The 57,671-nt window shown below is 67.4% G+C and carries 50 protein-coding genes, 1 pseudogene and 1 riboswitch (1 of these 52 running past the window's edge); of the genes and pseudogenes, 16 read left to right on the top strand and 35 right to left on the bottom strand.

The features are described 5' to 3' along the window. The 7 genes from NM2_RS04450 to gcvP form a co-directional block, all read right to left on the bottom strand. Positions 1–810 (bottom strand): MSMEG_0567/Sll0786 family nitrogen starvation N-acetyltransferase (locus NM2_RS04450; protein WP_157120877.1); only part of this gene is annotated, 810 nt, incomplete at its 3' end. A gap of 2 nt (positions 811–812) precedes the next feature. Beyond that, complete coding sequence (locus NM2_RS04455; protein WP_067664373.1) at positions 813–1,871, bottom strand: MSMEG_0568 family radical SAM protein; 1,059 nt, start codon at positions 1,869–1,871, stop codon at positions 813–815. Next, complete coding sequence (locus tag NM2_RS04460; protein WP_067664375.1) at positions 1,868–3,160, bottom strand: MSMEG_0569 family flavin-dependent oxidoreductase; 1,293 nt, start codon at positions 3,158–3,160, stop codon at positions 1,868–1,870. Before NM2_RS04460 ends, NM2_RS04455 begins: the two co-directional genes overlap by 4 nt. Beyond that, the gene (locus NM2_RS04465; protein WP_067664377.1) at positions 3,157–3,462 is read right to left on the bottom strand and encodes an MSMEG_0570 family nitrogen starvation response protein; all 306 of its coding nucleotides are present in this window, start codon (positions 3,460–3,462) and stop codon (positions 3,157–3,159) included. Before NM2_RS04465 ends, NM2_RS04460 begins: the two co-directional genes overlap by 4 nt. Beyond that, the gene (locus tag NM2_RS04470) at positions 3,455–4,351 is read right to left on the bottom strand and encodes a carbon-nitrogen hydrolase family protein (RefSeq protein WP_067664379.1); all 897 of its coding nucleotides are present in this window, start codon (positions 4,349–4,351) and stop codon (positions 3,455–3,457) included. The genes NM2_RS04465 and NM2_RS04470 overlap by 8 nt, the downstream gene beginning before the upstream one ends. 30 nt (positions 4,352–4,381) lie before the next feature. Then, on the bottom strand, positions 4,382–4,906 hold the full coding sequence (locus NM2_RS04475; RefSeq protein ID WP_067664380.1) for an MSMEG_0572/Sll0783 family nitrogen starvation response protein: 525 nt from the start codon (positions 4,904–4,906) through the stop codon (positions 4,382–4,384). A 275-nt stretch (positions 4,907–5,181) separates the two neighbouring features. Next, positions 5,182–8,013 (bottom strand): aminomethyl-transferring glycine dehydrogenase, encoded by a 2,832-nt coding sequence (gene gcvP, locus NM2_RS04480; RefSeq protein WP_439956836.1) that lies wholly within the window; start codon positions 8,011–8,013, stop codon positions 5,182–5,184. 162 nt (positions 8,014–8,175) lie between these two features. Beyond that, positions 8,176–8,271: riboswitch (glycine riboswitch) on the bottom strand. Between the two features lie 219 nt (positions 8,272–8,490). Here gcvP and NM2_RS04485 point away from each other — a divergent pair. Beyond that, positions 8,491–9,192 (top strand): annotated as a pseudogene (locus NM2_RS04485) (PP2C family protein-serine/threonine phosphatase); the annotation flags it as partial. A gap of 44 nt (positions 9,193–9,236) precedes the next feature. Here the strand turns inward: NM2_RS04485 and NM2_RS04490 are convergent. The 6 genes from NM2_RS04490 to NM2_RS04515 form a co-directional block, all read right to left on the bottom strand. Continuing rightward, on the bottom strand, positions 9,237–9,848 hold the full coding sequence (locus NM2_RS04490) for a MerR family transcriptional regulator (RefSeq protein WP_067664384.1): 612 nt from the start codon (positions 9,846–9,848) through the stop codon (positions 9,237–9,239). A gap of 151 nt (positions 9,849–9,999) precedes the next feature. Next, entirely contained in the window at positions 10,000–10,473 is a 474-nt protein-coding gene (locus NM2_RS04495) for a bifunctional nuclease family protein (protein WP_067664386.1), read from the bottom strand. An 82-nt stretch (positions 10,474–10,555) separates the two neighbouring features. Beyond that, positions 10,556–11,323 (bottom strand): transcriptional regulator FtsR, encoded by a 768-nt coding sequence (gene ftsR, locus NM2_RS04500; protein WP_174575604.1) that lies wholly within the window; start codon positions 11,321–11,323, stop codon positions 10,556–10,558. 46 nt (positions 11,324–11,369) lie between these two features. Continuing rightward, a complete protein-coding gene (gene odhI, locus NM2_RS04505; RefSeq protein WP_040823302.1) occupies positions 11,370–11,846 on the bottom strand; it encodes an oxoglutarate dehydrogenase inhibitor Odhl in 477 nt (158 codons plus the stop codon). Between the two features lie 178 nt (positions 11,847–12,024). After that, positions 12,025–12,423, bottom strand: a complete 399-nt coding sequence (gene gcvH, locus NM2_RS04510) for a glycine cleavage system protein GcvH (RefSeq protein ID WP_067664390.1) — start codon at positions 12,421–12,423, stop codon at positions 12,025–12,027. Positions 12,424–12,471: 48 nt separating this feature from the next. Then, positions 12,472–13,095, bottom strand: a complete 624-nt coding sequence (locus NM2_RS04515; RefSeq protein WP_067664393.1) for a CDP-alcohol phosphatidyltransferase family protein — start codon at positions 13,093–13,095, stop codon at positions 12,472–12,474. Between the two features lie 155 nt (positions 13,096–13,250). On the opposite strand from NM2_RS04515, the gene NM2_RS04520 reads away from it, so the two are divergent. Then, a complete protein-coding gene (locus NM2_RS04520; RefSeq protein ID WP_067664395.1) occupies positions 13,251–14,945 on the top strand; it encodes an FAD-dependent oxidoreductase in 1,695 nt (564 codons plus the stop codon). A gap of 280 nt (positions 14,946–15,225) precedes the next feature. Next, on the top strand, positions 15,226–16,104 hold the full coding sequence (locus NM2_RS04525; RefSeq protein ID WP_245717836.1) for a nuclease-related domain-containing protein: 879 nt from the start codon (positions 15,226–15,228) through the stop codon (positions 16,102–16,104). On the opposite strand, the gene NM2_RS04530 is transcribed toward NM2_RS04525, so the two are convergent. Beyond that, the gene (locus NM2_RS04530) at positions 16,086–16,727 is read right to left on the bottom strand and encodes a phosphatase PAP2 family protein (RefSeq protein WP_169816101.1); all 642 of its coding nucleotides are present in this window, start codon (positions 16,725–16,727) and stop codon (positions 16,086–16,088) included. The two genes, NM2_RS04525 and NM2_RS04530, sit on opposite strands and share 19 nt — an antisense overlap. Before the next feature lie 63 nt (positions 16,728–16,790). Then, the gene (locus tag NM2_RS04535; RefSeq protein WP_067664399.1) at positions 16,791–18,722 is read right to left on the bottom strand and encodes an acyl-CoA dehydrogenase family protein; all 1,932 of its coding nucleotides are present in this window, start codon (positions 18,720–18,722) and stop codon (positions 16,791–16,793) included. A 265-nt stretch (positions 18,723–18,987) separates the two neighbouring features. Between NM2_RS04535 and NM2_RS04540 the strand changes: the two genes are divergently transcribed. Next, positions 18,988–20,391 (top strand): threonine/serine exporter family protein, encoded by a 1,404-nt coding sequence (locus tag NM2_RS04540; RefSeq protein WP_245717852.1) that lies wholly within the window; start codon positions 18,988–18,990, stop codon positions 20,389–20,391. 9 nt (positions 20,392–20,400) lie between these two features. On the opposite strand, the gene NM2_RS04545 is transcribed toward NM2_RS04540, so the two are convergent. Continuing rightward, positions 20,401–21,159: a TetR/AcrR family transcriptional regulator gene (locus tag NM2_RS04545; protein ID WP_245717837.1), complete on the bottom strand. Its 759-nt coding sequence runs from the start codon at positions 21,157–21,159 to the stop codon at positions 20,401–20,403. Between the two features lie 24 nt (positions 21,160–21,183). Continuing rightward, positions 21,184–22,410: a cytochrome P450 gene (locus NM2_RS04550; RefSeq protein WP_067664612.1), complete on the bottom strand. Its 1,227-nt coding sequence runs from the start codon at positions 22,408–22,410 to the stop codon at positions 21,184–21,186. A 110-nt stretch (positions 22,411–22,520) separates the two neighbouring features. Here NM2_RS04550 and NM2_RS04555 point away from each other — a divergent pair, with 110 nt between their 5' ends. Both NM2_RS04555 and NM2_RS04560 read left to right on the top strand, forming a co-directional pair. Then, positions 22,521–22,784 (top strand): FAD-dependent oxidoreductase, encoded by a 264-nt coding sequence (locus NM2_RS04555; RefSeq protein WP_369690299.1) that lies wholly within the window; start codon positions 22,521–22,523, stop codon positions 22,782–22,784. A 15-nt stretch (positions 22,785–22,799) separates the two neighbouring features. Continuing rightward, the gene (locus tag NM2_RS04560) at positions 22,800–23,219 is read left to right on the top strand and encodes a hypothetical protein (protein ID WP_067664407.1); all 420 of its coding nucleotides are present in this window, start codon (positions 22,800–22,802) and stop codon (positions 23,217–23,219) included. Here NM2_RS04560 and NM2_RS04565 read toward each other — a convergent pair. The 3 genes from NM2_RS04565 to NM2_RS04575 all read right to left on the bottom strand — a co-directional run bounded on the left by NM2_RS04565 (position 23,150) and on the right by NM2_RS04575 (position 27,712). Next, complete coding sequence (locus NM2_RS04565) at positions 23,150–24,712, bottom strand: FAD-dependent monooxygenase (RefSeq protein WP_084530495.1); 1,563 nt, start codon at positions 24,710–24,712, stop codon at positions 23,150–23,152. The genes NM2_RS04560 and NM2_RS04565 overlap by 70 nt on opposite strands. A 354-nt stretch (positions 24,713–25,066) precedes the next feature. Further along, complete coding sequence (gene asnB, locus NM2_RS04570) at positions 25,067–26,911, bottom strand: asparagine synthase (glutamine-hydrolyzing) (protein ID WP_067664411.1); 1,845 nt, start codon at positions 26,909–26,911, stop codon at positions 25,067–25,069. A gap of 486 nt (positions 26,912–27,397) precedes the next feature. Beyond that, positions 27,398–27,712 (bottom strand): hypothetical protein, encoded by a 315-nt coding sequence (locus tag NM2_RS04575; protein WP_067664413.1) that lies wholly within the window; start codon positions 27,710–27,712, stop codon positions 27,398–27,400. Positions 27,713–27,838: 126 nt separating this feature from the next. Between NM2_RS04575 and NM2_RS04580 the strand changes: the two genes are divergently transcribed. The 4 genes from NM2_RS04580 to NM2_RS04595 all read left to right on the top strand — a co-directional run bounded on the left by NM2_RS04580 (position 27,839) and on the right by NM2_RS04595 (position 33,969). Then, positions 27,839–29,026, top strand: coding sequence for a helix-turn-helix domain-containing protein (locus NM2_RS04580; RefSeq protein WP_067664415.1), 1,188 nt, complete (start codon positions 27,839–27,841; stop codon positions 29,024–29,026). A gap of 150 nt (positions 29,027–29,176) precedes the next feature. Next, the gene (locus tag NM2_RS04585; protein WP_067664417.1) at positions 29,177–29,848 is read left to right on the top strand and encodes a biliverdin-producing heme oxygenase; all 672 of its coding nucleotides are present in this window, start codon (positions 29,177–29,179) and stop codon (positions 29,846–29,848) included. Between the two features lie 358 nt (positions 29,849–30,206). Further along, positions 30,207–32,210 carry an SDR family oxidoreductase gene (locus NM2_RS04590; protein WP_067664419.1) on the top strand — a complete coding sequence of 668 codons (2,004 nt, stop codon included), beginning with the start codon at positions 30,207–30,209 and terminating at the stop codon, positions 32,208–32,210. 70 nt (positions 32,211–32,280) lie between these two features. Then, positions 32,281–33,969, top strand: a complete 1,689-nt coding sequence (locus tag NM2_RS04595; RefSeq protein WP_245717838.1) for a bifunctional metallophosphatase/5'-nucleotidase — start codon at positions 32,281–32,283, stop codon at positions 33,967–33,969. Here the strand turns inward: NM2_RS04595 and NM2_RS04600 are convergent, their stop codons facing one another. From NM2_RS04600 to NM2_RS04610, 3 genes are all read right to left on the bottom strand, one after another. Then, complete coding sequence (locus tag NM2_RS04600) at positions 33,970–34,902, bottom strand: alpha/beta fold hydrolase (protein ID WP_067664421.1); 933 nt, start codon at positions 34,900–34,902, stop codon at positions 33,970–33,972. A gap of 91 nt (positions 34,903–34,993) precedes the next feature. Further along, entirely contained in the window at positions 34,994–35,884 is an 891-nt protein-coding gene (locus NM2_RS04605) for an expansin EXLX1 family cellulose-binding protein (protein WP_157120878.1), read from the bottom strand. 104 nt (positions 35,885–35,988) lie between these two features. Continuing rightward, positions 35,989–36,999 carry a zinc-binding alcohol dehydrogenase family protein gene (locus tag NM2_RS04610; RefSeq protein ID WP_067664425.1) on the bottom strand — a complete coding sequence of 337 codons (1,011 nt, stop codon included), beginning with the start codon at positions 36,997–36,999 and terminating at the stop codon, positions 35,989–35,991. Positions 37,000–37,166: 167 nt separating this feature from the next. On the opposite strand from NM2_RS04610, the gene NM2_RS04615 reads away from it, so the two are divergent. Continuing rightward, the gene (locus tag NM2_RS04615; protein ID WP_067664427.1) at positions 37,167–38,018 is read left to right on the top strand and encodes an LLM class F420-dependent oxidoreductase; all 852 of its coding nucleotides are present in this window, start codon (positions 37,167–37,169) and stop codon (positions 38,016–38,018) included. Between the two features lie 141 nt (positions 38,019–38,159). Continuing rightward, complete coding sequence (locus NM2_RS04620; protein WP_067664429.1) at positions 38,160–39,344, top strand: acyl-CoA dehydrogenase family protein; 1,185 nt, start codon at positions 38,160–38,162, stop codon at positions 39,342–39,344. Positions 39,345–39,532: 188 nt separating this feature from the next. On the opposite strand, the gene NM2_RS04625 is transcribed toward NM2_RS04620, so the two are convergent. The 8 genes from NM2_RS04625 to xylA form a co-directional block, all read right to left on the bottom strand. Further along, complete coding sequence (locus NM2_RS04625) at positions 39,533–41,128, bottom strand: AMP-binding protein (RefSeq protein ID WP_084530475.1); 1,596 nt, start codon at positions 41,126–41,128, stop codon at positions 39,533–39,535. A gap of 357 nt (positions 41,129–41,485) precedes the next feature. Next, a complete protein-coding gene (locus NM2_RS04630; protein ID WP_067664431.1) occupies positions 41,486–42,700 on the bottom strand; it encodes a cytochrome P450 family protein in 1,215 nt (404 codons plus the stop codon). 86 nt (positions 42,701–42,786) lie between these two features. After that, entirely contained in the window at positions 42,787–44,070 is a 1,284-nt protein-coding gene (locus tag NM2_RS04635; RefSeq protein ID WP_067664433.1) for a cytochrome P450 family protein, read from the bottom strand. Beyond that, on the bottom strand, positions 44,067–44,684 hold the full coding sequence (locus NM2_RS04640) for a GTP-binding protein (RefSeq protein ID WP_067664435.1): 618 nt from the start codon (positions 44,682–44,684) through the stop codon (positions 44,067–44,069). Before NM2_RS04640 ends, NM2_RS04635 begins: the two co-directional genes overlap by 4 nt. Beyond that, positions 44,665–45,036, bottom strand: coding sequence for a DUF742 domain-containing protein (locus tag NM2_RS04645; protein ID WP_067664437.1), 372 nt, complete (start codon positions 45,034–45,036; stop codon positions 44,665–44,667). The genes NM2_RS04640 and NM2_RS04645 overlap by 20 nt, the downstream gene beginning before the upstream one ends. Before the next feature lie 10 nt (positions 45,037–45,046). Next, positions 45,047–45,457, bottom strand: coding sequence for a roadblock/LC7 domain-containing protein (locus NM2_RS04650; RefSeq protein WP_067664439.1), 411 nt, complete (start codon positions 45,455–45,457; stop codon positions 45,047–45,049). Beyond that, positions 45,454–46,914 carry a sensor histidine kinase gene (locus NM2_RS04655; protein WP_245717839.1) on the bottom strand — a complete coding sequence of 487 codons (1,461 nt, stop codon included), beginning with the start codon at positions 46,912–46,914 and terminating at the stop codon, positions 45,454–45,456. Before NM2_RS04655 ends, NM2_RS04650 begins: the two co-directional genes overlap by 4 nt. A 451-nt stretch (positions 46,915–47,365) precedes the next feature. After that, the gene (gene xylA / locus NM2_RS04660; RefSeq protein ID WP_067664441.1) at positions 47,366–48,532 is read right to left on the bottom strand and encodes a xylose isomerase; all 1,167 of its coding nucleotides are present in this window, start codon (positions 48,530–48,532) and stop codon (positions 47,366–47,368) included. A gap of 119 nt (positions 48,533–48,651) precedes the next feature. Here xylA and xylB point away from each other — a divergent pair, with 119 nt between their 5' ends. Further along, positions 48,652–50,148: a xylulokinase gene (gene xylB, locus NM2_RS04665; protein ID WP_157120879.1), complete on the top strand. Its 1,497-nt coding sequence runs from the start codon at positions 48,652–48,654 to the stop codon at positions 50,146–50,148. A 166-nt stretch (positions 50,149–50,314) separates the two neighbouring features. Continuing rightward, positions 50,315–51,571 carry an ROK family transcriptional regulator gene (locus NM2_RS04670; protein WP_084530478.1) on the top strand — a complete coding sequence of 419 codons (1,257 nt, stop codon included), beginning with the start codon at positions 50,315–50,317 and terminating at the stop codon, positions 51,569–51,571. A 14-nt stretch (positions 51,572–51,585) separates the two neighbouring features. On the opposite strand, the gene NM2_RS04675 is transcribed toward NM2_RS04670, so the two are convergent. Then, a complete protein-coding gene (locus tag NM2_RS04675; protein ID WP_084530479.1) occupies positions 51,586–52,281 on the bottom strand; it encodes a hypothetical protein in 696 nt (231 codons plus the stop codon). Between the two features lie 305 nt (positions 52,282–52,586). Here NM2_RS04675 and NM2_RS04680 point away from each other — a divergent pair, with 305 nt between their 5' ends. Further along, complete coding sequence (locus NM2_RS04680; protein ID WP_067664447.1) at positions 52,587–52,949, top strand: DUF1304 domain-containing protein; 363 nt, start codon at positions 52,587–52,589, stop codon at positions 52,947–52,949. 142 nt (positions 52,950–53,091) lie between these two features. On the opposite strand, the gene NM2_RS04685 is transcribed toward NM2_RS04680, so the two are convergent. The 3 genes from NM2_RS04685 to NM2_RS04695 all read right to left on the bottom strand — a co-directional run bounded on the left by NM2_RS04685 (position 53,092) and on the right by NM2_RS04695 (position 55,707). Continuing rightward, on the bottom strand, positions 53,092–53,853 hold the full coding sequence (locus NM2_RS04685) for a glucose 1-dehydrogenase (RefSeq protein ID WP_067664449.1): 762 nt from the start codon (positions 53,851–53,853) through the stop codon (positions 53,092–53,094). Between the two features lie 76 nt (positions 53,854–53,929). Beyond that, positions 53,930–55,126 carry an NADH:flavin oxidoreductase gene (locus NM2_RS04690; protein ID WP_067664450.1) on the bottom strand — a complete coding sequence of 399 codons (1,197 nt, stop codon included), beginning with the start codon at positions 55,124–55,126 and terminating at the stop codon, positions 53,930–53,932. Further along, on the bottom strand, positions 55,123–55,707 hold the full coding sequence (locus NM2_RS04695) for a TetR/AcrR family transcriptional regulator (RefSeq protein WP_084530480.1): 585 nt from the start codon (positions 55,705–55,707) through the stop codon (positions 55,123–55,125). Before NM2_RS04695 ends, NM2_RS04690 begins: the two co-directional genes overlap by 4 nt. Before the next feature lie 639 nt (positions 55,708–56,346). Here NM2_RS04695 and NM2_RS04700 point away from each other — a divergent pair. Next, a protein-coding gene (locus tag NM2_RS04700) for an MFS transporter (RefSeq protein WP_067664454.1) crosses the window boundary here: on the top strand, positions 56,347–57,671 show its 5' portion. 34 nt of this gene lie beyond the right edge of the window; the window shows 1,325 of its 1,359 coding nt (coding positions 1–1,325); its start codon is at positions 56,347–56,349; its stop codon lies off the right edge, out of view.

The raw sequence follows: 57,671 nt of genomic DNA on the forward strand, positions 1-57,671 counted from the left end.
GGCGACCGCGTCGAGCAGCCCGACCGGGCGCGCGCCCATGGCCGCGAGGTCGTTGACGTTCACCAGCACCGAGCACCAACCGGCCCACTCCGGGTCACGCTCGAGCATCGACGGCAGGATCGCATCGCATGCCGCGATCACCTGTGTGCCGGGCACCGGAGCACCGTCGTCGCCGCGGAAGCCCGCGGAGCCCAAGCCGTGCGGCTGCCGCAGGAACGGTGTCAGCAGCGCGCCCAGCGGAGCCTTGGTGGCGTCGACGGCATGCTGCACGAGTCCCACCGGCCACCGCATGCGCCGGTGCGCGCGGCCACCGACGACCGGACCGGGACCGGTGTCGTCCCAGCCCAGCCGCCGGAACAGGGCGACATGGCGGTCCTGCACGGTTGCGTCGAAACGCAGCGCGCCCGCCGATTCGACGTGCGCGCACGCCGCGCGCACGAGCGCCGCACCGACACCCCGGGCGTGCCGGGTCTCCACGACAGCGAGCCTGCTACCCGACCACCAGCCGATATCCGCGCCGGTGGCCGGATCGCGGTGCGACACCAGCCGGACCCCGCCGAGCACCGCGCCGTCCGGCGATACCGCGACGAGGGTGATCGTCTGCGGGTCGGCATCGAACTCGTCGAGATCCGTTCGCGCGAAAAGCTTTTGCCGCTCGACGAATTCGCGGTGACGCAGCCGCAGATGGTCCCGCCGGGTCCGTGCGTCCGCGACCGTGACGATGAATTCTGGTCGGCGGACCCGAGGCTCCCCCGCCAGAATCGACAGAACCGCGGGCGCGGCAGCCGGATTCGAAGTGCCGTCCTGCATGATCAGGCTCCCATCACCTGGAGCAGGCTGCACGCTCCGCACGCCGCGCAGCCCGCCCGCTGAGCGTCACCGCGCATGCCGATCCGGAGCAGATGGTCCGCCACCGCGCGGGTCACCCGCTCGAGCACCATCGGATCCGGCGCCGTCGCCCGGTCGACATCGACGGCCAGGGTTCCGGCGTGCGGGCGGAAGGGCACCACGAACGGATATACCCCCGACTCCGCCAGATCGATTGCGCCGGTGATCAATTCGTCCGGGTCCTCACCGAGACCGACCAGCAGGTAGGTCGACACCCGGTTGCGCCCGAACACCCGCACCGCCTCGGCCCAGGCGCGGCGGTATTCGGCCAGTGGCACGGTCGCCTTGCCCGGCATCCACCGCCGCCGCACCGCGTCGTCGAGGGACTCGACGTGGATGCCGATGGCATCGGCCCCCGCCGCCCGCAGGTCGGTCAGGACCGACAGTTCCGCGGGCGGCTCACATTGCACCTGAACGGGCAGGTCCGGCACCGCCTCCTTCACCGCGCGTACGCATCGGGCCAGGTGGCGCGCGCCGCGATCCGGACCCGCCGAGGTGCCGGTGGTCATCACCATCTGGGTGACGCCGTCCAGATCGACTGCGGCGCGGGCGACTTCGGCGAGTTCGGCGGGTTGCTTCACCGCGGTGGTGGCTCCGGCGCGCAACGATGCCTCGATCGAGCAGAATCGGCAGCGCTGATCCTCCCGGTACCGGATGCAGGTCTGCACCACGGTGGTCGCGAGCACACTGCGGCCGTGCAGCTTCGCGATCTTCTCGTAGGGCACGCCGGCGGCCGTGCGGCGATCGTAGAACCGCGGCCGCGCCACCGACGTGACCTCGATGCCCGTGTCGGTGCCGTCGAACAGCACCCTGTCTCCGTCGAAGACGTACGGGCTGTCGGGGTTTCGCGGCACCGCCGCGGGCAGGCCGTCGATCAGCAGATGACCGTCGTCGCTGGGACCGGCGCCGCCGGTACGGTGCACCGGTGGTGTGCCGCGAATGCCGATGAGCGTCAGATCCACTCGGGTCGAGGGAGCGTTCACAGCCGAACTCCGTTCTCGGGCAGGATATCCGGCACCGTCGCCGTGGACAGGGCGGCGACGACGCTGTCGGCGACGTACTTCGCGTCCCGGTCGATGCCCAGGAAACGTCCCGAGCCCCAGGTGTGCATCCAAGGCAGCCCGACGAAGCTCAGCCCGGGTACCTCGGTGATGCCGCGGGTCTGCATCGGGCGGCCGCCGCCGTCGAACGCGCTCGCCTCGATCCAGCGGTAGTCGGGCCGATAACCGATGGCCCACACGATGCTTCGCACATTCGCCGCGGCGAGGTCGAGCCGGGTGGGCTCGGTGTCGGGGGCCCAGACCGGCTCGTAGCGGTACGGCGGCGGCGCGTCGATCCCGGCTCGGATGATGTAGCGATCGATGTCCGAGCAGATCGAGTTGTACACCGCGTCGGCCCGGTCGAGTGCCGCGCTCAAGGTGGGCGCGAATTCCAGCTCGGTGTCCTTGCCACCGATCAGCGTGCCGTACAACGCCATTCCCTCGACGGCGAAGCGGCGCAGATCCACGTCCCGGCCGCCGTCGCGGCCGGTGACGTAGTGGTTGGTCTTCTCCTGCGCCGCTTTACCGCCCGGAAACTGCTGGGCGGGCGTGTCGTACACACCCATGTCGGCCAGCCAGGTCATGCAGTCGCGGCCACGGTAGAAACGCGCCACTCGCGGCGCGCTGCCCACGGCCAGGTGCACGGACCGCCCGGCCAGGTGCAGATCCTCGGCGATCTGCGCACCGGACTGCCCGGTGCCGACTACCAGCACGGCCCCGTCGGGCAACCGCTGCGGATTGCGGTACTGCTCCGAATGAATCTGTGCGACAGCCGGATCGAGCGCGGCGGCGAACGGCGGCAGGATCGGCAGCGGATATCCGCCGGTCGCCACCACCACCTGCGCGCAGCGAAGCGACTCGACGCCGGTCACGGACTCCAGGGTCAGCTCGAAACCACCTGCGGTACGACGCAATCGACTGACTCTGGTGTGCGTTCGCAGCGGCGGGTCGAACGTGCCGAGCCATCCGGCGAGCCAGTCCACGACCTCGTCCCGGGTCATGAACCCGTCCGGGTCGCCGCCCGCGTAGGCGTAACCGGGCAGTCGGCAGTGCCAGTTCGGGGTGACCAGGGTGAAGTTGTCCCACCGGGTGTCGGCCCAGGCGTGCATCGGCGTCGAGGACTCGACCACCAGATGCTCGATCCCGGCCCGGCCCAGATACCAGCTGACCGACAGCCCGGCCTGCCCCGCCCCCACCACGACGACCGGTACGGAATCCGCCACCGCGCTCATGGCAGCACCTTCTCGGGCAGCGGTGGTTCCAGCGCGACGACCTCGACCATCGCGTCGGCGGGGAAAGCCTCTGCGGTGCAACGGATCTGCTCCGCTGTGGCCCGAGCCGAGGTGCAGGCGAAACCGAATTTCGCCCGCACCCGCTCGGTCGCATGGTCCAGCGCGGTGACGGACCGGTGGACGAAATCGCCCACGGTGTATTGCGTTCCGGCCGTGAGGAAATCGTGAACGACCAGGCTCGGCGAGTAATAACCCACCGGTGCGCCCTCGGGCCATCGAACGGTGAACGTCATCTCAGGCATGAGCGACCTCCCGCCAGGGCGCGGCGGCGGTGTCCGCGGCGACCAGCGGCCCGTACACGTCGGGCCTGCGGTCCCGCAGGTGGAACATGCCCGCCCGCATGGTCCTGAAGGTGCCCTCGACATCGACACGGGCGACCGCCAGCCCGCTGTCCAGGGCGGTGGTGGCCAGCACATTGCCGCCCGGATCGACGATCTTCGCATTGCCCACGTACCGCAGCGAACCGAAGGAACCCGACTGGTTCGACGCCACCCAGAACACCTGATTGTCCAGCGCCCGAGCGGTATCGAACAGGTTGAACCGGTACGTCCACCGGTCATCCTGTAGATTCTCCGCGGTCGCGGTCCGCGCCGCGGGCCATGCGGACAGACTGGCGATGATCTCCGCGCCCTCGAGCGCCATCATCCGCGCGGCTTCGGGAAACGCCTTGTCATAACAGATCTGCAGCCCGACCCGCCCGACCGGCGTGTCGAAGGCGCCGTAACCGTCACCGGCCGCATAGGACATGTTCTCGCCCAGCGGCTGATGCACTTTGCGGTAGCTGCCGTAGATCCGTTCCCCGTCCAGCAGAACCGCTGCGTTGTAACGGGTTTCGCCGTCGCCGCCGAGTTCGCAGAAGCCGATCGCGACGACCATGTCACCCGCGATCGAGCGGACCCGGGCCAGTTCCGGACCGTCGAGCCGGATCGCCGGCGGCAGTGAGCGTGTCGTGGTTTTGACGGTGTCGCCGTGATTGCCCAGGCTGGAGAGATAGCCGCCGATCGCGGCTTCGGGAAAGACCAGGAAATCCACATCGCGTCGCCTTGCCTGTGCGACGAAGTCGGCGATGGTGGCGAAATTCTGTTCCAGGTCCCGGGTGAAGTTGGCGGCAACCGATCCGATGGTGACCATGGTGTACCTCGTTACCGAAGAAGTGCCGGATCACACCATGTAGGTGGAGTTGATGATCGCGCCCTTGCGCGCGTAGTGGATGACCGCGTCCTGCACGTCCAGCGGATGCGCCGGGATGACGCCGGTGATCAGATCCTCTTCGCGAGCGCCGTGCAGGGCCAGGCCGAATCGGCAGCAGAACACCGTGCCGCCCTCGGTGATGAAGGTCGCCAGCGCGTCGTTGATATTCTGCTCACCCGGAAATCCGGAATCACCGGTCTTCGGAAATCCGCGGGTGGCAAGGCAATTCAGCGCGCCCGGCCCGTAGAAATAGATCGCCGACTCGAAGCCCTTCCGCAGCGCACGCGTCGCCTGCAGAACCGCCACGAACGCCACCGAGGACTCGTGGGCGATGCCGTGGACCAGGGTGAAATAGCTCTCACCGTTCTCGGCCTGATAGTCGGGAAATATCTTCGTGCCCCCGTACAGATTCGAACCGGCGGGCAGCGAGGGGTGCGGAATCTCGGCGAGGGACTTCTCGATATTCTCGGTGATGGTAGCGTCGAATACGGACATGGGGCACTCCCGGAATGGTGGAGAACGGCAGTACGATTGCCGTCGAGTGATATCGGACCGCGCGTCGTTGCGAAGACGAAGCCGGATCGCGGAACGATCCGATGCTGTAGCTGTTCCGGCTACGCTTAGATTTCACGCTCGCCGCATTGCGCAATGGTTACCGATGGAATAAATGCCCCGGCGAATTCCGTAACATGGTGTGCCCCGAGCCTCTCCGGCCGAGCGGCGCGAGATGATCCGCGCCGGTTACAAAACCGGAGAGGCGCCCGGTGCGATCAGTCCCTGTAGGCGTCCAGGGGCGGGCAGGCGCAGACCAGGTTGCGGTCACCGTACGCACCGTCGATGCGGCGGACGGAGGGCCAGATCTTGGCGCGCGCAGCGCCCAAACCCTGTGGGTAGACCGCGGTTTCGCGGCTGTAGGGGTGGGTCCATTCGCCGACCAGGCAGGCGGCGGTGTGCGGTGCGCCGCGCAGGGGGCTGTCCTCGACCGGCCAGGCACCCTCGGCGACCTGGTCGATCTCGGCCTTGATGGCGATCATCGCGTCGACGAAGGCGTCGAGTTCCTCGAGATTCTCGCTCTCGGTGGGCTCGACCATCAGCGTGCCCGCCACCGGGAAACTCATCGTGGGAGCGTGGAATCCGAAGTCCGCCAAACGTTTCGCCACATCGTCGACGGTGACGCCGGTGCGCTTGGTGATCTCGCGCAGATCCAGAATGCATTCGTGGGCGACGACCCCGTCCGTACCGGTGTACAGCACCGGGAAATGCGAATCCAGCCGCCGCGCAAGGTAATTCGCCGACGCGATGGCGGTCAGGGTGGCGCGGCGCAGGCCGTCCGCGCCCATCATCCGGATATAGGCCCAGGTGATCGGCAGGATCGAGGCCGAACCGTAGCGCGCCGCGGAGACCGCGTGCGAACCGGCCTCCAGCGGATCGCCCGGCAGATACTTCGCCAGATGTTCGCGCACCGCGACCGGGCCGACGCCCGGACCGCCGCCGCCGTGCGGAATGCAGAAGGTCTTGTGCAGATTCAGATGCGAGACGTCACCGCCGAACCGGCCCGGACGGGCAAGTCCGACAAGGGCATTCAGATTGGCGCCGTCCACGTAGACCTGACCGCCCGCGTCGTGGACCAGGGCGCACAACTGCGCGACCTCGTGCTCGTACACGCCGTGCGTGGACGGATAGGTGATCATGATGCAGGCCAGCCGATCGGCGTGGTCGGCGATCTTGGCACGCAGATCGTCCAGGTCGACGTCACCGTTCTCGCGGCACTCGACCACCTCCACGCGCAGCCCGGCCATCGCCGCCGACGCGGCGTTGGTGCCGTGCGCACTGGAGGGAATGAGGCAGGTGTCGCGCCGGGCGTCACCGCGATCGAGGTGATAGCGCCGAATCGCCAGCAGCCCAGCGTATTCCCCCTGACTTCCCGCGTTCGGCTGCAGGCTGACCCGGTCGTAGCCGGTGATGGCCGCGAGCCAGGTCTCCAGATCCTCGACCACCCGCAGGATGCCGGGCGCGTCCTGGACGGGCGCGTACGGATGCATGCGGGAGAACCCGGGCCAGGTGATCGGCTCCATCTCCGCGGCCGCGTTGAGCTTCATGGTGCACGAGCCGAGCGGAATCATGCTGCGATCCAACGCGATATCCTTGTCCGAGAGCTGTCGCAGGTAGCGCAGCATCGCGGTCTCGGTGTGATACCGGGTGAAGGCCGGATGCGTCAGATACTCCGACCGGCGGTTCTCGATGGCGGGCAGCGGCTCACGATCCGAATCCACTGTCGCACCGAAGGATTCGAGCACGATACCCACGTGTTCGGCGGTGGTCGCCTCGTCGCAGGCCACCGAGACGTGGTCCGCGTCGACCAGGCGCAGATTCACACCGCGCCCCTTCGCCTTACCAACCACGGCCTCCGCACCGCCGGGCACCCGCACCAGCACGGTGTCGAAGAACCGTTCGTGCACAACGGCTTCCCCGAGTCCGGCGGCCAACTCCTCGGCGTGCCGATGCACCTGCCGCGCGATGGCGCGCAACCCGTCCGCCCCGTGATAGGAGGCGTACATCGCGGCCACGATCGCCAGCAGGACCTGCGCGGTGCAGATGTTCGAGGTGGCCTTCTCCCGGCGGATGTGCTGCTCGCGGGTCTGCAGCGCGAGCCGGTAGGCGGTGCTGCCGTCGGCGTCGACGGACACCCCGACCAGGCGGCCGGGCAGCTGGCGCGCATGGGCGGTGCGCACCGCGAGATATCCGGCGTGCGGCCCGCCGAATCCGAGCGGCACCCCGAAACGCTGTGTGGTGCCGAAACATACGTCCGCACCCTGTTCCCCCGGCGGCGTGATCAGCGTCAGCGCGAGCAGATCCGCACCGGCGGCGACCAGCGCGCCTCGCTCGTGCGCGGCCTCGATCAGCGCGGTCCAGTCCACGATGCGTCCCGATGCCCCGGGCGTCTGCACCAGCACACCGAAGAATTCACCGTCCGGCAACCGGGGCGGGCTCGTGGGCATGTCACTGCTCAGATCCGCCTCGACGATCTCGATACCCAGCGGCTCGGCGCGGGTGTACAGCACGGTGCGGGTCTGCGGGAACAGATCGGCATCGATCAGCAGCCGCGCGGACTTGCTCGTCCGGTTCGCCCGTCGCAGCAGCGTCATCGCCTCGGCGGCGGCGGTCGCCTCGTCGAGCATGGACGCGTTCGCCACCTCCATGCCGGTCAGGTCCGAGACCATCGTCTGGAAGTTCAGCAGCGCCTCGAGCCGGCCCTGGCTGATCTCCGGCTGATACGGCGTATAGGCGGTGTACCAGGCCGGATTCTCGATCAGATTGCGCACCAGCACCGGCGGGGTCAGCGTGTCGTAGTAGCCGAGCCCGATCATCGAGGTCGCGACGGTATTGGAATGGGCCAGTGCGGCGAGTTCGGCGAGCACCTCGTGTTCGGAGGCGGCCGGAGGCAGCACACCGAGCCCGATGTCCGCGGAGTCGTCGAGGATGGCGGCGGGGACCGCGCGTACGGCCAGATCGTCCAGCGATCGCACACCCACGACGTCGAGGATCTCGGCGAGCGCGGTGGAATCTGGACCGATGTGGCGATCGGCGAAGGGACGGGTCACGGTATCTCCCAGGGGTCGGGCGGCGTCGACGGCTGGTCGACAACGTCGGGCCCTCCCCCTCTGTCGTGGCGCCTGAGAGATTCGGGGCACGCGCGCGGCGGACCCTTTCCCCATGGGCGGCTGGTCCGCATTGTGTGCGGCCAACTCTTTCCAGAGGCGCCCACAGCCCGCACGGTCCCTTGTGCCTGAGAGGTTGACGGGGAGGTGCTGCTCCTTCGGCGCCCGGGACGAACCCCGGAACTCTCCCGCACGGCATTGGCGCACTGCCAGTCTAATCGCCTCTGTGTGTCGCCTGTGTTTCCGTCCCGGCCCCTGCGACGCATCACACAATGATCACCACCGCCGCCACCGGTCTTTCGCGCGTAGCCGCTGTTCACCCACCCTGCTACGGTGAAATATGATGCGAAATTCGCCATGAACGACACGTCATCGGATCTGGTCGGTCCCCCTGAATTCCGGCGTTCGATAGGCGGCACTATGCGTTACGCGGTGCGTTCGGATCTGGGCCTGGTACGTGCGGGCAACGAGGACCGCGCCTATGCGGGCGCGCGACTGCTGGCGTTGGCCGACGGCATGGGCGGTCATGTCGGCGGCGCGGTGGCCGCCGGGCTGGCGATCGACGCACTGGCCGCGGTCGACGCCGAGACGATCCGGGATCACCCCGTCGACCTGCTCGACGCCGCAGTGCAGGCCGCGAACTCGGCCATCGCCGACCGCGTCCTGCGACAGCCCGACCTGGCCGGGATGGGCACCACGCTGACCGCGATCCTGTTCGGCGAAAGGGTGTTCGGACTCGCGCACATCGGCGATTCCCGCGCCTACCTGCTACGCGACGGGGAATTCACGCAGCTGACCCACGACGAGAGCTTCGTGCAAACCCTCGTCGACTCCGGTCAGATCACCGCCGCCCAAGCCGCCACCCACCCGCAGCGATCGGTCATCCTGCGGGCGCTGTCCGGCGATGACATCGAGCCGACACTGCTCACGCTGCGCGCCTGCCCCGGTGATCGTTTCCTGCTGTGCTCGGACGGGCTGTCCGATATGGTCCAGGATCCCGCCATCGCCGACGCACTGGGCCGAGACACCCCCGACGACGCCGCGGATACGCTCATCGATCTCGCGTTGACCGGCGGTGGACGGGACAACGTCACCGTCATCGTCGCCGACCTGACGGCCCTGGGCTGACCGAGGTCGACGTTCTCGACCTCGGGCCCGGGAAATCGTTAACCCGTCTTGCGGTTCTCACGCACCTTGCGGCGGAAGGCCAGCTCGTCCTCGGGACGCTCGGAGGCGGTGTGGCTCTCGGCCCGCTCGGCCGGGAACGCCGCGATCGCGCCGGTCAGCTCCCGCATCGCACCGCTGACCGCGATGCCGAACACGCCCTGCCCGCCCTGCAGTAAATCGACTACCTCCTCGGGCGAGGCGCATTCGTACACCGTCGCGCCATCGGAGAACAGGGTGATGCCCGCCAGATCCTCGACCCCGCGGCTGCGTAGGTGGTCGACCGCGATGCGGATGTTCTGCAACGAGATGCCCGCGTCCAGCAGGCGCTTGACGATCTTCAGGACCAGGATGTCCTTGAACGAGTACAGCCGCTGGCTGCCCGAACCGGTGGCGCTGCGAATGGACGGGACGACCAGGCCGGTGCGGGCCCAGTAGTCGAGCTGCCGATAGGTGATTCCGGCGACCTGACACGCACTCGGCACCCGATAACCCACCAGATCGTCGGGCACCGTGTCGTCGGGGAACAGTCCTGGTTGCACCACCGCGGCGGGCCGCGCATCTGCCGCCGTGGCGGGCCGCGCCTGTGATGTCTGCTGCGGTTGGTCTCCCACTGACTACTCCCTCACTGCATCGCCGAAGAGAACAACGGCCTAACTGTCGAGGCTACTCCCCCGATTGTCTCGACAGCACAGGCATGGAACCAAACTCCGCGCACGGCGTGTTTCTCGACCTCAACTAGAGGTCGAGAGCACATTCCGGGGTCTAACTGTCGGTCGCCTTGAAGTCGTCCGGGGAGACCGATTCGAGGAACTCCTTGAACTTCTCCACCTCGTCCTCGCGCTCGTCCGGCATCACCAGCCCCGCCTCGTCGAGCACCGTCTCCTCGGCGTAGATCGGGCAACCCACCCGCAGCGCGATGGCAACCGAATCCGAGGGGCGTGCCGAGATCCGTAGATCGTTCTCGAACACCAGATCGGCGTAGAAGGTGCCCTCCTGCAGATCGACGATCCGGACCTCCTTGAGGGTATGGCCCAGATCGTGGATCAGGATCTTGATCAGGTCGTGCGTCAGCGGGCGAATGGGTGTGACGCCCTCCTGCTCGAGGACGATCGCCGTTGCCTCTGCCTGGCCGATCCAGATGGGTAGGTACCGGTCACCGGACACCTCACGGAGCAACAGCACGGGCTGATTCTGAGGTTGCTCGACGCGGATGCCGATCACACGCATTTCAGTCATGACTCGCCACTGCCTCCCATACTCGCGGCCGTCCAGCGTGCCACTACGAAACCGGCCGTAACACCGAGTCTAGGCGAAGATTTCAGCCGCCGAGGGCAGCGCGCACCGACGTCTTCACCAGGCTCGTGTGCAAGGTCAGCGACAACGCCGCGAGTTCGCGCACTGTTTCCTCCGCGCGGGCACGCGCGTCGGCGTCACGACTCTTGGCGATGGGGGCCACGATCTGGGCGATCATCGCCGCCTCGCGATCGGCGGCCAGTTTGAACGCCCGAAGATGACGGGCCTCCAAACCGAACTCGCTCATCGCCTTGGCCGCGCGCGCCAGCGTCACGGCCTCGGCGTCGAAGTATCCGGCCGCGCCCGGAGTGATGAGATTCGCGCGGATCAACTCGGTGAGAAATTTCTCATCGATACCGGCCTGCTCGATCAGATCCGAACGCGCGATACGGATTTCGCTGTCGAACCGGAGCTCGTCCGATGTCACCTCACCGGGTACGACACCCAGCCGCCGGGGCGGGGACAGCGCGCCGCCGGGGCGGACGGACTCGGGCGCACGCCCTGGTCCGTCGGCCCCGTCCGCCCGGGCGCGCGCCTCGCGCACCCCGAGCGTCGCGGCACCGCTGTCGATCGCCTCGAGCTGCTCTTTGATCACCTTCAACGGCAGGTACTGATCGCGCTGTGCGGTCAGCACGAATTTCAGCCGCTCGACATCCGCGACCGAGAACCTGCGATATCCCGAAGGCGTGCGCTCCGGGCTGATCAGCCCCTCGGATTCGAGGAATCGAATCTTGGAGATGGTGATGTCCGGGAAATCCGGACGCAGCAGATCCAGCACGGAGCCGATCGACATACCTCCGCGGGTCCACTGCGCAGCGCCTGTCATTTCGTACCGGCTCCTACAGCGCGCCTGCCGCATCGCTCGCGGCGGGACGCGGACCGGTCAGGAACACCAACCGGAACTTGCCGATCTGCACCTCGTCACCGTTCTGCAGCTCGGAGGAGTCCACCGGTTCACGATTGACGTAGGTGCCGTTGAGGCTGCCCACATCCACCACCTGGAAGGTGTCGTCGTCCTGCCGGAACTCCGCGTGGCGGCGGCTCACGGTGACATCGTCGAGAAAGATGTCGCTGTCGGGATGACGCCCCGCCGACGTGGTCGGCTGATCCAGCAGGAATCGCGAGCCCGCGTTCGGGCCACGCTTGACCACCAGGAGGGCAGCGCCCGCGGGCAAACCCTCGACACCCTGCACCGGCTGTTCGCCGGTCTGCTCACCGGAGCGCGACGCGTCGACCTCGTTGAGGAAGTCAGCGCGGAATACCGACGTCGTCTCGGCCGCGCTCTCCCCGTAACCCGGGTCTTTGTTCTCGCTCACCCTTGCTCTCCTCCTCGAACCGATTATCCGTACAAGCATCCGATTCCGGCGTTGCCACCACCCAGCGCGACCGGCTGTCGCGCCCTTGGACATTCCAGCACCGGTCGCCGGTACATCTGTTGGCATTGACCGTACCCTGCCAGGGCGATCCCGTGCAGGTAGAACTGTGAAGGCCGCTTCAGCCCCCGATAACTCCTTGATAACCTGCGGCATCGAGCAGTTCACCCAGTGCTGTGTCCAGCGTCGCGGCGTCGGTTGTCTCCAACTCGAACAACCAGCCGTCTCCGTACGGATCGCTGTTGAGCAGCTCCGGCTCGGAGTCCAGAAGATCGTTCACCGCAACGACTTTCGCGCTCAGCGGAGCGTAGATGTCCGAGACGCTCTTGGTGGATTCCACCTCCGCGATGCCCTCGCCCGCCGGGGCGTCGCTGTCCACCGGGGGCAGCTGTACGAACACGATGTCACCGAGCTGCTGCTGGGCGTAGTCGGTGATACCGACCCGCACGCGGGTCGGGCCCATGCGCCCCACCCATTCGTGCTCCTCGGTGTAGCGCAGATCCTCGGGAAGGGCGGTCAATGCACATGTCCTTTCACGGGGCGTCCTTTCACGGGCGTGGCGATCACTCTAATCGCGGGGTGAGACAGGCGGTATGGCCGGTATCGAACGGGCCACCGCGAGGGCCTTGCCGAGATAGAGCAGTCCGGTCCAGATATAGACTGCCGTGCCCCAGATCAGAAATGCCCACCCGAAGGCACGGCCGAAACCTGCCAGCGGCCAGTGCATCTCGCCCGCCAGCAGCCACGGCAGCGCCGCCATCAGAGCGAAGGTCGCGGCCTTGCCGAGATAGATCACCTCCGGCGGATCCAGGTGGCGGCGGCGGTAGACGGGGAGTGTCGCGGCCAGGATCAGATCGCGACCGATCAGCGCGACCACGAACGGCCACGGCAGGATCCCGCGCAGCATCAGGCCGAGCACGGTCGCCACCAGATACAGCCGGTCCACGAACGGGTCCAGCAGCGCGCCCAGCCGCGAGTACTGGTCCAGCAACCGCGCGAGTTTGCCGTCCAGATAATCGGTCACCCCGCTGGCGATCAGCAGCGCGAACGCCCACCCGTCCGCCTTCACCCACAGCAGCCACAGGAAGACCGGCACCCCGATCAGCCGCAGCACGCTCAGCGCGTTGGGCAGGGTGAGGATGCGGTCCTCCCGCTGCGGTGCCGGTGGGACGCCACCGGATTGGCTCGTCACAGCCTGTTGCTTACCCGAATCGGCCCGGCGTCGCCATTCGGGCACGCCGGAGGGGGTACGCGAGATGCTCCGGGCCGGGTTCCGGGCCTTCGGCGCGGTGAGGAGAATGATCGCCGAAAGCGTTTCATGCGATATGCCCGTTCGAGAGGAAGACCATGCCCGACTTCGACTACGACGTCGTAGTGATCGGCTCCGGGTTCGGCGGCAGCGTGAGCGCGCTGCGGCTGACCGAGAAGGGGTACCGGGTGGCGGTCCTCGAATCCGGTCGCCGCTGGCCCGCCGAGGCCATCCCGAATACGAATTGGAATGTGCGCAAGTCGCTCTGGGCTCCCCGGCTGGGTATGACCGGTCCGCAGCGGATCAGTGTGCTGGGCAAGTGCGCGGTGTTCTCCGCGGCCGGGGTGGGCGGCGGTTCGCTGATCTACGGCAACACCCTGTACGAGCCGCTGGCGAACTTCTACGAGGACCGGCAGTGGGCGCACATCACCGACTGGCGCGGTGAACTCGCGCCCTACTACGACCAGGCCAAGCGCATGCTCGGCGTGGCCCCGAATCCGCGCACGACCCCGGCCGACGAGGTCATCCGCGCGATCGCCGACGATCTGGGCGTCTCGGAGACCTTCCACCCGACCAACGTCGGAGTCTTCTTCAACGAGCAGGATCCCGGCGCCGAGGTCGACGATCCGTACTTCGGCGGAGCCGGACCGAGCCGCAACGGCTGCGTGCACTGCGCGCGCTGTTTCACCGGCTGCCCGCACAACGCCAAGAACACCACCCCGACCAACTACCTGTACCTGGCCGAACAGGCCGGGGCGCACATTTTCGAGCTGACCACCGCGAGCAAGGTCCGGCCCATGATCGGCGGCGGCTACGCCATCGAGACCGGACGCTCGGATCGCTGGATTCGCAAGCAGCGCAAGACATTCACCGCCGAACAGGTGGTGTTCGCCGCGGCCGCGCTCGGCACCCAGAAGCTGCTGCACAAGATGCACGACGAGAAGGTGCTGCCGCATCTGTCCCCGCGCCTGGGCGAGCTCACCCGCAGCAACTCCGAGGCGATCCTGAACGTGGTCAGCCGCGACCGGCACGATTTCGCCGAGGGCATCGCGATCACCTCCTCGATCCATCCCGAACCGGACACCCACATCGAGGTGTGCCACTACGGCAAGGGCCAGAACGCGCTGTTCCCGATGTCGGTCCCGATCGTGGACGGCGGCGCGTTCCGGTTCCTGCGCTTCCTGCTGGCCATGTTCACCCAGCCGATGGTGTTCCTGCGCAGCCTCAACGTCCGGCACGCCTCGGAGAAGTCGGTGATTCTGCTGGTCATGCAGTCGCTGGACAATTCGCTCACCTCGTTCCGGCGCTGGGGCAGGCTCAAGACGAAGCAGGGTACGGGCGCGCCGAATCCGACCTGGATCCCGATGGCGCACGAAGTCGGCCGCCGCTTCGGCGAGAAGGTCGACGGCGATGTGCACGGCCTGGTGATGGACGTGTTCAACATCCCCGCGACCGCGCACTACATCGGCGGCTGCGTCATCGGCGAGAGCCCCGACACCGGCGTGGTCGACCCGTACCAGCGCGTCTTCGGTCATCCTGGCCTGCACATCGCCGACGGTTCGGCGGTCACCGCGAACCTGGGCGTGAACCCCTCGCTCACCATCACCGCGCAGGCCGAGCGGGCCATGGCGTTCTGGCCCAACAAGGGCGCGCCCGATCCGCGCCCGGCTCTGGGCCGGACGTACCGCCGCATCGAACCGGTCGCCCCGATCCAGCCGTCCGTCCCGGTCTGGGCCCCCGGCGCACTGCGTCTGCCGATCACCCCCACCGGTCCCGCGGTGCCCACCGCCTGAGCGGCGACGGCGAACCGGCGTTGCCGATGCGGCCACCGCCTCCCCGGACATCGCATCACATCAAAGGGCGGCGACCAGCACCACGTCCGACCGGAATTCACCGGTACCGACAGCGAGATGCCAACTCCCCCAGGCCCGCACCGCGCGAGCAGCCCGCGGCCGGGGCGGCGAACACGCCGCAGGGAAGCCGCGGCAATCGGGCGCAGCAAACCCGTGCGGCACTTATGCTTTGCGGTGACGAGTATCGACGGGAAAGGGCGGGTCGCCAATGCTCGTGCGTGTGCAGAACTCGGCGAGCACTCAGGCCGAGCGGGTACTGATCGATTGGTTGCGCACCTGGAAGGGTCCGGGTGATCCGCACGGCGTGGCCATGGTCAATTGCAGTCTGTTCTTCGAAAAGCAGCTGCACCAGTTCGACGCGATCGTGTGGACGCCGACCAGCTGCGTGGTCATCGAGGCCGAGGCGCTGGTGGAACATGTGTCCGGAGAGCTGGAAGTGCCGCTGGACGGCCCCTGGCGGGTCGGTAGCCAGGTGGTCTCCCTGGAGGGCGGGCGACGCAATCCGCTGGACTCCTCGCGTGCGCACACCTATGCGTTGCAGGGCTGGCTGGCCGACCGGGGACTCGGACAGCGGGTGGTGCAGGGCGTCGTACTGGTGGTGCCGCCGCGGGGGTCGAGCGTGCGCCTGCGGCAGCTGTGGAGCGATCCCGGACTGCAGGTGGTGGTCGGCGACCGGCATCAGCACCTGGCCGAGTACCTCGACGCGCTGACCTCCATGGGACGCGCCCAGTGGACGACCAACGAGGTGGCGATGGCCTTCCGCGGGCTGAATCTGCTCCCCTACCTGCCCTCGCCGCAGGATCTGGTCGCCGAGGGCTTCGGCGGCCCGGTGGACACCACGCTGTGGCGCGGCGGTCCGCAACAGGCGCAGGCCGAGTCCTTCCGCGAGGAGATGACTCAGCTCGAACAGGACGCGGCCAGACCGACCTCGATGGCCATGCCCTGGTACAGCCCGTGGGAGCTGTACCCCACCGAGCCGGGCGAGATGGATCTGCGGCAGGGGGCCAAGCGGATCGTGCTCGCGGTGGGAATGCTCGTCGCGGTCGCGTGGCTGCTGTGGTTCGTGATCACGGCCATCGTTCAGTTCGGTCCGGGCTGAACGGGATTCGCGTTCCGGCGCAGCGCGCCCGGGAGTATCGCGTACATCGCGGTCACCAGTGCGATGGCCGTGGCGGTGCCGCCGAGTACGTCGGTCGGATAGTGGTAGCCGAAGCCGATCATGCCGATCGCGATCGCCGCCAGTAGCACCAGAGCCAGCGTCGTCGCGCCGATCCGCAGCCGCGTCGTGGGCACGACGAGCACGAAAGCGGTTGCGATGGAGATGAATTGCACGGTGTGGCCGCTCGGATAGGCCAGGTAGTGGTGAAGATGCCTGTGCCACACGTACTTCAGCGCGTAGGTGTTGATCGCGACCGCGAGTTCCGGTGCCACCAGCAGGAATCCGAATCGCCACCAGTCCCGCCGCCAGGCGTACCAGAGCACCCCGATCAGCAGGACGGCCAGGACGACGGGCGCGTCGCTGGGCGTCACCAGTACCCGGAGAACGGTGTGGTGCGTGTCCAGGGCCGAGTGGATCCGGTCGTCCACGACCCGATCGAATCCGGTCGGCCCGCCGCCGGCCGGAAAGGCCAGCGGCAGCAGGACGGTGACCAGTATTGCGAGGATGACGACCGTCGCGAGCGGAACGATCCGATAGGACGGCAGAGCGGACACGCGTTTCACGGCACCGACCCTATCGACGCCCGTCCGCTCGACCTCTGCCGTACCGCGCCGTCGAGGCCCGATTCACTGCCCCTGGTGCACGCTCGCGTCGTCGAGCATGGCGGCGCGCAGGATGCTCTCGGGCACGCCCAGCGCCTCGACCAGGGTTGTCGCGTGCGGGCGCAGGCGGTCGACCAGCTCGTTGACCCCTCGACGCACGAGCTTGGCCCGGTCCACCGACATGAACCGGTGCATGATGTACCAGGCTTGGTTCTGCTCCAGCACGGAGTACACGTAAAGGTCGCAGACGGTGTCGGCCAGGGCGCGGGCCTGCTCGTCGTCGATATCGGCGATCCCCTCGATGAACGCCTCGAGCACCAGCCGCTCGATGTGCGCCTCACCGGCCAGCAGGATGTGGTCCTGGGCGTTGTTGAACGCCTCGAACGGCCCGGTCTCCTTGGCGCGAGCCTGCAACCGGTGCGCGGCGGTGCGCACGAGGTAGTCCTCGCGGTCCGCGAACAGCTGCAACTGCACCGCGCGACGGGACAGGTCGCCGTCCTCGAGCGAATCGCCGCCGCGGTCCCGCAGTCGCTGAATCAATTGGCGCACACCGGAACTCTCCCGCGCGACGTCCCGCGCCATGGTCGCGGCGAAACGCACCCAGCCCAGCGCGTCCAGATCGCGGACCTCGTCGGCGTAGGCGGTGAGCAGTTCCTTGGCGACCAGCTGGGTGAGCACCACGTTGTCACCCTCGAACGTGGTGAACACATCGGTGTCGGCCTTCAGCGTCACCAGCCGGTTCTCGGTGAGATAGCCTGCGCCGCCGCATGCTTCGCGACATTCCTGGATGGCGCGGGTGGCGTGCCGGGTCTGCGCGACCTTGAATCCGGCGGCCCGCTTCTCCAGTGCGCGCTGCGCGCCCGGATCCAGATCCTGGCCGGTCTGCACCAGATGCATCCGGCGGACCAGGTCGTTCTGCGCGAAGGACAGCGCGAAGGCCCGTGCGACATGTGGCAGCAGCCGGCGCTGATGACTGCGGTAGTCCAGCAGCACTACCTCCTCGCCGGTATCGGGATCGTCGAACTGACGTCGCTGCTCGGCGTACCGGACCGCGATGCTCAACGCGACGCGCGCGGCCGCCGCGGCCGCGCCGCCGACGCTGATCCGCCCGCGCACCAGCGTGCCGAGCGTGGTGAAGAAGCGCCGGCTCGGATTCTCGATATCGGAGCTGTACGTGCCGTCCGGGTCGACGTCGGCGTACCGGTTGAGCAGGTTCTCCCGCGGAATGCGCACGTGGTCGAACCGGATGCGCCCGTTGTCGACGCCGGGCAGGCCACCCTTGAGCCCGCAGTCCGAGGTCGTCACACCCGGCAGGTCGTTACCGTCGGCGTCGCGCAGCGGCACCAGGAAGCAGTGCACTCCCCGGCCCTCGCCGCCGGTGATCAGCTGGGCGAACACCGCTGCCATCCGGGCGTGCTCGGCCGCGCCGCCGATGTAGTCCTTGCGGGAGGAGTCGGTCGGGCTGTGCACGACGAATTCCTCGGTCGCCGGATCGTAGGTAGCGGTGGTCTCGAGGTTGGCCACATCGCTGCCGTGCCCGGATTCGGTCATGGCGAAGCAGCCCAGCAGATCCAGCGACATCAGCCGGGTGACCACGTCCTTGTGACGCTCGGTGCCCAGATTCTCCACCGCCCCGCCGAACAAGCCCCACTGCACACCGCTTTTCACCCACAGCGACAGGTCGGTGTAGGCGAGCATCTCCAGCCCGGTCACCGCGCCGCCGGGATCGGAGGTGCCGCCGTGCTCACGCCGGAATCCGCGCTCGGCGAGACCGAATTTCGAGACCAGCTGCATCTGCTCGAGCACCCGCGCCCGCGCGGCGTGATAGTCCAGGTCGGGATCCCCGAACAGACGCTCGTCGTCCAGTCGCGGCCGTGCCTGCTCGCGCACCTCGCGCCAGGGGCCGTCGAGCGCCGCGCGAAGGATGTCCGCTGTCTTGTTCCCTGGAGATGCCATGCCCCGACCCTAACGACCGGGTCCGGGCCACGCCCCGTGACCGGGCTCACCGCGAGGACGTGTCGAGTGTTCGTGTGGCCACACATCTGGGAGCCGAGCTGACACGAAGGCCCGGCACCCTCTACCTTGCATTGTGTGAGGGTACGGAATGCCGCCGAACCGTCTGCCGGAAGGCGCGGACGTGAGTGAGGAAGTAGAAGTCGAAGCCGCCGAGGAGGCGGAGACCCCGCGTCCGCGTCCGCGCTGGCGGCGTGCGGTCGATTGGGTGACCGACCGGATCGTCGCCGAGCGCATCGCCACCGTCGACGCCGTCGTCGAGGCGCCCGCGCCGCTGCAGCCGATCGATCTGTCCGACGACGCCGCCGTCACGCAGGTGATGGATCTGGCCGAACGGGTCGGCGAGGTGGTGCTCGCCTCGGGCACCGCCGTCACCGACACCACCACCCAGATCGAATTCGTCGCCGCCACCTACGGCTTGTCGCAGTGCGATATCGACGTCACCTTCAACTCGATCCGTATCTCGGCCGATCGCGGGCCCACCATGCCGCCGGCGTCAACCATGCGGATAGTCAATCACCGCACGCTCGACTTCACCCGCCTCGCCGCGGTCGACCGGCTCACCCGCCGCATCCGCCGTGAGGTGGTGCCGCCCGAGGACGCGCACGCCGCACTCGACGAGATCACCTCCGCACCGCACCCCTACAACCGCTGGGTGGCGACCGCGGGCTGGGCACTGCTCGCGGCCTCGATCGGCCTGCTGCTCGGCGGCGGACCGATCGTCGCCGCGTCCAGTTTCGTGGCCACCGCCGTGATCGACCGCACCAATCGCGCGCTGAACTACCGCGGATTGCCCTCGTTCTTCCAGGCGATCGTCGGCGGCGCGATCGCGACCGTGCCGGCGATCCTGCTCGCCACCTTCGCCGGTCGGGTGGAGACGAGTCCGTCGCTGATCGTCGCGGCCGGAATCACCGTGCTGCTGAGTGGATTACAGCTCGTCGGTTCGGTCGAGGACGCCATCACCGGTGCGCCGATCACGGCCGCCGCGCGCATGCTGGATCTGCTCATGATGACCGGCGGGATCATCGCCGGGGTAGCCCTGGCGCTGCGAGCGGCCGACATGTTGAACGCGGTGGCGCCGTCGATCGATATGAATTCCTCGGCGAATATCACCAATCTGCCGCTCAAGCTCTTCGCCGGTGCGCTGGCCTCGTTGGCCTTCGCTCTCGCCTGCTACGCCGAACGTCGCGCGCTGGCCGCCGCGGCGATCAGCGGTGCGGCGGCGACGCTGTGCTACCTACTGGTGCAGTACTCGAGCTTCGGGCCGGTGATGTCCTCGGGTGTGGCCGCCTGCGTGGTGGGTCTGGCCGGTGGTCTGATGGCCCGTCGGGCGCTGACTCCGCCGCTGGTCGTCGCGGTCGCCGGAATCACCCCGCTGCTACCCGGTCTGAGCATCTACCGCGGCCTGTCGGCCCTGCTGAACGATCAGCAGTCCACGGGTCTGAATCAGCTGCTCGCCGCATTCGGCGTGGGCTGTGCGCTCGCGGCCGGGGTCACCCTCGGTGAGTGGGGTGCGCGATTCCTGCGGCGGCCGCGAATTCTGCTGCGGTTCCGCGGGATTCACCCGCCGACGTTCGCCACCGGCGAGATCCCGGCCGTGCCGCCGAAGTGAGCGCGCGGCTCACGCCCCGATGCTGCGCGCCAGATCCTCGAGCGTCGCATCGAACAGGATGTCCGGATCACTCACGGCCATCGGGTAATTGCCGAAGACCTCCAGGGTGACGTGCCCGTAGATGCGCGCCCAGAACGTGGTCATCAGATAGGTGACGCCCAGATCCAGCTTCTCGGCCGGGAACTCCTGCCCCGATTCGGCCAGTACCACGAGCAGGTCCGCCTGGAACCGCTCGAGATCGGCGCGCAACGCCTCCGGGATCACCTCGGTCGAGGGGGTGACGATGTCGTAGGTGGTCAGCAGCAGACCGGCCGCCTGCAGGAAGATCCGGCCGAAGGGTTCGTCGAATTGCCGCATGGCACTGGCGTTCTCCCCGGCGGGCGAGGCGAATACCAGGGTGAACTCGGATGCGTGATCCAGCGCCCAGCGCCGGAAGCCCCGGCATACCGCCAGTAGCTGCACCACGCCGTCGTCGGGCAGTTCTGCCACCTGTGCCGCGAGCTCCTCGGCCAGGTCCGCGCAGATGTCCCGGCGCAGGGTCGCGACGAGATCCTCGCGCGAGGAGTAGTAGCGGTAGAGCGCCGGAGCGGTGATGCCCAGCGCTCGCGCGATGGCGCGCAGGGTCACCGCCTCCGGACCCTGTTCCGCGAGAAGGGATCTGGCCACCCGCCGGATGTCCGCGTCACTCACCGCGGGCGCGCGGCCGCGGCGCGCGGGCACACGGGTGGCTTGTCCACTGATCGATCGGGGCCCGTTGTGGTTGGGCACGTTACCTCCTCCGGGCCCGACCGCTCATTCGTAAGCAACCTGCCAGCTCTTGATTCCGTTCAACCACCCTGAGCGTAGCCGCACCGGCTCGGAGATTTGACGCAGGTTCGGCATCACGTCGGCGATGGCGTTGAAAATCAGGTCCAGTTGCAGGCGTGCCAGATTCGCTCCGACGCAGTAGTGGGTGCCCGTGCCACCGAATCCGACGTGCGGATTCGGGTCCCGCAGCACGTCGAATGCGAAGGGCTTCTCGAAGCGTTCCTCGTCGAAATTGGCCGAGGCGTAGAACAATCCGACGCGCTGTCCCTTGCTGATCGGCTGACCGCCGATCTCGGTGTCGGACAGGGCGGTTCGCTGGAACGCGATGACCGGGGTGGCCCAGCGGACGATCTCGTCCGGCGCGGTGCGCGGCCGCTCGGCCTTGTACAGCTCCCACTGCTCGGGGAAGTCGACGAACGCCTTCATGCCGTGTGTGGTGGCGTTGCGGGTGGTCTCGTTGCCCGCGACCGCCAGCAGGATGACGAACCAGGCGAATTCGTCCGAGCCCAGGGATTCGCCGTCCACATCGGCGGTGACCAGCTGGCTGACGATGTCGTCGGCCGGACAGCCGCGCCGTTCCTCGGCCAGATTCCACGAGTAGCCCATGACCTCGGCGGTCGCCATCTTGTGGTCGCCGCCGAAGTCCGGATCGTCGTAACCCATCATCGTGTTGGACCACTCGAACAGCTTGCCCCGGTCGGCCTGCGGGACGCCGAGCAGTTCCGCGATCGCCTGCAGCGGCAGTTCGGAGGCGACCTGGGTGACGAAGTCGCCGCCGCCGTTCTTCTTGGCCTCGTGCACGATGCGCTCGGCCCGCTCGCGCAGGGCGTTGCGCAGGCTCTCGACCGCACGCGGGGTGAATCCGCGGGAGATGATCCGGCGCAGCTTGTCGTGCGAGGGCGGATCCTGGTTGACCAGCATGCCGCGCTGGATGTCGATCTCCTCGCGGGCGATGTCCTCGTAGAAGCGGATCACGGCGGTGTTCTCGAAGTTGGAGAACACGTCGGGTTTCTTGGAGATCTCCTTGATGTGGTCGAGTTTGCTGACCACCCAGTAACCGTCGTCGCCGAAGCCCGCGGCGTTGTGCGGCTGGTCGACCCACCACACCGGGGCGGTGCGACGCAGCTCCGCCCACTCCGCAACGGGCAAACGACTGGCGAGCAGGTCGGGATCGGTGAAGTCGAAGCTGTGTGAGAGAGCGGGAGCGGACACGGTTACCTCCTTTGGAACACGTTCCGCATGAGTGAACCACACCACACTCATTTTGTGAACACCTATTATTAAACTCCGTAAACATTTCATCCGGAAGGGTCTGGCGAGAGGTGTCCGGAACACCCCTGCTCGCCCCTGGATCGGCGTGGCACGCTGGGCGGATGCACATCGCGATCGTCGGTGCCGGAATCTCCGGCCTGGCCGCTGCGCGGGTGTTGTCCGGAAGGGGACTGCGGGTGACGGTGTTCGACCGCGCGCCCGACGTCGGCGGCGTGTGGAGCACGACGCGGCACTATCCCGGCCTGCGCACCCAGAACAGCCGCCGGACCTACCGCTTCTCCGATTTCCCCATGCCGCCGCACCACCAGGACTAGCCGACCGCCCTGCAGATGCACGAGTACCTCGGCGCGTACGGGCGCGAGCGCGGGCTCACCGACCTGCTGCGCCTGGGCACCGAGGTCGAGTCGGCCATGCCGAAGCCGGGCGGCGGGTCGGCCCTCCACATCCGGGAGGTCGGCTCCGCGCGGTCCGCGAGCGTCGAGTGTGATCACCTGGTGGTCGCCAACGGCGTCTGCAGCGATCCGGCGATTCCGGGGTTCCCCGGCGCGGGCGCATTCGCCGCGGTCGGTGGACCGCTGTGCCACACCACCGGACTCGGCGACGGTGAGCGCGCCCGTGGCGAACATATGGTGATCGTCGATTACGGCGGTGTTCCCGTACCGCGAACCGAAACGGGCGATCAGGCGGGGCGACGGGTCAGTGTGCGCCACACCGCCTCGGACAGCCGGCCGACGGCGTCGTCGCGGTGATCGTCCGCGCGCCAGGTGATCACGTGGTCCGGGCGCACCAGCAGTGCGCCGCGATCACCGGTGCCGAGCGAATCATCCTGCGCCGCTGCGTATTCGGCAGGTAGGGCGACCGCGTCCAGGAACGCGCCGTACCGGTCGAGTGTGCGCGCGGCGCGCAGCCACGGTTGGCCGTCCGATCCGGCGAGCAGCAGGTAGCGGCCCTCGCGCACCAGGTCCAGCGTCGAACTGCCCCGATCGCCGGGCAGCGGCCGGTGCACGAGTCTGCTACCGATTTCGCCACGCCAGCGTTGTGGTTCATCGGCCAATGGCAGCGCCGGGTCCGCGCCGATCATCGGGTAGCGGTAACCGATCGCTACCGCGGCCTCGCTCAGCGTTTCGGCCCCGGCTCGGTATCCGGCTCGCGCCATCGCCTGCGTTACCGTCAGCACGCCCACCGCGCGCCGCTCGGGCTCGTAATCGTCCAGCAGGGCGGGATCGGCGTCGCCGCGTAATACCGAGACCAGTTTCGCGCTGAGATTCCAGGCATCCTGGATGCCGGTGTTCGCGCCGAAACCTCCGGCGGGCGGGGTGACGTGGGCCGCGTCGCCGAGCAGGAACACCCGGCCCGCGCGGTACCGGTCGGCCACCCAGCCGCCCATCAGCCACGATCGCACGCCGGTGACCGAGATCCGCGCGGCCGGGATGCCCAGCGCCCGCGAGACCAGCGCCGCGTTGCGCGGACCGTCGAAGGAGGCCGGGTCGGTGCGACTCGGGTCGAAGTTCACCGAGACCGCGCCCCGGCCGTAGGCCGCATTCCAGGTCAGAAATGCCCGTTCGGGCGCATCGGTCCACGCCATCGCCAGGCGACGTCCCGCCAGCGCGGCGCGCAGATCGGCGGTGTAGCCGATCTCCATGACGTGTGTGAGCCCCGGCTCACCGGTGCGCCCGATCTCCAGCCGCTCGCGCACCCCGCTGCCGTGGCCGTCGGCGGCCAGCAGATATTCGGCTTCGATCCGATACTCCCGGCCGTCCGGATCGGTGATCCGCGCAAGCACGCGCTCACCGTGATCCTCGAATCCGACCAGGCGGTGACCCCAGCGTAGGTCGGCGCCTGCGGCGAGCCCGTGCGCCCGCACGATCTCCTCGACCTCACCTTGCCCGAGAAGCGCACTCGGACAGGGTGATACAGCGCCGAAGTCGGCCACGGCGGGCAGCTGCCACCGGCGCAGTTCGGGCCCGGCCAGCGAAGCCACCTCAGCGGCGTGATCAGCCGGCGGCAGGACTGCCTGACGCGCGTAGATGTCCTTGTCCGCTCCCACGGACCGGTACGCCTCCATGGTGCGCGGGTAGAAAACCTTGGCGCGCAGCCTCTTCGATATACCCGGATGCTTCTCGACCAGAACGGGCACGATGCCGCGCGCGGCGAGAAAAAGCGCGGCCGACGCACCGACGATGCTGCCGCCCACGATCAACACGGGGGTTCGTAGTGTGCCGGGCCGATGCGCGATGCTCATGTGCCCATGCTGTGCGCAGGCGCGGATCGACTCCAGCCACACGGCATCTACCGATCGAAACCGCCATCAGTATCGGATTCGCATAGGGAATCCGCTCATGCTGGCGGTGCTGCCACGGAAATCCGCCACGCCCGACTCGAGTCAACGCACCCCGCGTTGCGCGGACCGTCCAAGGATGCCGGGTCGGTCCGACCGGGTCGTAGTTCACCGAGACCACGCCCGCCAGCGCATCGAGCCGGCGCGACCGAAACTTCCGAGGCCGACGGTTTCAGCGGGTGCGCCAGAGTGTCATGGGTGCGTGCCGCGAACACCGAATCGCTCGCCCCGAGAACCGGTCCCGGGGCGAGCGGACCATCAGTCGAGCTGGAGTTCCGGGGAGTAGATGTCCAGCCAGGTGTGCAGATCGACCGTGCGATCCAGTCCTGCCCTGGTCATCGACTCCATGTGCAGCGGGTCCTGGGTCACCGCATTCTGCAACCAGGCCCGGTCGACCAGCTGGAAGATCGGCGAATCCCCCTCGGACAGAATCTCTTTCACCAACTGCTGCAAATTCGCCGCGTACCCCGGGTCCTGCGTCGAGGGGTACGGGCTCTTCACGCGCTCGACAACCGATTGCGGCAGAACGTGTTTCGTAGCATGACGCAGCAGGCTCTTCTCGCGTCCGTCGAAGGTCTTCAGCGACCACGGCGTGTTGTACACGTAGCCGACCAGCCGGTGATCACAGAACGGCACCCGCACCTCGAGCCCGACCGCCATCGACGCGCGGTCCTTGCGATCCAGCAAGGCACGCACGAAACGCGTCAGATGCAGATGGCAGACCGTGCGCATACGACGCTCGACCTCGGACTCACCATCCAGATGCTCCACCTCGGCGACCGCCGTGGAGTACTGATCGGCGATATAGTTCTCCAGCTGAAGACGTTCGCGCAGTGCGGGATTGAGCATCTGCCAGCGCCCCTCGCCGGTGAGCGGATTGCTGAATGCCATCCACGGGAAAGTCTCCGCCTTCAGCGCCACCTCGTCGTGGAACCACCGATAGCCACCGAACACCTCGTCGGCCGACTCACCCGACAGCGCCACCGTCGACTGCGCGCGAATCGCCTTGAACAGCAAGTACAGCGAACTGTCCATATCCCCGAGCCCGGCCGGAATGTCGCGGGCGGTGATCACCGCGCGACGCACCGCCATATCCGACAGCTCCGACGGGTTGAGTATGACATCCTCGTGCGCCGAGCGGACGAGTTCGGCCACCTCGCGCACGTACGGCGAGTCGGGTGTATCGCGCATCTCGTCGGGGACGAAATTCTGTTCCTGGTTCACGAAATCGACCGAGAACGTGCGCAGTTGCTCGCCATCGCGGGCCAGCCGTGCGGCGGCCAGACCGGTGATTGCGCTGGAATCCAGTCCGCCCGAGAGCAATACGCAGCGCGGTACGTCCGAGATCAGCTGCCGATCGACGATGTCCGTCATCAACTCGCGCACCCGCTCGACGGTGTCCTCCTGGCTGTCGGTGTGTTCCACCGCGTCCAGCCGCCAGTAGGTGCGCTCGTGAATCCCATTGCGGTCCACCGTGATCAGCGTGCCGGGCAGGACCTCGTACATGCCCTTCCACAACGACCACTTCGGCGCCTTGGTGAACGCGAACAACTCGCGGAATCCGTCGTTGTCCACGACCTTGCGCGCGAGCGGATTGGCCAGGATCGCCTTCGGTTCCGACCCGAACAGCACACCATCCGGCGTCGGGTAGTAGTAGAACGGCTTGATACCCATACGGTCCCGGATCATCACCAGCTTCTCGGTGCGCTGATCCCAGATCGCGAACGCGTACATGCCATTGAGATGGTCGACGACCGATTCGCCCCACTGCAGGTAGCCGTGCAGCACGACCTCGGTGTCACTGTCGGTCCGGAAGGTGTGACCCCGCGCGGTCAGCTCGGCACGCAGTTCGTGGAAGTTGTAGGACTCTCCGGAATACACCATGCCGATGTCACCGGCCGGGGTGCTCACGCTCATCGGCTGCGTACCACCGGGCAGATCGATGATGGCCAAGCGCCGGTGCCCCAGCCCGCCGTGTGTGCGCACGAACGTGCCGCGCCCGTCCGGGCCGCGACAGGCCATGGTCTCGGTCATCGCGTCGAGGACACGCTGTTGCTGGGTCAGGTCGGAGTCGAACGACACCCAGCCCGCGATTCCACACATGATTCACGCCCTCCAATTAGTTAGCAACAACAACTACACGTAACTCCGTTGTAACACGGCCACATTCGCTGACACCAGACCTACGTAGCCCCGGAAAAAGATCGGCCCGTGTCGCACTCTCCGGGCGCGTCGCGATACCCATCCGCCGACCTCGCCTAATGCCGCTCACCACAACCGAAGCCACCCGATCCTGGACGATTCACATTGCCGCGAAAGCACTTTCGTGCTAATCGGCCTCGAGCGTCCGACGTCACCGACAAACGGAATATACGACAATTCACCCACTCCCACACCGTCGCCACACCCGCTGCAACACAGCCCGATTCGCAACACCGCTCACCAGCGCCAGGCCCCGACACCCCGATAACCAGCGAGCTGACGAACAGCGGCACAACTACCCGGTGGACGCTCAGGACCGACGAGACAAGCACGCCCAGGCGAGTACAGCCAGCGGAAGCCCCACGACGATCCCCCACCCGAGCCCGATCATCCGCGCCACTCCGGCCGAGTATCCCCCCAGCGAGCGAAACTCATTCGCGGACAAACAGATTCCACCGGAACAACAGACATGACCGCATTGAGGGTCAGCGCATCCACCTGATCGGTCGACGACACGATCACGACATCGACATCCGCCGCCCGCACCTGATCCACCAGAGGCAGTAGCGAATCCTCAGCAGCCCAGATCACCGCGTACCCGAGATGCCGCGCCAACCGCAAAACCTGAGCCCGCTGCCACTCATACGCCTCACCGTCCGCATCAACCACACCGAGCGCCGTAGGGTTGCGCCTCACCACCATGCCTCCTGTCAGTCGGGAAGCACCCGCCATCGCGGTCAGGGGTCGCAAGCACGACGGCGGGGCCGACTTCAACCCTTGTGTGCGGGAAGACTGCGGAGTGACACACGCTGTGGCACCCTCGGTGGTATGGACGAGATGGGGGTCGGCGATCGCACCGGTAGGGCGCGCAGACTCGCACGGCTTACTCAGGAACAGCTCGCCCACAAGGCCAATATCTCGCTGTCGCTCTTGCGCAAGGTCGAGCAGGGCACTCGGCCCGCATCACCGGCTTTCATCACGGCAGTTGCCCGCGCCCTCGGAGTCGGGATCGGAGAACTCACAGGGCAGCCCTACGCTCCGGGACGCTCGGATGCCGCAGCCCATGCGCTCATCCCCGATCTGCGTCGCGCGATAGTCGCGTTCACAGACGAATCACCCTCGGTACCAATGAGTTTCGAGGATCTGACCGCCTCGCTCGATGGTGTCCGGGAGGGTATGCGCCGCGCCCGATACTCCGACATGATCGACGATCTGCCGGATATCCTGCTCGGCCTGCACCAGCTCGCCGACATCGAGAACCCAGGTCGACAGCTCGAGCAGGTCTACTCGACCATGGCCTACGCATACTCGAAAGCGATGCTGTTCGCTTACCAATACGGCTATCTGGACCTGGCCGGATTAGCCGCCGAACGGTGCGCCTGGGCGGCCGAACGCAGCAGCGATCCGATATGGCCGATCGCCGCGGAGTACAATCGCGCGCTGATCATGCTCTATTCCGGGGCATACGTCGGCGGCCTGCGCACCATCGAACGCGCCTACACCGCAAGCGAGCGCATTCCGACCACAGCGAATCTTCTTGCGGTCCGTGGCGCCCTGCATCTGCGCGGCTCGATCCTGTCGGCACGCGCGGCCGACAACGACACGGCCGAATCCCATCTGCGCGGAGCCCAGGACATCGCCGCCGCGATCGGATCAGTCCGGTTCAACCACTACGGAACCGGCTTCCGGCCGTCGAACGTCGACATCCATTCGGTGGCGGTGCCGGTCGAGTTGTCCGACGGCACCACGGCCGTATCCCGGGCCGAGCAGATCCGACTGCCCGCCTCCGTCGCACCCTCGCGCGCCGGACACCACTTCATCGACCTCTCCCGGGCGTGGCTGCTGCACGGCGACAAACAACGCTCACTCCTGACCCTCGAACAAGCCCGCCGAGTCGCCCCCGAACTGACCCGCAACCACCCTCAGGTCCACGAGACGATCCGTGTCCTGGCCAAGACTCGGCGCGGCACCGATCCCCTCACCCGATTCGCCAAGTGGGCAAACGTCAAGATCTGATCCCGAGGTTCGGCGGGGCATCCTCGGACGATTCGTTCTCGTCCGAAAGTTTGATTCCGCAGCGGCGTCGACCAGGTATGGTCGGTGGGAAGTTAGGTAACCCATAGTAGGCCGGAGCCACGCCCGGGAACGACGTGAGGACATAGGACCATGCCCGACACCACAGCGCCCGCGCCCTTTTCCGCACAGATTCGCACCGCTACCGAGCGGCAGCACGCGGACGCGGAGAACTCCACGTTCATGAGCGATATGCTCGGCGGCGGGCTGGGGGTCGCGGCGTTCTACCGGTATACCGGGCAGTTGTGGCATGTCTACCGCGCGCTCGAGGAGCATGGCGACGCGCTGGCGGCCGATCCGGTGGCGGGGCCGTTCGTCCGCCCCGAGTTGGCCCGGGTGGCGCATCTGGAGGACGATCTGGCGCATCTCGGCGGCGCGAACTGGCGTGACGACCTGGATCCGCTGCCCTCCACCGCCGCGTATGCCGAGCGAGTGCGGGAATGCGCGCGGGAGTGGCCCGCGGGGTATGTCGCGCACCACTACACCCGGTACCTCGGGGATCTTTCCGGCGGGCAGGTCATCCGGGGGACCGCCGAGAAGCTGTGGCAGTTGCCCAAGCGTGGCGACGGCGTGCGGTTCTACGTCTTCGACCAGATTCCGAATCCGGCGGCGTTCAAGCGCGAATACCGCGAACTGCTCGACGCGCTGGCCGTGGACGATCTCGAGAAGCAGCGGGTGCTGGGCGAATGTCAGCGCGCCTTCGATTTCAACTCGGCGATGTTCCGCGAGCTCGCCGCGGAATTCCCGACCCGCAGGCAGGGCTGAAGGTACCGGCCTTCTCCGAAATCCGGTATGCCCGAAGGTCACATTCAGTACGCCCAAAGGTAACCAACCCTGCGGGGTTTATCTGAAAACCGTTGACACAGATATCAATCGGCGCTCCCACGTGGTGATACGTCCCACACCACGGGGAGCGCCGTTTGGTTGCGGTGACAATTTCCGCCCGCTAAAGTTACTCATCAGTTAGGCACGACGGTGTTCCTACCTCGGCCCAACGCCTGCTAGGGAAGCAGTCCAGCGCGGCCGATTCTCACGTCCGCATCCACCGCCGAATGTCGGACCAACAGTGCCATGCGCAGCCGGAGTTGTTGCGCCACACCATGTTCGACATGCAGGAGGGGCGATGGTTTCGTATATCGTGACGGGCGGCACCGGATTTCTCGGCCGCCGGGTTGTTCAGGATCTGCTCACCAGTGATCCCGAGGCGGTGATCCACATCCTCGTGCGCGAGGCCTCCGCCGCCAAGCTCGCCGAGCTCGCCGCGGGCTGGCGGGCGACCGACCGGGTGTTTCCGCTGATCGGCGACCTGACCTCGAAAAATCTTGGGCTGCAAGATGATCCGCCGGAGGCCGACCATGTGATCCACCTCGGCGCGGTCTACGACATGACCGCCGACGAGGAAACCGCCTTCGCCGCCAACGTCATCGGCACCCGCGCGGTGATAGAGCTGGCCACCGGGCTCGACGCGGTCCTGCACCACGTCTCGTCGGTGGCGGTCGCGGGCGATCACCGCGGCAAATTCTTCGAGGACGATTTCGATCTCGGCCAGAATCTCGAATCTCCTTACCACCGAACCAAATTCGCCGCCGAGAAGCTGGTCCGCGAGAGCAAGGGACTGCGCTGGCGGGTCTACCGCCCGGCCATCATCGCCGGGGATTCGACCACCGGCGAGATGGACAAGATCGACGGTCCCTACTATTTCTTCTCCGCCATCGCCCGGCTTGGCGCACTGCCCTCGGAACTGCCGATGGTGCTGCCGGATCTGGGCTGCACCAATATCGTTCCGGTCGATTACGTGGCCGCGGCCATGGGCCAACTGATCCGCCGACCAGGCCTGAACCGCCGCACCTTCCACCTGGTCAACCCGGAACCGCAGCCGTTCGCGCAGATCTACGCCGCACTGGCCCGCGCCGCGGGCGCACCCGCCGGACTGGGCACACTGCCCGGCAGCCAGGGCGCGTTGACCATGCTCGGCAAGGTCCCGGGCGTGCCGCAGCTGCGCGATTATCTGTTGCAGCAGTTCGGAATTCCGGCCGAGGTCGCACCGCACGTGACGTTCGCCTCGGAATTCGTCTCCGATTCCACCCGCGCCCAGCTACGCGGCCTCACTCCGCCCGCATTCGAGCAGTACGCCGGGAAGTTGTGGGAGTTCTGGCGCAGCCGGATGGATCCGGATCGGGCGCGCCGCACCGACGGCGACCCCCTGCGCGGGCGGATCGTGCTGATCACCGGCGCGTCCTCGGGTATCGGCCTGGCCACCGCGCACGCTGTCGCCCGCCGCGGCGCCACCGTCCTGATGGTTGCCCGCAGCACCGACGAGCTCGAGGCCGCCGCGGCCGAGGTGCGCGCGAACAGCGGTGCGGCACAGTCATATTCGTGCGACATCACCGACGGCAAGGCGGTCGAGCTGCTGGTCAAACAGGTGCTCGCGGACCATCGTCACATCGACTACGTGGTCAACAACGCGGGCCGCTCGATCCGCCGCTCGGTGCTCAACTCCACCGACCGGATGCACGATTTCGAGCGGACCATGGCGGTGAACTACTTCGGCGCGGTCCGGCTGATCCTGGCCGTGTTGCCCGAGATGCGCGAACGCCGGTTCGGGCATTTCGTCAACATCTCCTCCATCGCCGTGCAGACCAAACTGCCGCGCTTCGCCGCGTACGTGGCGAGCAAATCCGCGCTGGACACGTTCAGCGAGATCGCGGCCGTGGAGAACGCCGATGCCGGAATCACTTTCACCTCGGTGCGGATGCCGCTGGTGCGCACTCCGATGATCGCGCCGACCGATCTGTACCGCTCGCTCCCGGTGCACACTCCCGATCAGGCCGCGGCGATCGTGGTGCGCGCGTTGACCGAACGGCCGACCCGCATCGATACGCCGATCGGCACCTTCGCGCAGGTCGTGGACACCGTGATGCCCTCGGTGAAGAAGGCTGTCCTGCACCGCGGATTCCGGATGGTCGGCGAATCCACTGCGGCCAGGCCCGGCGCTGACCGCCCGGACGCCGGTGCGACCGAAAGCCGAAGCCCGTTACTGGCATTGGCCCCGATCGTGCAGCCACTGATGGGGATGCCGGAAACTGCTACTCGAATCACCAACCGAATCCCGGGGCTGCACTGGTAATTCGGGACAGCGCCGGAAATTCACCCGGGCGCCGTGCGGACGCAGCATCGGGCTGTCAGAGTCGAGGGTTATGAAGCTGCGTCGCCGCCTGCTCGAAGTGATGATCGCCGTGATCGGCGTGGTACTGGTGGTCAGCTGCGGGGGTCACGGTACCGCACCGTCGAACTCACCGCATGCCAGCCAGGTGCCGCTCGTCTCGACCGACAATCTGCCCGCGGCACAGCCTGGCGAGGTGCATCTGTTCGGGATCAACGATCTGCACGGCAATCTGGAACCGCCCGACGGGAGCAACGGGCACGTCGGTGCGTATCAGGCCGGCGGCGCGGCATACCTGGCCACGCACCTGGCGAAGCTGAAGGCCGCCTATCCGGCCAGCGCGATCCTGTCGGCCGGGGACAATATCAGCGCCAGCCCGCTGGTCTCGGCGCTGTTCCACGATGAGCCCACCATCGACTACCTCGATGAACTGGGCGTGGCCGCCTCCGCGGTCGGCAATCACGAATTCGACCATGGCACAGCCGAATTGACCCGATTGCAGGAGGGCGGTTGCGCCGCCGACGGCTGCTCCCCCGGACAGTCGTTCACCGGGGCCGCCTTCCCGTATCTGGCGGCCAACGTCACCGATGCGAACGGCCAGCTGCCGCCCGGTTTGAAACCGTGGACGATATTGCAGGTGGGCGGTCACAAGATCGGCGTCGTCGGCACCGTCACCCCGACGACCGCGGATATCGTGATGCCCGATGCCATCCGGGGTTACACCTTCGGCGACGAGGCCGACGCGGTGAACAAGTACGTCCCCGAAATAGTCGCCGCGGGTGCGCAGGCCGTGGTGGCGCTGGTGCACGACGGCGGCGCGCAGCGCACGCACGGCGCCGCGATCGACTACAACGGCTGCGCGAATATCAGCCCGAACGTCACCACGCTGGCCAACCGCATCGATCCCCGGGTGAAAGTGCTGTTCACCGCGCACTCCCATCAGGCCTACGACTGCACGATCGCGGGCAAGGTGGTGACGCAGGCGGCGTCGTACGGCCGTCTGATCACCGACGTCACCCTGCGATTCCACGACGGGACCGTCGATGCGAAGGCGGTCAATCGCGTGGTCACCCGGACCGTGACGCCCGATCCGGCCGCCGCGAAACTCGTCGGCTTCTTCGCCGATCAGGCTCGCCCGCGCGCCGAACACGTGATCGGCACCACCGCCGGACCGCTGTCCAATGAGCCCGCCCCGGGCGGGGATTCCCCGCTGGGCGATGTGATCGCCGATGCCATGCTCGCGGCCATGGCGCCCGACCACGCCGTGGCCGCGTTCATGAATCCCGGTGGCGTGCGGGCGGATCTGAACGGCGGCGCGATCACCTACGAGGAGGCGTACACGGTCCAGCCCTTCGGCAACGAGGTGGTGACCGTGTCCCTGACCGGCGAGCAGATCCTGAATCTGCTGGAGCAGCAGTGGGACAACACGACCACGCCCGGGGTGCTGTCGGTGGCCGGTATCACCTACTCCTACTCCGATTCCGCGCCCAAGGGGCACAAAATCCTCGACGACACCGTGCGGATCGCGGGACAGACCTTGAATCCCGCTGCGGTGTACCAGGTTTCGACCAACAACTTCCTGGCCTCCGGCGGGGACGGGTTCAGCGTCTTCACCCAGGGCAAGCAGAGCGCGGTCGGCCCGGCCGATCTCGACGCGTTCAACGCCTACCTGGCGAACCGGGCGAAGATCGAACCTCCGGTCAGCCGCGTTCAGCGTCGCTGATCACAGCCGGGCGGCGACCGCAGCGCAGGCGTCCAGCAGGGCGGGGACGAACGCGTCGGTCTCGAGGACACAGGCCGCATGACCCGCCCTGGCCAGGAAGAGCTCCGCACCCGGGATCAGCTTGGCCATCTCCAGCTGCCGGTGCACCGGCAGCGCCCGATCGCGCGTCGTGACGACCACCGCCGCAGGCACTTTCAGCGTTCCGAGCCATGACGAGGAGTCGAAGGCGCCCAGTTCGGCGATGGCCCGCGCCATCCCCCAGCCGCTCACGCTGCGCATCTCCGACCGGGCCCAGCGATCCAATCGCCCGGTCTCCCAGGAGATCTGCGGCAATCCGGGCAGGCGCTCACCGATAGTCGTCACCCGGCGCGAGGCTGCCCCGGAGGTGAGCCGTCCGAAGGCGCCCATACCGCCGTGGAAGGCCCGCTCGCGCCATGTCTCGCGGAAGCGATAGGTGGTGGCGCACAGCACGATTCCACCGACTCGCCCGGGGAACCGATGCGCGACGAGCTGGGCGACGATGCCGCCCATGGAGTATCCGGCCAGGATCGGGCGCTCGACGCCGACCAGATCCGCGACCGCGATCACATCCTCGGCCAGATCGTCCAGATCGAAACGGGGCGAACGGATTCCGTGCCCGTGCCAGCGTTGGTCGAACAGCACCACGCGATACCTGCCGGACAGTTCCTCGAGCGCGGGGAACCAGTTGAGCATCGCGGTGGTGACCATACCGTGCAACAGGATCAGCGTCGGGGCGCCGTCGGGACCCGGGATGTCGACCAGATAGGTCCGGCCGCGGCCGGGCAGGTCCACCATCGTCCCGGCGGGCACCTGATTCAGCCGTGTCACCCGGACGCCCAGGCGACGCCGCAGCGGTCGTGCCGCCGAGAACCGCGCGGCCCCCTGCTGATTCGCTGTGTTCCGATCGGCCATCGCCTGCCTCCTGGTGCACTGCCCGCCCGCGACGGATGAGAACGCGTTCCACCCGATGATCGCATACGCCCGGCTCACCGAGACGCCCGGCTCAGGAGCAGACGGCCACCGCGGACGTCATCGACGCCGGCGCGGGCCGCGAGACCGTAGCCACCGGCACCTGCGCGGGAAGTGCGTAGAGGCTGCGACCGGTGTGCCGCGACCGCCCCGGATCCACGACGATGCCGGGCACGACGGCCTGGTGACCGTCCGCATCGGTCACCAGGGCGGTGAACGGGCCCGCCCCGGCCCCGGAGATCGTCCAGAAGTTGTCCATGCGCCGCGTCAGGGTATGCCCGTCACCGCCCGCAATCGGACGAATCTCAATCCGGCTCAACGGATTTCCGGTATCGGTGAACTGAATGCCCAGCCAATCGGACGAGGAGCCGTCCTCGATCCGATACACCAGATCCGGCGAAGGCGAGGGATTGTGCACGCGGCTGACGCCGATCTGCGCGACTCCGGAGCCGGGATCGGCGATCCGCGCGAAGGCCGCGGCGCTCAGATCGTATTGGTGCGCAGCGCATCCCGGGCAGTGATCCACGATCTGCGCGCGCACCGACCCGAGCGGACCGTACAGGTCCACGTAACCGCCGCAAGCCGCGCTGCCGTCGTATTCGTCCGTCGGCACTCCGACGTAGTAGCCGTCCGACGGCAGGCCCAGGAACGAGCAGGCCACATCCGGACCGAACGTGTAGTACCGGGCCTGCGCGAGCACCGGCGGATCGACCTGTTCGGTGATCGGAATTCGCTGGGCCGCAGGCGTATTCGGAACGCTCATGGTGGCCGGGCGCGGCACCGCGCCGGGCGCGGCGGTCCGGCAGGCCGTCGGATCCGGTCGCACCGCCCATACCGCGGCAGAGATCACCACCACCGCGATCAGCGGCGCCCACACCCACGGCCGCACGCTACGAGCATGGTCCTGCTGCGATACTCGATGCATCGACTCGCCTCCACCCTCCACTCGCCGTGTACGTCTCCAGCAAAGCACCAGATACTGGGGCAAAGTGGGTGAATCAGGATCTCTACCTGCAAAACTCGGCGTGTCTACGGCGTGTCAGGAATGAGAACGGCTGCTCCCGCAAACTTTCCGTGCGCTAAATCCGACAGCGCGCGATCCGCGTTGTCCAGCCCGTAGGGGTGCACCGTCACCTCGAGCCGATGCGCACCGGCGAAGGCCAGGAACTCGCGGGCATCGGTTCTGGTGTTGGCCGTCACCGACCGAATCTCCCTCTCCTGGAACAGGTGACGCTGATAGTTCAGCGCCGGAACATCACTGAGGTGGATACCGGCGATCGCCAGCACACCGCCACGGTCCAGCGCCGCCATGGCCGGCGGTACCAAAGTCCCGACCGGTGCGAACAGGATCGCCGCATCCAGCGGTACCGGTGGCGGATCCGCGGCGCCCTGCGCCGAGGCCGCCCCGAGCGCCAGGGACAACTCCCGCGCGGCGGGATCACGGGTCATGACATGCACCTGCGCCCCGCGCGCCAGCGCCACCTGGGCGGCCAGATGCGCACTGCCACCGAATCCGTAGATACCCAGCCGCCCGCCCTCGGGCAGCGCGGCCCGCTGCAACGCCCGATATCCGATGATGCCGGCGCACAGCAGCGGCGCCAACTCCGCATCGGTATATCCGGATGGCAGCGGGTGCGCGTAATCGGCTGGCACCGTGGTGAATTCGGCATATCCCCCGTCGGCGTCCCAGCCGGTGTAGCGGGAGTGCGGGCACAGGTTCTCCGCACCGCGGCGGCAGAACCGGCACACCCCGCAGGTATGCCGCAGCCACGCGACGCCCACCCGGTCCCCGACCGCGAACTCCTCGGTGGCGTCCACGCCCCGCGCGACCACCTCGCCGACGATCTCGTGCCCGGGTATCACCCCGGGCCGATGCACCGGCAGATCCCCCTCGGCCACATGCAGATCCGTACGGCACACCCCGCAGGCCAGCATCCGCACCAGCAACTCACCCGGGCCCGGCTCCGGAATGGGCGCACGGACCCGCGCCAGCGGTCCGCCGGAGATCGGCCCCGGCCGGGCGACCTGCCAGGCGGTCATCCCGCCCCCGCCCGCCGCGACTCGACTCGTCGGCTCACTCATGGCTCCACCTCGCTTCCGCTCGGCTGTGCAGGTGACTCGCTCAGGGCCCCGTCCACACGGCCGATCGGACGCGTTTCCGCAGGCCGCTTGACTTGGAGCACACTCCAGATCGTAGCGTTGCACCCATGCGATTCGCCTTCAAAACCTCACCGCAGAACACCACCTGGGCCGACATGCTGGCGGTCTGGCGGGCCGCGGACCAGATCGACGTCTACGAGTCCGGCTGGACCTTCGACCACTTCTATCCGATCTTCTCCGATTCCACCGGCCCGTGCCTCGAGGGCTGGACGACGCTCACCGCCCTGGCCCAGGCCACCACGCGGTTGCGGCTGGGCACGCTGGTGACCGGAATCCACTACCGGCACCCGGCGGTATTGGCGAATATGGCTGCGGCACTGGACATCATCTCCGATGGACGGCTCGAACTGGGCATCGGCGCGGGCTGGAACGAGGAGGAGTCCGGCGCATACGGCATCGAGTTGGGCAGCATCCGCGAGCGGCTCGACCGTTTCGAGGAGGCCTGCCAGGTTCTGATCGGCCTGTTGAGCCAGGAGACAACCAGTTTCGACGGCAAGTTCTATCAGTTGAAGGACGCGCGCAACGAGCCCAAGGGCCCGCAGCAGCCGCACCCGCCGATCTGCATCGGCGGCAACGGCGAGAAGCGCACCCTGCGCATCACCGCCCGTTACGCGCAGCACTGGAACTTCGTCGGCGGAACACCCGAGGAGTTCGCGCACAAGCGCGAGGTGCTCGCCGCGCACTGCGCCGACATCGGCCGCGACCCGGCCGAGATCACCCTGTCCGCCCATCAGCGGCTGGAGCCGGGCCAGAGTTACGGCCAACTGCTGGAACAGATCTCCGCATTCGAGGACAAGGGCCTGGACCTGGCGATCATCTACATCCCCACACCGCACGATCCAGCGGTGATCGAACCGCTGGCCGAGGCGATCCGTGATTCGGGCCTGCTGAAGTCCTAGCCGTCCGCGGGCGGCCCCCGCGTCGGCGCATGTCCGATGAGCGGGCACGACCATCGTGACCATCGTCATTCCGGCCTACCGTCGAAGACGTCCTCACTACGGTGTGGGGAGCTCAACGACAGCAGTTTCGGAGGTCCGTGGATGTCGCACGAGGTGGTTCGCCGAGTCGAGGAGGTGGCCGCGAAATTCGCCGCGGCCGCCGACGCGACCGAGCGCGGGGGCAAGCTCTCGGACGAGAGCGTCGCGCTGGTCCGCCGGACCGGTGTGATGCGCCTGCTGCAACCCGCCGAATTCGGCGGATATGCCGCGCATCCCCGCGATTTCGCCGAGGCGGTGATGGCGGTGGCGAAGCGGTGCGGATCCACCGGCTGGGTGTGCGGAGTCGGCGGGGTGCATCCGTGGGAGATGGCGCTGCTGGACCGCCGCCTGCAGAACGAGCTGTGGGGCGAGAATCCGGACACCTGGATGGCCTCCCCGTACGCACCCCAGGGCACCGCGACGATCACCGACGACGGCTATATCGTCAAGGGGCACTGGAACTTCTCCTCCGGCACCGACCACTGCGACTGGGTCGTGCTGGGCGCGCTGGTCTGCGCCGCGGACGGCGCGCCGACCACCCCGCCCCGGGTGATCCACGTGGTGATTCCGCGCGAGGACTACACGATCATCGACGACTCGTGGGATGTGATCGGCCTGTGCGGCACCGGCAGCAAGGACGTCGTCGTGGACGGCGCGTACGTGCCCGCCTACCGCACGATCGACTCCACCGAGGTCGCCGAGGGCGAACTCGCCGCCGAGCGCGCCGGGCGCACCGAAACCCTCTACAAGATGCCCTTCTGGGCGATGTTCCCGCTCGGCATCACCTCCGCGGTGGTCGGCATCTGCGAGGGCGCCCTGGCCGCGCATCTGGACTATCAGCGCGAGCGGGTCAACGCGATGGGCACCCGGATCAAGGACGATCCCTATGTGCTGTCGGTGATTTCGGAGGCGGCCGCGGAAATCGCCGCCTCGCGCACCCAGCTCATCGACGGCGTCAGCCGCCTCTACGATCTGGCCGACGCGGGCAAGCCGATCACCTTCGAGGATCGTTCCCTGGTGCGCCGCAACCAGGTTCGCAGCGCCTGGCGCGCGGTCGACGCGGTGGACCAGATCTTCGCCCGCTCCGGCGGCAACGCCGCACGCAAACGCACTCCGCTGCAACGCTTCTGGCGAGACGCCCACGTCGGCCTGCAACACGCCATCCACACCCCCGGATCGCTGTACCACTCGGTCGCTCTTACTTCCATGGGCGTCGAGCCGGAAGGCGCACTGCGCGCGATGATCTGAACGCACACACGGTCGCGCGCCCATCCGGAACCTCCGAATGGGCGCGCGACCATTCCAGTTCCGAGACCGGACACCGAGCAGTCACGATCCATTATGCCAAGGTACGCAACGTATTCCAGTGCGCACCCGACGCCGGATGCACTCCCGGGCAGGGGCGCACGGGAGCCGGAGCGGGCAGGGACCGGACGTCAGTTCACCTGACGCCCGGTGCCCTCCCAGTAGCGGGCGCGCAGGGCCTTCTTGTCGGGCTTGCCGAGCGGGCTGACCGGGATGCTGTCGGCGAATTCGACGGTTTTGGGCGCGTGCACCGCACCCTTGTGTTCCTTGACCAGCGCCCGGAGCTCCTCGGCGGACACACTCTGGCCCGACCGCAACACCACGATCGCGGTGACGGACTCGCCCCACTTCTCGTCCGGGACGCCGATCACCGCCGCGGCGGACACCGCGGGATGGGCCGAGAGCACATCCTCGACCTCGCGCGGGAAGACGTTGAACCCGCCCGAGACGATCATGTCCTTCTTGCGGTCGACGATGTAGAGGTAGCCCTCGTCGTCCTTGCGGGCCACGTCGCCGGTGTGCAGCCAGCCGAATTTGGTCGCCTCGGCGGTCTGCTCGGGCTTGTTCAGATAGCCCTGCATGATCAGTGGGCCGCGCACACAGATCTCGCCGGGCTCGCCGTCGGGCACCTCGTTGCCCTCGTCGTCCAGCAGCGCGACGTGCAGCCACGGCACCGGACGCCCGCAGCTGGACAGCCGCTCGGGGCGGCTCAGATCGTGATCGGCCTTGCGCAGCGCCGAAATCGCCATCGGGCATTCGGCCTGGCCGTAGAACTGGAAGAAGATCGGGCCGAACCGCTCGATCGCCTCAGCCAGCCGCGCCGGGGAGATGGCCGACGCGCCGTAGAAGACGGTCTCCAGACTCGACAGGTCGTACTTGTCCAGATCCGGGTAGTCCAGCAGGGCGTAGAGCATGGTCGGCACGAGCATCGTCGCGGTGATCTTGTACTTCTCGACGGCCTGGCACAGCTTCTCCGGATTGAATCCGGGCAGCACCACGATCGAGCCGCCGCGCATGCTGGTCGGATTCCAGAACGCGCCGCCCGCGTGGCTCAACGGTGTGCAGACGAGAAACCTTGTCTCGCTGGGCCATTCCCATTCGGTCATCTGGATGCGCAGCATGGTCGCGGTGCCGCGGTTGCTGATCTGCACACCCTTGGGCTTACCGGTGGTGCCGCCGGTGTAGGCGAGGCTGAACACGTCGTCCAGGCCGGTGCTGGGTCCGACGAGTTTGCGCGGCTCGAACTTCTCGGACTCGGCCAGCAGATCGACGCCGGCCTGAGTGGGGCCGAAGGCGAGCAGATTCTTCAGTCCCGGAACCCGCGGCGCGAGCTGCGCGGCGCGCTCCTCGAAGGCGCCCGGGTCGTAGACGAGGGTGTCGATGCCCGCATCCTCGAGGACGTAGGCGTGATCCTCCAGCGAACCCATCGGATGCAACGCCATCGACCGGATCCCGGACAACGCGTTCGCGCCCTGGGCGATCAGGACCTCGGGCCGGTTCGCGGACAGGATCGCGATCGCGGAACCCGACGCTATGCCCAGGGCCGCATACGCCTGGGTGAAACGGCTGATCTGATCACGGACCTGCCGGTAGGTGAGCTCGGTGTCCCCGACGTACATCGCCGTCCGATCGGCATAGCGATCCAGGGAGCGGATCAGGATGTCGACCGGCAGCGGTTCACGGTGCAGGTAGTCGGGCTCGTCGTGCTGCGGGATGACAGGTGCCATCGGTCATGCGCCTTTCGCTGGGTACCGGACACCTCCCAAGTTAGAACACGTTACAGAAATTGCCTAGCTGAATCTTCTGCCTCCGCTCCGCTCCGGCGGGTTTTCGGCGCTGTAAGACTCGCCGTCCACCCCTCGAGACTCGGGCTTCGCCCATGCGCTTCGAGGGGTGAACGGCGAGCCCGCGCCGAAAACCCTTCAGGTGTTCTTGCTGAGCCTTTCGCTTCGCGGGCGACTCCCAGCGGACAGAGACGCTTCGCCGCTGGGCACGTCCGAGGTCGGTGCGTCGGGTCGGCAGCTCAATCGAGTCTCGACGCGACACGGCCCGGTGTGCTGCTGTTCGGCGGTTGCTGCCGAAAGCTACTGCTCAGCAGACTGGAGACGGACCGGGAGGCTTGCCAGATCGTTCTGTGTGAGCACCGGCAGATTGTGCAGTTCCTCGGCCGGGACGGCCAGGCTCAGGTCCGGGAAACGCTCGAACAGCGCGGGCAGCGCGATCGCGGCCTCGAGCCGGGCCAGCGCGGCACCCGGGCAGATGTGCGGGCCGTAGCCGAAGGAGATGTTGCGGTGGGCGGTCGGGCGGGTGATGTCGAACTCGTCGGCGTCCTCGCCATGCACCGCGAGATCCCGGCCGATCGCCCGGTACGACATGACCACGCCCTCGCCCTGCTCGATCACGGTGTCGCCCACCGTGATGTCCTCGGTCGCGAACCGCATGAGCAGGTGGATCACCGGGCCGTCCCAGCGCAGGGTCTCCTCGATGACCTGCTTCCACCCGACCTCGCCACTGCGCACCTTCTCCAGCTGGTCCGGATGGGTCAGCAGCGCGCGCACGGCCGAGATGATCAGGCTGACCGTGGTCTCGTGCCCGGCGGCGATCAGGGCGCGCAGGTTACCCTCGATCTCCTCCTCGGTCAGCGGCTCACCGCCCTCGTCGGCCTGGATGAACGCGCTGGTCAGATCGTCGGTGGGGTGCGCGGTGCGCTCGCGCACCATGGCGGTGAAGTACGCGATCATCTCCTCGATGATCCGCAGCCGCTCCTCCTGCGGGGTCAGCAGCGAGAAGAACGCCTTCCACCGCTCGAGCAGCATCGGATGATCGGCGCGATCCACGCCCATCAGCTCGCTGATCACACGCATCGGCAGCGGATAGGCGAAAACCGCCTTCAGGTCCACGACCTCGCCGGCATTCCCCGCGACGGTGAGATCATCCAGCAGTTCGGTGGTGAATCGCTCGATCGTGGGCCGTAGCGCCTCGAGCCGTCGCGGCGTGAGCGCCTGGGTGGTCTTGATCCGCAGCCGCCGGTGTTCGGGGCCGTCGACGGTGAACATCGATCGGCCCGCATCGATCATGCCGATCAGCGGCCACTCCCGGGTCACCGCGCCGGAGGTCCACAGCGACCAGGAACCGATGTCCTTGACCAGCCGCGAATCGACCAGCAGCTGCCGTGCGATCTGATGATCGGTCACCGTCCAGGCCGGCACGCCCAGCAACTCGATGCGAGTCAGCGGACCCTCGTCGCGCAATCGCGCGGTCTCCCCGCCCAGATCGCCGATCATCGGGTCGATAACCATGCCGACCTCGGCTGGCCCTACGTGGTTACGCTCGCTACCGCCGCCGGGCCTGACGCCGCCGCCGGGAGCTAGCGGACATTGACTGCTCACTGGATACCTCCGACTGCGCGAACAGGAGTGAAATTAACTGGTAGAGAAGACATTCCGCGCAGAAACGGCGACGGCCTGCGCACCAGGTTGTGCGGCGGCACCGCCAGATCGATATCGGGCAGCCGATCCAGCAGCACCTCGATACCGGTCCGGGCGATGATCTCGGCGATCTGCTGCGCCGGGAACGGGCAGCGATACTCACCGTGACTGAACGCGAAATGCGCGCTGTTGCCCGCATGCACGAGATCCGCACCGTCGCCCAGATGCGCGCGCACGTGCGGATCACCGTTGGCCGCGCCCAGGCCGAGTAGCAACATGTCACCGGCGCGAATCACCTTGTCCGCCAACCGAGTATCGCGCGAGGCCCAGCGTCCCGCGAGGATCTGGTTGGGCGCGTCCTCCCAGAGCGCCTCGTTCATGGCCTGATCCACGCTGCGCCGCCCGCCGCCGAACGCGACCGCAAAGCGCTCCTCGGTCAGCATCAGCCCCAGCGAGTTGATCAGCCAGTCCGCCGTGGTCAGATGTCCCGCGGCCAGCACCGCCTGCACGTCGTAGCCGTACTCCTCGTCGGTGAACGGCTCCGGGAACTCGATCATCGCGGTGATCATGTTGCGGCCCGGGCGTTCTCGTTCCCGATGCACCCGGCCGTGCGCGAGTTCGGTGAACCGCTGATAGGCCGCCTGCGCCTGAGCGCCGCCATCGGCGAGGGTCTTCATCGCCCACGCGAGTTCGGGGGCCTCCTCGTCGGAGAAGCCCATCAACCGAGCCAGCGCGAGCACCGGCAGCGGCTCGGCGAATTCGGAGACCAGTTCGGCCTCGCCCCGCCCGCAGAACACGTCGATCATCCGATCCGCGAGATCCTCACAGGTACTGCGCAATTCGAACGGATCGATCGATTCCAGCGCCGGTTCCACCATCGCCACGTGCCGACGGTGTTCCGCGCCCGCGGTGAAGTAGATCGAGGGCATGGGCTGACCGACCATCGGCAACAGCGGCCAGTCCGGCGGGATGTTCGGCCACTGATTCCACAGTGCGACATTGCGCGGGAACAGATCCGGATCACTGGTCACCTGATGCAGTTCCCGATAGCCGATGACCAGCCACGCCGGAATCCCGCCCGCCAGCTCGACCGCCACCACCGGCCCGTGCGCGCTGCGCATCTCCTCGTAGAGCCGATGCGGATCGGTGTGGAACCGCGGCCCGCTCAGCGGCACCACCGAGGACTCCGGGTGCATCGGGCAGCCGCCGATGTGGTCGTATCCGGCTTCGGGCGTTGTCATGGCGCGGACTCCGGGGTCGGGACGGCATCTGCGTAGAGATGCTCGACGAGGGTGATCAGGACCTGCTTGCCCGAATCTCGGGATCGGGCATCGCATTGCACCAGCGGCACATGCGGATCCAGGTCCAGTGCGGCGCGCACCTCCTCGGGATCGGTGGTCCGGGAGCCGAAGTCGTTGCACGCCACCACGAACGGCGTGCGCTGGAATTCGAGCCGGTCGATGGCGTACCAGCAGTCCGCGATCCGGTTCGGGTCCACGAGCACGATCGCGCCGAGCGCACCGGTGAACAGCCTGTCCCACAGGAACCAGAACCGCTCCTGGCCGGGCGCGCCGAACAGGTACAGCACATGTTCGGCATCGATGGTGATGCGGCCGAAGTCGAATGCCACAGTAGTCGTGGACTTTCCGGGCACGGCGGACGAATCGTCAACGCCCGCAGCGGCATCGGTCATCGTCGCCTCGGTGTCCAGCGGCCGGATCTCGCTGACCGACCGGACCATGGTGGTCTTACCGACCCCGAAACCGCCCACGATGACGATTTTCAGCCCGTGCTGCGCGGTGTCCTGCAGCGGCGCGTCCGCGCGCTCGGGCCGATCAAAGTTTGCGAAGTCCAACGAGCACCTTCTCGAGGGTGGAGGCATCGGCGACCCCGGTCCACCCCGCACCGCGGTCGGTGGAACCGGAATACGGATGCCGCACGGTGATCCGCCCGGCGTGCAGCAGATCCGACAGCAGGATCGTGACGATGCCGACCGGCAGCCGCAGTTCGGCGGCGATCTCGACCACCGCGGTCGGGGCCCGGCACATGTCCAGGATCGCGACGTGTTCGGATTGCATGCCGGGACTGGGTGCGCATTCGCTGACCACGAGAGTGACCAGGTCGAACGCATCGGAATCGGGTTTACTGCGGCCGCCGGTGAGCGTGTAGAGCCGATCGGGCCCCTCGTCCCGGACGGACCTGCTCATCGCGAGTACCTCACGCTGTACCCCCGTTTCGCGGTGGGGCCACCAGATGGTGGCCGAGTTGTTCGACCAGTTCGGCCATGTTGTGCCCGACCAGGCCCGCGTCGGCCTCCTCGGTCGCGACCACCGCCAGATGCGTGCCCAAACCCGACTGCACGATGAACAGGATCCCGCCGTGAAATTCGGTCATCGATTGGCGCACACCGCCTTTGGCGTCGCCGAATTCGACCGACGCGCCGTGCGAGAGACTCTGGATACCCGCCGCGATGGCCGCGAGCTGATCGGCCTTGTCGATGGTCAGCTCCGGCGTATGGCACATCTTGAGCCCGTCGCTGGACAGCAGCAGCGCATGACGCGTCTGCGGGGTGCGGGACAGCAGCTGTTCGAGCAGCCAGCCCAGCTGGGACGGCGCGGATGTCGTCATAATTCGTTCTCCACGGTCGGGGACGGGGTGGTGGTGACCTCGGTGTCGCGCCCGCTGATCGCACGCTGGAACGCACCCATCGCGGAGGGTTTCGGCGGCGGGGAGACCGGCGTGCTCGGCGGCCCGGCGGGTTCGGCCAGTCCCTCGGGATGTACGGCGGCCAAGGTGCTGCCCCTGCGTCGCTTCGGTAGCGGCGATGTGGCTGGGGCCGTGACGGTTTCGGCCTCGGCCGATCCGGTGGCAGCGGCGAGGGCATGGGCGGCGGTATCCGACCGCGCGGCGGGTAGCTGCTGGAATTCGGTGCGGGCGGAGGCGATCGACACCGCCGCGGGCGCGCCGCGGTCCACTCGCACGATCAGATCGCGTGGCACCACCACGACCACCGCGGTGCCGCCGATCGCCGAGGGCCGATAGGACACCCGCAGACCATGCTTGCGGGCCAGATGTCCGACCACCGCGAGACCGAGCCGAGTTCCGGTGAGCGAGGACAGATCCGAGCGCTCCCCCGCCCCCGTGCCCGCCACCGACTCCTCCGCGCGGCGCAGCGCGGATTCGCTCATCACCAGACCGCTGTCCTCGATCGTGACCACCACACCCGCGGGAACCTCGGCGGCGTAGACGTGCACCTCGGTGGTCGGCGGGGAGAAGTTGCAGGCGTTGTCGAGCAGTTCGGCCAGCGCGTGCATCACGCCCTCGGCCGCATGCCCGGCGACGCCGATTTCGGCGATGACGCGCAACCGGATTCGCTGGTATCCGGCGATCCGGCCCATCGAGCCGCGCAGAATCGACTCCATCGCAATGGGTTTGGCCCAGCGTCGTCCGGTGCGCGCACCGCTGAGCACCGCGACGCTGTCCGCGAGGCGGCCGGCCTGGGCGGTGCGGTGGTCGAGTTGCAGCAGGTCGGCGAGCACTTTCGGATCGCCGTGGCGATGTTCCATCTCGCGCAGTTCGGCCAGCATGCTGGTGGTCATGGCCTGCATCCGCCCGGCCGCGCCCGCGAAAGCGGCCATCGCCGAGGCGCGGCGGCGCTCGCTGTGCCGGGCCTGCGCGGTGCGGTCCGCCACGGCCCGCTCGGCGGCCTCGATCCGCAGGGCGGCATCCTCACCGACCGCGACAAGCTGCGCCGAAAGTTCCTCGCGCACGGCGCTCACCCGGGCCGATGCCTCGCGGTGCACCGCTTCGAGGGTCCGCTCGGACTCCTCGGCCAATGCCCGGTACCGGCGCGCCTGCGCCGCGTAGTAGACGCCGGTGGCGGCGATGGCGCATACCAGGACAGCAGCCGCACTGCAACCGATCGCCATCGAGACGCGCTCATCGACGGGAGTGAAGATCACCGCGCCCATCACCGCGACCGCCGCCACAACCGCACACGCGCCGAACGCCCCACCCGCCGTGCGCAGATCTCGATTGCCGGAACCGGCAGCCTGACCGTTCTGCGGATTTACTGATACGGCCAACTTCCGCACTTTCCGTTCCGTAACCAACCATTCAAAGAAACAGCCCGGGTGTACACCCCGTATACACCTGAATCCCCTGTTAGAGACCCTGATTCATTCCGCGCAGCAGCATAGCCCGACGGGCACGACGACGCCACTCGACGAGATCCAACTCAGTCGAGTTACGCTCCAGCATTGCCCGCCGGATGAAAGATTCATCTTGAAGTTTGAACCTTAAGTACCCCACCGCTTCACGCGGAAACCTTAGGACATCCGAACATCTTCGCCCGTCGTACGATACGCCCCGTAAACACCGATAACGCTGCTATCACGCCCCGATCACGATGTGGCACAACGGAGCTCGCCGGACGGTCGGCTGCCTCGCCTACGGACGCGGGCGGCCCGTCAGGGTACCGCCCGCGCGCGCAAGTTACCGACGCGTCTCGGGCGGCGTCACGCCGTCGCGCACAGGTCAGCGAGCACCGAGCAGATGCTCCAGCGCCAGCTGATCGAGCCGCTCGAAGGCCATTCCCCGGCGTCCGGCGGCCTCGGGATCGAACTCCTCGAAGCTGGAACGGTCGCCGAGCAGACCCGCCAAGCCGTCGGCCGCGGTGGGCTCGGCCAACTCCTGCACCCGCGAATCCCGCAGTGCCTCTTGCACATCCGGATCGGCCCGGAATGCCTTCGCCCGGTCGGCCAGGATGAGATAGTTCCGCATACATCCGGCCGCCGCGGCCCATACGCCATCGAAATCCTCGGTGCGCGCGGGCTTGAAATCGAAATGGCGCGGACCCCGATAGTCACTGCGTTCGAGCAGGTCCACCAGCCAGAATGCCTGGCGCACATCCCCCGCGCCGAAACGCAGGTCCTGATCGTATTTCGGGCCGGTCTGGCCGTTCAGGTCGATATGGAAGAGTTTGCCGTGCCACAGCGCCTGGGCGATGCCGTGCGGGAAATTCAGTCCGGCCATCTGTTCGTGTCCCACTTCGGGATTCAGGCCGAACAGTTCCGGGAATTCCAGCTCGTCGATGAAGGCCAGCGCGTGGCCGATCGTGGGCAGCAGAATGTCCCCGCGCGGCTCGTTCGGCTTGGGCTCGATGGCGAAGCGCAAGTCGTAACCCTGCTCGCGCACATGCGTGGCGAGCAGGTCGAACGCCTCCTTCAGCCGATCCAGCGCGAGCCGCACGTCCTTGGCCCCGCCGGATTCCGCCCCGTCGCGACCACCCCACGCGACGTAGGTGGACGCGCCCAGTTCGACGGCCAGATCGATATTGCGCAGGGTCTTGCGCAGCGCGTACCGCCGCACGTCGCGATCGTTGGCGGTGAACGCGCCGTCCTTGAACACCGGATGGGTGAACAGGTTGGTGGTGGCCATCGGCACGGCCAGGCCGAACTTGTCCAGCGCGGCACGGAATCGCGTGATGACCTGTGCACGTTGGGATTCCGATGCGTCGAACGGGATCACGTCGTTGTCGTGGAAGGTGATGCCGTACGCGCCCAGCTCTGCCAGGCGCTCGATCGATTCGACCGGATCCATGGCCGGGCGGGTCGCGTCGCCGAACGGATCGCGACCCTGCCAGCCGACGGTCCACAGGCCGAAGGTGAAGCGATCGGCGGGGGTGGGAGTGAACCTGCTCATGGGCGGCTCCGAACTCTGCGCGGGATCATGAATCCCTATTTGTAAAGTCGAAAAACAAATATAGTGGGCGGTGACCCGGATGGGAAGACTGTCCGCACGACCACGGCAGGAGCGTGACCATGGCTGTTCAACGCGTCGTCATCGGCGTCGACAGTTCGACGCAGGCGACCAAGGCGCTGGCGGTCGACGTGGACTCGGGGAAGGTGCTCGGCGAGGGACGCGCACCGCATACGGTCAGTACGGGCGAGGCGCGCGAGAGCGATCCGCGGCAGTGGTGGTCGGCGCTGTGCGCGGCCGTCGCGGAAACCGGGTATGCCACACGGGCCGAGGCGATTTCGATCGGCGGTCAGCAGCACGGACTCGTAACACTCGACGCTTCGGGCGAGCCGGTCCGCCCGGCTCTGCTGTGGAACGACGTGCGCTCCGCGCCTCAGGCCGAGGCGCTGGTCGAGCGGTTCGGCGCGCAGTGGTGGGCCGAGCGCGCGGGCTCGGTGCCCAATGCCTCGTTCACCGCCGCCAAGTGGGCCTGGCTGCGCGAGAACGAACCTCGCGATGCCGAACGCGTTGCGGCCGTGCGTCTTCCGCATGATTATCTCACCGAACGGCTGACCGGTGTCGGGGCGACAGATCGGGGCGACGCCTCCGGGACGGCCTGGTGGTCACCATCGGGGTACGACGATCAGGTGCTCGAGGCGATCGGGCTGGACTCCGCGACACTCCCCGCTCTCGCGCCGCCGGACCGCCCGGTGGGTCTTTCTCGTACAGACGGCCCTGTGCCGCAGGGGATTCCGGTCGCCGTGGGCACGGGTGACAATATGGCCGCGGCACTGGGCCTGGGCCTCGAGCCGGGCACCCCGGTACTGAGCCTGGGCACCTCCGGCACCGTCTACGCTCGCACTCTGGTCCGGCCGTGCGATCCCACCGGTGTCGTGGCCGGATTCGCCGATGCCGGGGGCGACTGGCTGCCGCTGGCGTGCACCCTGAACTGCACCCAGGCGATCGACCGCATCGCGACGCTGCTGAGTCTGAACCGGGAGCAGGTGGAACCGGGTGGCGGCGCGGTCGTCCTGCCATATCTCGACGGCGAGCGCACCCCCCGTCTTCCCTCCGCGAGCGGATTGATCCACGGTCTGCGCCACGACACCACCCCCGGTCAGGTATTGCAGGCCGCCTACGATGGCGCGGTGTATTCCCTGCTGGCGGCCCTCGAATCGGTCCTGACGCCACCGGACCGCGCTGCCGCGCGGCCGATCCGCTCTGTGGCATCCGCCCCCACGACATCACCGAACCGGGCTGCCCCGCTGCTCCTGATCGGCGGCGGCGCACGCGGGACGGCCTGGCAGCAGACGGTCCTGCGCCTGTCCGGCCGCGCGGTCCGCATCCCGCCCGCCGCGGAACTGGTCGCCCTGGGCGCGGCCGCCCAGTCCGCGGCACTGTTGACCGGCGAAGACCCCTATGCGGTCGCCCGACGCTGGGGCACCGCCGAAGGCCCACTGCTGGAACCGATTCCGCGAGATGTCGCCGCCTGCGACCGACTCGCCGCAACCCTCGACGCCGCCGCACCGCTGCTCGACGGCGTCGCGCCACGCCCATCCACCCCGGCGAGCGGCGAATGACCACACCAGTGTTCACCTCGAGCTGCCCACCCGTGCGACTACGACTGCTCACATCACATTGCAGTCGCACGCCGACGCAACCGCCAACGCACACAGCACGCCCCACCTCCAGCCGCCGGGTACGCATACTCACCAAGGAAATTCACCTGCTCACTGCGAGTGCGTCATGACCGGCACACAACCGAAGGCGCATGGGCCGAACACCGTACGGCACAGCGGCGCAGCGTATTTCGGGGCTGATACGCCCGCCCACGGTCCGGCTGCCTCACAGCTCAGTATGCGCAGGCACAACCTCGCACTGGTATTGCGGACCGTCGCCACGCACACCGATCTCTCCCGTGCGGACGTGGCGGCCCGCACCGGACTCACCCGCGCTGCGGTCTCCAGCCTGGTGGACGAACTCATCGCCGCCGAACTCGTCCGCGAAGGGCCGATGGCCTCCTCGGGACGCGCGGGACGTCCCGGGCGCACGCTGGCGCTGAACGACAGCGGCCCAGCCGGATTCGGACTCGAGATCGGCGTAGGCCATCTCGGCGCATGCGTGACCGATCTGCGCGGTGAGGTGCGGGTATGGCGACGCGTCGAACGAGCCAATGCCCACCGCGATCCCGCCGATGTCCTTGCCGCACTGGCGGATCTGGCCGCCGATGCGCGAACCGAGGCCCAGACCCTGGGCTTGCGGCCGCTGTCTCCGCTGCTGTCGGTGCCCGGCCTGCCCGGCCCGGGACCCGCAATGCTCACGCACGCACCGAATCTCGGCTGGCACGACATTCCGATCGCCACGCTGTGGCCCGGCCCCGACACTCCGGAACTGGAGAACGAGGCCAATCTGGGAGCCCTCGCCGAACTCTGGACCGCGCACGCGCCCGGCAACTTCCTGCACGTCTCCGCCGAGGCCGGAATCGGCGCGGCACTCGTCATCGACGGACGGCTCTACAGCGGATCACGTGGTTTCGCAGGAGAACTCGGCCATATGCCGGTTCATCCTGACGGACCGCGCTGCACCTGCGGCAGCCGAGGTTGCCTCGAGCTGTACGCGAATCAGGATGCGGTACTGCACGCTGCCGGATTACCCGAGCCGACCACCACCGACCCGGTCACCGTCCTGACCGAGCACGCGAACGCCGGACACCCGGGCGCGTTGGAAGCGATCGAACGAGCCGGAGACGCACTGGGTATCGCCCTGGCCGGTGCGATCGGACTGTTCGACCCTGCCGCGGTGGTCCTCGGCGGGGCCTATGCCGAACTCGGCGGCTGGCTGCTGCCCCGAATTCGCCGACAGCTCGAAAACCGGCTCACCGTAAGACCTTTCGACCCTCGAACGGTTACGGCATCACCGCTGGGCCGACGTGGCCCGATCCTCGGCGCGGCCCTGCACACGACTCAGGAGATGCTACGAAATCCGGCCGCCCTCGGTCGATAGCGACACTCCACGGGTCATTCCGGCCAAGTCGACAGGGCCGGGCCGAATGTGCGATGCGCGTTGGCCACTACGGATTTGCCGACTGTCAGGTTGCCCGCGGCCCCGATCACCGCACCGATCCCGATCGGCAATGTCTTGCCGAACAGGAGAACGCCGCGTTTTGCGATGAATTGGACAATGAACCTTTTCACCAGGGCATTGTCGATATTGCGCACCACTGGAAGTTTGTCGGCTACCACGGTAGCCCAATCCCTGGCCGCCTGACCGGGATTCCTGCCCAGCAGATCGGCGCCGCCCTCACCGAGCACCACACCGACGACCAGGGCGCGGCGCTGTTCCGGCGACATCGATTCGATATCGTGCACGGCCCCCACCGAGGCCGCGTACAGCGCGGATGCCTCCAGGAAGAAGACGGATTCGATTCCGCTGGCGGCCAATCCGATCAAAGTACCCACACCGGGGACCACTGCCGACAGACCCGCGATCGTGCCGCTGGCGGTGACGATGATCAGATATCTCGATTCCAGTTTCTTTTCGATGTCCTCGGGCGAACGGTCCGGGTGCCGACGTCGTAACCGGTCGACATATTTCGCCGCCAGCGGTCCCTGCACTCCGGTCCCGCCGCGCAGGAGCAATTCGACAGACTTCTGTAGAGCGTTTTCGAAGATGACGGCGTTCCTTTCCTCGGCCCGGCGCGTTCGTATCGACACGGCTCGATCTCCCGAGCATATCCGAGCGTCAGCGCGGCGGCAGCGGCACCGAGCCGGGGTATCGCAAGCCCACCCGCCCGAGCGCAGTTGCCGTAAGGATTCCGTCACCGAACAGCCATTTTCCGAAACTGTCTGCGCTCAAAAGGTTTTCAACGCCCCACCAGCCGTCTCGTAGCACAGATCGCGGAAAGGCCGATTCGCGCCGAACACCGGTACGGCGAGCCTTCCGGGTACACCCCCTCGCACCGCACATGCTGGAGCCGAGCCGGACAACACCGGTGGAACTCCGTGAAAGGCGTGCCCTCATGCGAATCGTGGCCGAAGTGCTGGTCGGACTACTCGCCCTCCTGCACATCTACATCTTGATCATGGAGATGTTCCTGTGGACCACCCCGCGTGTTCGCGCCTCGTTCGGCAGCACCGCCGAATTCGCCGAGCAGACCAAGGTGCTGGCCGCGAATCAGGGCCTTTACAACGGATTTCTCGCCGCGGGCCTGATCTGGAGCCTGATCGCCGCCGACCCGGTCGGCCATGACGCCGCGATCTTCTTCACCGCCTGCGTCGTGGTCGCGGGACTCTACGGCGGCTTCACCGCCGGACGGCGCATTCTCCTGGTCCAGGCATTGCCGGGCGCGATATCCCTGATCGCAGTCCTGCTGGCCGGTTGAGACTACGACGTCTCCGAGCCCGCGAGCCGCGCGGGATCGAAGGTGAACACGTGATTCGACATCGCCGAATCTTCCCAGGACACAAGGTGACCCGACACCGATGTCGCCTCGTGCCGAATACCGCTGCGGTACAGCCTGGAACTCAGCCGAAATTCGACCCGGCGGTCATACCACCGTCGGCGACGAATTCCGCACCGTTGCAGTAGCTGGACTCCTCCGACGCCAGGAAGACCACCAGACCGGTCACCTCTTCGGGAAGTCCCAGGCGGGCAAGCGGATTGGCGGATCTGTCCACCGCCGGGGCAGCGCCGGGCTCGGCGACCGGTGCGCCGATCATCGGCGTCATGATGCCACCCGGATGCACGGAGTTGACCCGGACGCCGTGCGGGGCCAGCTCCAGCGCAGCGGATTTGGTGAGCCCGCGCACGCCGAACTTCGACGCGGTGTACGCGTGCATTCCCGCGACGCCCTGCATCCCCGCGGCCGAGGAAATATTGATCACCGAGGCCGGACGCGATTCCACCAGCGCGTCCCGGGCCGCGCTCAGGCCGAGGAACGGACCGGTCAGATTCACCGAAAGCACGCGCTCCCACTGCTTTTCGGTGTAGACGCCGAGCGGGCCGCCGTCCAGCAGACCGGCATTGTTGACCAGCACGTTGAGCCCGCCGAACCGCTCGACCGCGGCCTGGACCGCCGCCGTCCAGTCGTCCGCGCGAGTCACGTCGAGGTGCACGAAGATCGCCCGCTCGCCGAGTTCGGCCGCCAGCCGCTCACCGGCGTCGTCGGCGATATCGCCCAGCACCACCGCCGCGCCCTCGGCGACGAAGGCGCGCGCATGCGATGCGCCCATGCCTCCGGCCGCGCCGGTGATCAGCGCGACGCGTCCGGTCAATCGTCCTGCCACAGTTGTAATCTCCTCATCGAGTCGGATGCGGGGCTGACGCCGAGACGTCCAGCGCGAAAGCCACTGGCGGATAGCGTCATTCACCGTCGGCCGCACGGGCGACGGCGGGCTGTTCCAGGCGCAGCACGCAGTGCGTGGTGGTGTAGATGGTCGGCATGCATTCGTTGCAGTGGATACACGCCGATCGGGTCGCGGGGTCGGATTGGATGCGGCGCAACAGATCCGGCTCCCGCAGCAATGCGCGGCCCATGGCGACGAAGTCGAAACCCTCGGACCGCGCGAGCTGCATCGTCTCCAGATTCGTGATGCCGCCCAACAGGATCAGCGGCAGTGCCAGTTCGCGGCGGAACTGCCGGGCCAGATCCAGCAGATAGGCGTCGCGATACGGATATTCGCGCAGGAACTTCTTGCCCACCACGCGAAAACCCCATCGCGTCGGCACCGGCAGCGTCTTCGCGAACGAGGCGCGCGGCGCATCGCCGTGGAACAGCAGCATCGGATTGAGCAGCGAACTGCCCGCGGTCAACTCCAGCGCGTCCAGGCAGCCGTCCTGTTCCAGCCACGCGGCGACCCGCAAGGACGCGGCCAGGCCGAAGCCGCCGCGCACGCCGTCCTCCATATTCAACTTGGCCGTCACCGCCAGCCGCCCGCCCACCGCGTCGCGGACCGCACGCGCGATCTCGCGCGCCAGCCGGGCCCGGTTCTCATCGGATCCGCCGTAGCGATCGGTGCGCCGGTTCAGCAGCGGACTCAGGAACGAACTCGCCAGATAGTTGTGGCCGAAGTGGATCTCCACCGCGTCGAATCCGGCCTGCTCGGCGTACCGGGCCGCATCGGCATGCGCCGCAACGAGTTCGGCGATCTCCGACTCGTCGGGAACCTTCATCATCCGCATGCCCAGCGGGCTGAACATGCGACTGGGCGCGAGCGCGGGCGCCCGGTTGGACGCGGCGTTGGCGACCGGTCCGGCGTGACCGAGCTGGGCGCTGACCGCCGCGCCCTCGGCATGCACCGCGTCGGTGAGTCTGCGCAGTCCGGGCAGTGCTTCCGGGCGCATCCAGATCTGATGCCGGTCGGTGCGCCCGCCCGGGGCGACGGCGCAGTAGGCGACGGTCGTCATACCGACACCGCCGGAGGCGATTTCGCGGTGGAAGCCGATCAGCTCATCGGTCACCAGGGCGTCCGGCGTGCGTCCCTCGAAGGTCGCGGCCTTGATCACCCTGTTGCGCAATGTGATCGGGCCGAGCTTGGCCGGTGCGAAGATGTCGTTCATCGATTCTCTCCTGTGGGAGCGGTCAATCCGGCCACCACGAAATCGCGCAGCGTCGCCACCGCGCCCGCGGACAGTTCGGAGCCCTGTGATTCGACATTGCCGAATCGCATGATGATCAGATCGAAGGCGAGCATCCAGCGGCGGCGGCTCTCGCGGTCGCTCAGGCCGGGCAGCAGCCCGTCCCAGGTGTCGAGGCGGAACCACGGCCGGCTGAATCCGATCGGGCGGCGGCCGAGCACGAATTGCGCCATCAGCCGCAGATGCAACCGCCCCACCGGATCGGCGGCCAGTGCCACGAACGGCTCGATCACCGCGTCCACGACCTCGGCCACCCCGGCATGCCGCGCGGTCAGTTCGGTGAGCCGGGTATCCCACAGCGCACCGAGCCGGTCCTCGATCAGCGCCGCGACGAGCGCCTCCTTGGAACCGAAATGGTAGTGCACCGCAGCGGAATTCGCGCGCGCCGCCGCGCAGATCCCACGCACCGACACCTCGTCGTACCGCCCGGTCAGCAGCAGTTGTTCCGCCGCCGCGAGCAACCGCTCACGAGTACCCGTCGAGTTCTCGACCTGCTCAGCCATGGCACGAGTGAAACACATTTCAACCAACGATTCAATCACTGATTGACTCAACTCGGACGGACTCGGCCGACAGCAGCCCACGTCATCTCGACGGAATCTCGGCGCGGCGGCACCGACCGGATCGAAATCCCGGGCCGGGTGCGACATCTGCGAGGTAGCGGGTGTCATCCGGGCATACATGTTGTGCCCCAGCCGATTACGCGGACCTGCGACCACGCGAGCCCCCGAGCGAACCGACCCGACAGCGGATGACGCAGAGCTTCCGAAAACCGCTTGGGCACAAGGGATTACCCAGGGAACGGTTGCGTCGGTCACGCGGAAGACTGCGCGGCTGCGGTAGCGGTTCCAGTATCACCACCTCAACGAACGACACCCCACAGAGAGATTGTTAGACAACAATTAGAGGTCACGATCGCCTAGATCTGTCATTCTGCGGATATCAGGAGCTTCTACCGCGCATAGTCTTGTGGCCACGGTCGAGGAGTGTTAACTTCAAGAACAATATTGTTGGACAATATGCGAGTAGACCGCGTGGGATGCCGAGCCCGAACAGCCCCCGAGACGTTCCAGATTGAACTCGAACGCCGGACAGGTGGCTGCGGGATCCGTTGTGCCCGTGGGTAGGTCAAGGAGACGAAGATGTCGACCAACCAGGGCGATCCGACGCCGGAGCCACTCGACGCCCGGCGAACGCGCAACGCGGTGTTCGGTGCCGCCTTCGGATTCTTCGTCGACATGTACGACGTGTACCTGCCGACGGTGACCCTCGTGCCCGCGATGATCTATTTCATTCCCTCCGACATGCCGGCGAATACCAAGGCGGTCACCTCGGCGCTGGTCTTCGTGGCGACCCTGGTCGGGCGGCCGGTGGGCTCGATGATCTTCGGCTACTTCGCCGATACGGTCGGCCGGCGCACGGTGACGCTCTGGGCGGTTGCCGGATGCGGCGTGTCGACCGCTCTCATCGCGGCCCTGCCCGGTTACGCCGATATCGGCATCGCCAGCACCGCACTGCTGATCGTGTTGCGTTTCGTGGACGGCGTGTTCATGGGCGGCGGATACACCGGATCGACGCCGCTGGCCATGGAGGCATCACCGAGGGGCCGACGCGGCTGGTACGGCGGCTTCATCGGCGGTGGCTCGGCCCTGGCCAACTGCGTGATCGCGGTGACGACCCTGGTGGTGCTGCAATTCGCCCACGAGGGTGGTCCGCATGCGGCGTATACCGTGTGGGGCTGGCGGATACCGTTCATTTTCGGAGCCGTGCTGTCGGTCGCATTTCTCGTCTATTACTCACGGGCCGTGGACGAGTCGGTGGCCTGGAAGTCGACCCGGAAGACGAAGAATCCGATTCGTGAGATCGTGCTGGGATCGCAACGTCGCGACTTCGTGCAGATATTCGTGCTGATGACCGGGGTCTGGTTCGCGTCGAGTATGGCTTCGGGAATTCTGCCCACCGCGCTGCACGAGGACAGCCATCTCACCGCGACGCAGGTCACCGGCGTGCTGGTCATCGCGCAGGGAATCCACGCGATCTTCTTCCCATTCCTGGGACAGCTCAGCGAGCGTATCGGCAGGCGGCGTTTCATCGCCTACAACGGTGTGGCCGTCGGGGTGATCTGCGCGGGCAGTTTCGCGTTGCTGGCCGTGGGCTGGTCGAGCGGATTCTTCACGCTCGTAATGGTCGCGCTGGTCATCCGGATGACCGGTGGGAGTGTGTTCGCGGTGACGCCGTCCTATCTGTGCGAGCGTTTCCCGGTCGCGGCTCGCGGCACCGGTTTCGGCCTCGGTTACAGCACACCGCTGTTGATCACCTCGTTCTACGCCTATTACCAGAATTGGCTGGGAGCACTGATGCCGCGCGATTTCACCCCGGCCGTGCTGCTGGTGATCGGGGGCGTATTGATCACCGGTGGCGCGCTACTCGGTCCCGAGACGCGCGATGCCGATCTTTCGGCCGATTC

It is taken from the genome of Nocardia miyunensis NBRC 108239 (genome assembly GCF_001613065.1).
Taxonomy (GTDB): Bacteria; Actinomycetota; Actinomycetes; order Mycobacteriales; family Mycobacteriaceae; genus Nocardia; species Nocardia miyunensis.

What these genes read in the sequence shown, in the direction of transcription:
- NM2_RS04630 (WP_067664431.1), bottom strand. Translation starts at nt 42,700, where the DNA reads ATGGTTATCGACCCGATGATCGGCGATCTGGGCGGGGAGACCGCGCGA.
- NM2_RS04690 (WP_067664450.1), bottom strand. Translation starts at nt 55,126, where the DNA reads ATGAACGACATCTTCGCACCGGCCAAGCTCGGCCCGATCACATTGCGC.
- NM2_RS04495 (WP_067664386.1), bottom strand. Translation starts at nt 10,473, where the DNA reads ATGACTGAAATGCGTGTGATCGGCATCCGCGTCGAGCAACCTCAGAAT.
- NM2_RS04650 (WP_067664439.1), bottom strand. Translation starts at nt 45,457, where the DNA reads ATGACGACATCCGCGCCGTCCCAGCTGGGCTGGCTGCTCGAACAGCTG.
- xylB (WP_157120879.1), top strand. Translation starts at nt 48,652, where the DNA reads ATGGCTGTTCAACGCGTCGTCATCGGCGTCGACAGTTCGACGCAGGCG.
- xylA (WP_067664441.1), bottom strand. Translation starts at nt 48,532, where the DNA reads ATGAGCAGGTTCACTCCCACCCCCGCCGATCGCTTCACCTTCGGCCTG.
- ftsR (WP_174575604.1), bottom strand. Translation starts at nt 11,323, where the DNA reads ATGTCGATCGGCTCCGTGCTGGATCTGCTGCGTCCGGATTTCCCGGAC.
- NM2_RS04680 (WP_067664447.1), top strand. Translation starts at nt 52,587, where the DNA reads ATGCGAATCGTGGCCGAAGTGCTGGTCGGACTACTCGCCCTCCTGCAC.
- NM2_RS04460 (WP_067664375.1), bottom strand. Translation starts at nt 3,160, where the DNA reads ATGAGCGCGGTGGCGGATTCCGTACCGGTCGTCGTGGTGGGGGCGGGG.
- NM2_RS04670 (WP_084530478.1), top strand. Translation starts at nt 50,315, where the DNA reads ATGACCGGCACACAACCGAAGGCGCATGGGCCGAACACCGTACGGCAC.
- NM2_RS04695 (WP_084530480.1), bottom strand. Translation starts at nt 55,707, where the DNA reads ATGGCTGAGCAGGTCGAGAACTCGACGGGTACTCGTGAGCGGTTGCTC.
- NM2_RS04645 (WP_067664437.1), bottom strand. Translation starts at nt 45,036, where the DNA reads ATGAGCAGGTCCGTCCGGGACGAGGGGCCCGATCGGCTCTACACGCTC.
- NM2_RS04475 (WP_067664380.1), bottom strand. Translation starts at nt 4,906, where the DNA reads ATGTCCGTATTCGACGCTACCATCACCGAGAATATCGAGAAGTCCCTC.
- NM2_RS04620 (WP_067664429.1), top strand. Translation starts at nt 38,160, where the DNA reads ATGTCGCACGAGGTGGTTCGCCGAGTCGAGGAGGTGGCCGCGAAATTC.
- NM2_RS04560 (WP_067664407.1), top strand. Translation starts at nt 22,800, where the DNA reads ATGCACGAGTACCTCGGCGCGTACGGGCGCGAGCGCGGGCTCACCGAC.
- NM2_RS04590 (WP_067664419.1), top strand. Translation starts at nt 30,207, where the DNA reads ATGGTTTCGTATATCGTGACGGGCGGCACCGGATTTCTCGGCCGCCGG.
- NM2_RS04465 (WP_067664377.1), bottom strand. Translation starts at nt 3,462, where the DNA reads ATGCCTGAGATGACGTTCACCGTTCGATGGCCCGAGGGCGCACCGGTG.
- NM2_RS04600 (WP_067664421.1), bottom strand. Translation starts at nt 34,902, where the DNA reads ATGGCCGATCGGAACACAGCGAATCAGCAGGGGGCCGCGCGGTTCTCG.
- asnB (WP_067664411.1), bottom strand. Translation starts at nt 26,911, where the DNA reads ATGTGTGGAATCGCGGGCTGGGTGTCGTTCGACTCCGACCTGACCCAG.
- NM2_RS04605 (WP_157120878.1), bottom strand. Translation starts at nt 35,884, where the DNA reads ATGCATCGAGTATCGCAGCAGGACCATGCTCGTAGCGTGCGGCCGTGG.
- NM2_RS04610 (WP_067664425.1), bottom strand. Translation starts at nt 36,999, where the DNA reads ATGACCGCCTGGCAGGTCGCCCGGCCGGGGCCGATCTCCGGCGGACCG.
- NM2_RS04470 (WP_067664379.1), bottom strand. Translation starts at nt 4,351, where the DNA reads ATGGTCACCATCGGATCGGTTGCCGCCAACTTCACCCGGGACCTGGAA.
- NM2_RS04615 (WP_067664427.1), top strand. Translation starts at nt 37,167, where the DNA reads ATGCGATTCGCCTTCAAAACCTCACCGCAGAACACCACCTGGGCCGAC.
- NM2_RS04580 (WP_067664415.1), top strand. Translation starts at nt 27,839, where the DNA reads ATGGACGAGATGGGGGTCGGCGATCGCACCGGTAGGGCGCGCAGACTC.
- NM2_RS04520 (WP_067664395.1), top strand. Translation starts at nt 13,251, where the DNA reads ATGCCCGACTTCGACTACGACGTCGTAGTGATCGGCTCCGGGTTCGGC.
- NM2_RS04575 (WP_067664413.1), bottom strand. Translation starts at nt 27,712, where the DNA reads ATGGTGGTGAGGCGCAACCCTACGGCGCTCGGTGTGGTTGATGCGGAC.
- NM2_RS04565 (WP_084530495.1), bottom strand. Translation starts at nt 24,712, where the DNA reads ATGAGCATCGCGCATCGGCCCGGCACACTACGAACCCCCGTGTTGATC.
- NM2_RS04535 (WP_067664399.1), bottom strand. Translation starts at nt 18,722, where the DNA reads ATGGCATCTCCAGGGAACAAGACAGCGGACATCCTTCGCGCGGCGCTC.
- NM2_RS04585 (WP_067664417.1), top strand. Translation starts at nt 29,177, where the DNA reads ATGCCCGACACCACAGCGCCCGCGCCCTTTTCCGCACAGATTCGCACC.
- NM2_RS04595 (WP_245717838.1), top strand. Translation starts at nt 32,281, where the DNA reads ATGAAGCTGCGTCGCCGCCTGCTCGAAGTGATGATCGCCGTGATCGGC.
- NM2_RS04625 (WP_084530475.1), bottom strand. Translation starts at nt 41,128, where the DNA reads ATGGCACCTGTCATCCCGCAGCACGACGAGCCCGACTACCTGCACCGT.
- NM2_RS04635 (WP_067664433.1), bottom strand. Translation starts at nt 44,070, where the DNA reads ATGACAACGCCCGAAGCCGGATACGACCACATCGGCGGCTGCCCGATG.